Source organism: Robertmurraya korlensis NBRC 107688 (genome assembly GCF_001591645.1).
Taxonomy (GTDB): Bacteria; Bacillota; Bacilli; order Bacillales; family Cytobacillaceae; genus Robertmurraya_A.
Map to the genome: position 1 here is coordinate 1 of NZ_BCVH01000028.1, position 48,873 is coordinate 48,873.

At 37.7% G+C, this 48,873-nt stretch carries 41 protein-coding genes, 2 tRNA genes, 2 riboswitches and 1 other annotated feature; of the genes, 12 read left to right on the forward strand and 31 right to left on the reverse strand.

Annotation, left to right across the window (positions count from 1 at the left end; all coding sequences use genetic code 11):
• Positions 1 to 298: 298 nt before the first annotated feature.
• Positions 299 to 997: a polyphosphate polymerase domain-containing protein gene (locus BKO01S_RS21500; RefSeq protein ID WP_198158866.1), complete on the forward strand. Its 699-nt coding sequence runs from the start codon at positions 299 to 301 to the stop codon at positions 995 to 997.
• Between the two features lie 19 nt (positions 998 to 1,016).
• Positions 1,017 to 1,700: a DUF4956 domain-containing protein gene (locus BKO01S_RS21505; protein WP_066059468.1), complete on the forward strand. Its 684-nt coding sequence runs from the start codon at positions 1,017 to 1,019 to the stop codon at positions 1,698 to 1,700.
• Between the two features lie 78 nt (positions 1,701 to 1,778).
• On the opposite strand, the gene BKO01S_RS21510 is transcribed toward BKO01S_RS21505, so the two are convergent.
• A complete protein-coding gene (locus BKO01S_RS21510) occupies positions 1,779 to 3,968 on the reverse strand; it encodes a S8 family serine peptidase (protein WP_066059471.1) in 2,190 nt (729 codons plus the stop codon).
• Between the two features lie 243 nt (positions 3,969 to 4,211).
• Between BKO01S_RS21510 and BKO01S_RS21515 the strand changes: the two genes are divergently transcribed.
• Both BKO01S_RS21515 and BKO01S_RS21520 read left to right on the forward strand, forming a co-directional pair.
• Positions 4,212 to 4,505, forward strand: coding sequence for a Dabb family protein (locus BKO01S_RS21515; RefSeq protein WP_066059474.1), 294 nt, complete (start codon positions 4,212 to 4,214; stop codon positions 4,503 to 4,505).
• 62 nt (positions 4,506 to 4,567) lie between these two features.
• On the forward strand, positions 4,568 to 5,476 hold the full coding sequence (locus BKO01S_RS21520; protein WP_066059477.1) for a Gfo/Idh/MocA family protein: 909 nt from the start codon (positions 4,568 to 4,570) through the stop codon (positions 5,474 to 5,476).
• 46 nt (positions 5,477 to 5,522) lie between these two features.
• Here the strand turns inward: BKO01S_RS21520 and treR are convergent, their stop codons facing one another.
• The 7 genes from treR to proB (BKO01S_RS21555) form a co-directional block, all read right to left on the reverse strand.
• Positions 5,523 to 6,239, reverse strand: a complete 717-nt coding sequence (treR, locus tag BKO01S_RS21525) for a trehalose operon repressor (protein ID WP_066059481.1) — start codon at positions 6,237 to 6,239, stop codon at positions 5,523 to 5,525.
• A gap of 15 nt (positions 6,240 to 6,254) precedes the next feature.
• Complete coding sequence (gene treC / locus BKO01S_RS21530; RefSeq protein ID WP_066059483.1) at positions 6,255 to 7,937, reverse strand: alpha,alpha-phosphotrehalase; 1,683 nt, start codon at positions 7,935 to 7,937, stop codon at positions 6,255 to 6,257.
• 61 nt (positions 7,938 to 7,998) lie between these two features.
• Entirely contained in the window at positions 7,999 to 9,426 is a 1,428-nt protein-coding gene (gene treP, locus BKO01S_RS21535; RefSeq protein WP_066059486.1) for a PTS system trehalose-specific EIIBC component, read from the reverse strand.
• A gap of 211 nt (positions 9,427 to 9,637) precedes the next feature.
• On the reverse strand, positions 9,638 to 10,630 hold the full coding sequence (locus tag BKO01S_RS21540; RefSeq protein WP_066059490.1) for a GNAT family N-acetyltransferase: 993 nt from the start codon (positions 10,628 to 10,630) through the stop codon (positions 9,638 to 9,640).
• Between the two features lie 27 nt (positions 10,631 to 10,657).
• Positions 10,658 to 11,869, reverse strand: a complete 1,212-nt coding sequence (locus BKO01S_RS21545) for an ATP-binding protein (RefSeq protein WP_066059495.1) — start codon at positions 11,867 to 11,869, stop codon at positions 10,658 to 10,660.
• Between the two features lie 137 nt (positions 11,870 to 12,006).
• Positions 12,007 to 13,254 carry a glutamate-5-semialdehyde dehydrogenase gene (locus BKO01S_RS21550; RefSeq protein WP_066059498.1) on the reverse strand — a complete coding sequence of 416 codons (1,248 nt, stop codon included), beginning with the start codon at positions 13,252 to 13,254 and terminating at the stop codon, positions 12,007 to 12,009.
• Positions 13,251 to 14,375 (reverse strand): glutamate 5-kinase, encoded by a 1,125-nt coding sequence (gene proB, locus BKO01S_RS21555; RefSeq protein ID WP_066059500.1) that lies wholly within the window; start codon positions 14,373 to 14,375, stop codon positions 13,251 to 13,253. The genes BKO01S_RS21550 and proB (BKO01S_RS21555) overlap by 4 nt, the downstream gene beginning before the upstream one ends.
• A 55-nt stretch (positions 14,376 to 14,430) precedes the next feature.
• Positions 14,431 to 14,640: a binding site (T-box leader), on the reverse strand.
• A gap of 485 nt (positions 14,641 to 15,125) precedes the next feature.
• Between proB (BKO01S_RS21555) and BKO01S_RS21560 the strand changes: the two genes are divergently transcribed.
• The 4 genes from BKO01S_RS21560 (at position 15,126) to BKO01S_RS21575 (ending at position 22,216) form a co-directional block, all read left to right on the forward strand.
• Positions 15,126 to 18,632, forward strand: a complete 3,507-nt coding sequence (locus tag BKO01S_RS21560) for a bifunctional 2',3'-cyclic-nucleotide 2'-phosphodiesterase/3'-nucleotidase (protein ID WP_066059503.1) — start codon at positions 15,126 to 15,128, stop codon at positions 18,630 to 18,632.
• Positions 18,633 to 18,921: 289 nt separating this feature from the next.
• A complete protein-coding gene (gene proC / locus BKO01S_RS21565) occupies positions 18,922 to 19,776 on the forward strand; it encodes a pyrroline-5-carboxylate reductase (protein WP_066059505.1) in 855 nt (284 codons plus the stop codon).
• A 33-nt stretch (positions 19,777 to 19,809) separates the two neighbouring features.
• A complete protein-coding gene (gene proB, locus BKO01S_RS21570) occupies positions 19,810 to 20,940 on the forward strand; it encodes a glutamate 5-kinase (protein ID WP_066059508.1) in 1,131 nt (376 codons plus the stop codon).
• 13 nt (positions 20,941 to 20,953) lie between these two features.
• On the forward strand, positions 20,954 to 22,216 hold the full coding sequence (locus tag BKO01S_RS21575; protein ID WP_066059511.1) for a glutamate-5-semialdehyde dehydrogenase: 1,263 nt from the start codon (positions 20,954 to 20,956) through the stop codon (positions 22,214 to 22,216).
• A 107-nt stretch (positions 22,217 to 22,323) separates the two neighbouring features.
• Here the strand turns inward: BKO01S_RS21575 and BKO01S_RS21580 are convergent, their stop codons facing one another.
• The 7 genes from BKO01S_RS21580 to nhaC all read right to left on the reverse strand — a co-directional run bounded on the left by BKO01S_RS21580 (position 22,324) and on the right by nhaC (position 30,236).
• Positions 22,324 to 22,911 (reverse strand): hypothetical protein, encoded by a 588-nt coding sequence (locus BKO01S_RS21580; protein WP_066059514.1) that lies wholly within the window; start codon positions 22,909 to 22,911, stop codon positions 22,324 to 22,326.
• Between the two features lie 8 nt (positions 22,912 to 22,919).
• A complete protein-coding gene (locus tag BKO01S_RS21585; RefSeq protein WP_066059517.1) occupies positions 22,920 to 24,095 on the reverse strand; it encodes a ParM/StbA family protein in 1,176 nt (391 codons plus the stop codon).
• A gap of 364 nt (positions 24,096 to 24,459) precedes the next feature.
• Positions 24,460 to 24,987 (reverse strand): DUF3231 family protein, encoded by a 528-nt coding sequence (locus BKO01S_RS21590; protein WP_066059520.1) that lies wholly within the window; start codon positions 24,985 to 24,987, stop codon positions 24,460 to 24,462.
• A gap of 65 nt (positions 24,988 to 25,052) precedes the next feature.
• Complete coding sequence (locus BKO01S_RS21595) at positions 25,053 to 26,756, reverse strand: GMC family oxidoreductase N-terminal domain-containing protein (protein WP_198158865.1); 1,704 nt, start codon at positions 26,754 to 26,756, stop codon at positions 25,053 to 25,055.
• Positions 26,746 to 27,291, reverse strand: coding sequence for a hypothetical protein (locus BKO01S_RS21600; RefSeq protein WP_066059526.1), 546 nt, complete (start codon positions 27,289 to 27,291; stop codon positions 26,746 to 26,748). Before BKO01S_RS21600 ends, BKO01S_RS21595 begins: the two co-directional genes overlap by 11 nt.
• Positions 27,292 to 27,488: 197 nt before the next feature.
• Positions 27,489 to 28,661, reverse strand: coding sequence for a beta-aspartyl-peptidase (gene iadA, locus BKO01S_RS21605; RefSeq protein WP_066059528.1), 1,173 nt, complete (start codon positions 28,659 to 28,661; stop codon positions 27,489 to 27,491).
• Positions 28,662 to 28,793: 132 nt separating this feature from the next.
• A complete protein-coding gene (nhaC, locus tag BKO01S_RS21610; RefSeq protein WP_232311294.1) occupies positions 28,794 to 30,236 on the reverse strand; it encodes a Na+/H+ antiporter NhaC in 1,443 nt (480 codons plus the stop codon).
• 369 nt (positions 30,237 to 30,605) lie between these two features.
• Here nhaC and BKO01S_RS21615 point away from each other — a divergent pair, with 369 nt between their 5' ends.
• The gene (locus tag BKO01S_RS21615; RefSeq protein ID WP_066059531.1) at positions 30,606 to 31,232 is read left to right on the forward strand and encodes a histidine phosphatase family protein; all 627 of its coding nucleotides are present in this window, start codon (positions 30,606 to 30,608) and stop codon (positions 31,230 to 31,232) included.
• A 61-nt stretch (positions 31,233 to 31,293) separates the two neighbouring features.
• Here BKO01S_RS21615 and BKO01S_RS21620 read toward each other — a convergent pair whose 3' ends face one another.
• From BKO01S_RS21620 to BKO01S_RS21635, 4 genes are all read right to left on the reverse strand, one after another.
• On the reverse strand, positions 31,294 to 32,493 hold the full coding sequence (locus BKO01S_RS21620) for a phosphoglycerate dehydrogenase (RefSeq protein WP_066059534.1): 1,200 nt from the start codon (positions 32,491 to 32,493) through the stop codon (positions 31,294 to 31,296).
• Positions 32,494 to 32,549: 56 nt separating this feature from the next.
• A riboswitch (ZMP/ZTP riboswitch) is annotated at positions 32,550 to 32,628 on the reverse strand.
• A gap of 86 nt (positions 32,629 to 32,714) precedes the next feature.
• Positions 32,715 to 33,449: an amino acid ABC transporter ATP-binding protein gene (locus BKO01S_RS21625; RefSeq protein ID WP_066059537.1), complete on the reverse strand. Its 735-nt coding sequence runs from the start codon at positions 33,447 to 33,449 to the stop codon at positions 32,715 to 32,717.
• Complete coding sequence (locus BKO01S_RS21630) at positions 33,449 to 34,168, reverse strand: amino acid ABC transporter permease (RefSeq protein ID WP_066059541.1); 720 nt, start codon at positions 34,166 to 34,168, stop codon at positions 33,449 to 33,451. Before BKO01S_RS21630 ends, BKO01S_RS21625 begins: the two co-directional genes overlap by 1 nt.
• A gap of 21 nt (positions 34,169 to 34,189) precedes the next feature.
• Positions 34,190 to 35,005, reverse strand: a complete 816-nt coding sequence (locus BKO01S_RS21635) for a transporter substrate-binding domain-containing protein (RefSeq protein ID WP_066059544.1) — start codon at positions 35,003 to 35,005, stop codon at positions 34,190 to 34,192.
• A 77-nt stretch (positions 35,006 to 35,082) separates the two neighbouring features.
• Positions 35,083 to 35,187, reverse strand: a riboswitch (SAM riboswitch).
• 168 nt (positions 35,188 to 35,355) lie between these two features.
• Between BKO01S_RS21635 and solA the strand changes: the two genes are divergently transcribed.
• The 3 genes from solA (at position 35,356) to BKO01S_RS21650 (ending at position 38,626) form a co-directional block, all read left to right on the forward strand.
• Positions 35,356 to 36,498, forward strand: coding sequence for an N-methyl-L-tryptophan oxidase (gene solA, locus BKO01S_RS21640; protein WP_269748566.1), 1,143 nt, complete (start codon positions 35,356 to 35,358; stop codon positions 36,496 to 36,498).
• 180 nt (positions 36,499 to 36,678) lie between these two features.
• Positions 36,679 to 37,989: a voltage-gated chloride channel family protein gene (locus BKO01S_RS21645; RefSeq protein ID WP_066059550.1), complete on the forward strand. Its 1,311-nt coding sequence runs from the start codon at positions 36,679 to 36,681 to the stop codon at positions 37,987 to 37,989.
• A 22-nt stretch (positions 37,990 to 38,011) separates the two neighbouring features.
• Positions 38,012 to 38,626 (forward strand): DUF421 domain-containing protein, encoded by a 615-nt coding sequence (locus BKO01S_RS21650; RefSeq protein ID WP_066059553.1) that lies wholly within the window; start codon positions 38,012 to 38,014, stop codon positions 38,624 to 38,626.
• A 100-nt stretch (positions 38,627 to 38,726) separates the two neighbouring features.
• On the opposite strand, the gene rlmH is transcribed toward BKO01S_RS21650, so the two are convergent.
• The 12 genes from rlmH to BKO01S_RS24090 form a co-directional block, all read right to left on the reverse strand.
• On the reverse strand, positions 38,727 to 39,206 hold the full coding sequence (gene rlmH, locus BKO01S_RS21655; RefSeq protein WP_066059556.1) for a 23S rRNA (pseudouridine(1915)-N(3))-methyltransferase RlmH: 480 nt from the start codon (positions 39,204 to 39,206) through the stop codon (positions 38,727 to 38,729).
• 80 nt (positions 39,207 to 39,286) lie between these two features.
• On the reverse strand, positions 39,287 to 39,445 hold the full coding sequence (locus BKO01S_RS24085; protein WP_084362178.1) for a CxxH/CxxC protein: 159 nt from the start codon (positions 39,443 to 39,445) through the stop codon (positions 39,287 to 39,289).
• A 172-nt stretch (positions 39,446 to 39,617) separates the two neighbouring features.
• Positions 39,618 to 40,823, reverse strand: a complete 1,206-nt coding sequence (locus tag BKO01S_RS21660; RefSeq protein ID WP_066059562.1) for a S1C family serine protease — start codon at positions 40,821 to 40,823, stop codon at positions 39,618 to 39,620.
• 125 nt (positions 40,824 to 40,948) lie between these two features.
• Entirely contained in the window at positions 40,949 to 41,743 is a 795-nt protein-coding gene (locus tag BKO01S_RS21665; RefSeq protein WP_066059565.1) for an MBL fold metallo-hydrolase, read from the reverse strand.
• A 1-nt stretch (position 41,744) separates the two neighbouring features.
• Entirely contained in the window at positions 41,745 to 42,554 is an 810-nt protein-coding gene (locus BKO01S_RS21670) for a two-component system regulatory protein YycI (RefSeq protein ID WP_066059568.1), read from the reverse strand.
• On the reverse strand, positions 42,541 to 43,863 hold the full coding sequence (locus tag BKO01S_RS21675) for a YycH family regulatory protein (RefSeq protein WP_066059571.1): 1,323 nt from the start codon (positions 43,861 to 43,863) through the stop codon (positions 42,541 to 42,543). The genes BKO01S_RS21670 and BKO01S_RS21675 overlap by 14 nt, the downstream gene beginning before the upstream one ends.
• Positions 43,860 to 45,698 (reverse strand): cell wall metabolism sensor histidine kinase WalK, encoded by a 1,839-nt coding sequence (gene walK, locus BKO01S_RS21680; RefSeq protein ID WP_066059574.1) that lies wholly within the window; start codon positions 45,696 to 45,698, stop codon positions 43,860 to 43,862. The genes BKO01S_RS21675 and walK overlap by 4 nt, the downstream gene beginning before the upstream one ends.
• A 6-nt stretch (positions 45,699 to 45,704) precedes the next feature.
• Positions 45,705 to 46,412, reverse strand: coding sequence for a response regulator YycF (gene yycF, locus BKO01S_RS21685; RefSeq protein ID WP_066059577.1), 708 nt, complete (start codon positions 46,410 to 46,412; stop codon positions 45,705 to 45,707).
• 166 nt (positions 46,413 to 46,578) lie between these two features.
• Positions 46,579 to 48,054: a peptidoglycan DD-metalloendopeptidase family protein gene (locus tag BKO01S_RS21690; RefSeq protein ID WP_066059580.1), complete on the reverse strand. Its 1,476-nt coding sequence runs from the start codon at positions 48,052 to 48,054 to the stop codon at positions 46,579 to 46,581.
• Positions 48,055 to 48,423: 369 nt separating this feature from the next.
• Positions 48,424 to 48,496: transfer RNA gene (locus tag BKO01S_RS21695), tRNA-Phe, on the reverse strand.
• Positions 48,497 to 48,561: 65 nt separating this feature from the next.
• Positions 48,562 to 48,633: transfer RNA gene (locus BKO01S_RS21700), tRNA-Glu, on the reverse strand.
• Positions 48,634 to 48,776: 143 nt separating this feature from the next.
• Positions 48,777 to 48,873: IS3 family transposase (locus tag BKO01S_RS24090; protein WP_157077432.1), on the reverse strand; the 97-nt coding region annotated here is incomplete at its 5' end.

The window sequence follows — 48,873 nt, forward strand, 5'->3', positions numbered from 1 at the left end:
TTCATTATTAATTCCTCCAGTATGTTTTGAATTACTCCCATTTACCTGAGAGCCTATTAATAAGAAATTAGATAAGTTCTTTTTAGTAAGAAGATGTTGTTGCTATCTTCTTGTTGATTTCATATTACAATGAAAGCGATTTCATTTATATCTATCATTTTTCCGTTTCACAACGGAAAAAATTATTAACGATAGTTTCCTAATCAAAAATTTAGATTGTAAATTTCCTTTTAAGGTTTGTTTAAGGTTACCCACCGATAATGTGAATCAAGGAGCTAACATAAAGGAGTTGAACATGGTGAAGGCATTGACCTTAAATGGCATTCAAGGGAGATATGAACTAAAGCATGAAATCACAAAAATGGACTGCTATTTATTAAGAAGCAAGCTACAGCATGTGATGATTGCTGACCCCAATGCTAATAATGATGGGAAATACTTAATAAGAAGTGTATACTTCGATAATTTTGATAATAAAGTTCTTCAACAAAAGAAGGAAGGCTTTTTCGAGCGAGATAAGTTTCGTGTCAGGCTGTATGATCATAACACTAGCTATATCAATCTCGAAAAAAAGAGCAAACGAAACAATATGACCTATAAACAAAAATGCCGTATGACCATTGAAGAATATGAAAAGGTAAGAACCGGAGACATTGCTTGGATGGAAAATGATTCACGGCTATTGATGAGAGATTTATATATGCAGATGAATCTCCTGCAGATAAAACCTGTTACCATCGTGGATTATGAGAGAGAGGTTTTTATTTATGAGTACGGGAATGTCCGAGTCACATTCGATAGCTCAGTTAAGACAAGCTTCCGAAACAATGATCTTTTAAATCCAGATGTCCCAATGGTGGAAACAACCCCTGGTATCGTCATTCTAGAAGTCAAGTACGATGAGTTTTTACCTGATATCATCAAGCAGTTAGTTCAACTTCATGACAGACGAAGAGGCACTTATTCAAAATATCAAATAAGCCGTATGTTCGGTTAATATTATTGGAGGAATAAAGATGGACACAATTAATTTTCAAGATATATTTAAATCTAAATTTTTGGAGCAAACCAGCAGTTTTTCAATCGTTGATTCATTGATTGGATTATTTGCATCATTAGTGATTGGACTCTTTATCTATTGGGTATATAAAAAGACGTTTACTGGTGTGATTTATTCACACACCTTTAATATTTCATTAATTGTTATGTCAATGGCTACATCATTAGTTATCATTGGTATCTCGTCCAATGTATTGTTATCACTAGGAATGGTCGGTGCATTATCCATTGTTCGTTTCCGTACACCGATTAAAGATCCTATTGATATTGTTTACTTATTCTGGGCCATCATTGTAGGAATTCTTTGCGGAGCTGGTTTCGTACCACTAGCTGCTCTTGGTTCATTACTCATTGGAGCCATTCTTATCTTCTTTGGAAATCGTATTAAAGTGGAAAACCCCTATTTATTGGTTATACGTTACAACGGCAATTCAATTGAAAAGTCATTAGAGCATGTCGTATCAGAGAATTCAAAAAAGCATACGGTTAAATCAAAATCAGTGATGCCTGGTAGTGAATATGAAGTTACCTATGAAGTCCGTGTGAAGGATAATGACTTGAACTTCATCAACAATATTTCCGAAATGGATGGAGTAAGGTCCGCCATTATGCTAAGCTATGATGGGAATTTTACAGCATAGTATTATTGAAATTAATAATATCTCTTAACTTTGAAAAAGGAGATTGCCCTTCCCCCGGCAATCTCCTTTTATATTTTATTAGCGGTTGTAATCCATGACGTATAAGTATGGAATACGAATATCACCCGCAGATGAGCTTACATTTAAGTAGCTGCTAACGAAATTTGGCGTACCTGCTTGTCCACCTGCATGAGTACCACGGTTCACCACTTCTACCGTAATCTCCTTACTACCTTTAGCAGGGATCGTTACCTCCATATCGCTTACTTTTACATTTTCATCATCACTAATGGTGTAGGCTAGCTCTTTATTAGTTGGGTTCGTTAACGTAACAGTCATTGCATACGTTTGATTTCCTACCGGGCGAACGAGTCCAAAGCTTAAGGATGATGGGAAGGCAAGCGCTGAAGGATTCATTGCTTTGCTTAGGTCAATTAGACCTGCCCCGACCTTTAACGGATCTGACACATCTGTATCAGGTAGAACACTTCCTTCTACATCGTTTGCTGTACCCATTAAGGCTGCTTTTACTTCAGCTGGACCCCAGTCTAAATCATTTCTCTTGCTATAAGCCAATAATACGGCTGCTGCCCCCGCTACATGTGGGGATGCCATTGATGTCCCTTGATAAAGCTCATAACCTCCACCGACGACAGAAGAGTAAATATTTACCCCTGGAGCTGCTACATCCGGCTTAAGCGTGTAATTTGGTGTCGGTCCCCATGAGCTGAAGTTTGCTAACAGATTAGGATCGGTGTCCACCTTTTGCAAGTCACTATTGATCGTAACAGTACGATCTCCCGCCCAGCTAACAAGCGTCTTTCCTGCTTCGTTCCCAACCATTACGGCTGGAACTAGCGCCCCATCCGAAGACATTGGTGTTGGTTCAGCAATTCCATCAAGCTGATAAATAATCACCCCAACTGCACCGGCTGCAGCTGCGTTATTTATTTTTGTAGTAAATGTACACGAACCGCGTTGAATTAACGCAATTTTGCCTTCTAATGGCTTACCAGAAAGAGCGGTACAAGCCAGTTTATCTCCACCAGCTGCTTCTGCCCATACCGCATACTCACCTGTTAAAGGTTCTTTGACTTCTCCACCTTGTGTGCCCGTTGTCGCAATGGTTGGTTCTGTAAGTGCTGCTGATTCTAATGTCATAGCAAAGGTACGACTATTGGTTGTTGCTGCTACTGTGATTACCTTCTCTGCTGTTCCAGGAGATCCAACTGTGTAGTTACCTGGCCCTTCATTTCCAGCTGAGATAGCTACCACTACTCCCGCATCTACTGCTGAGTTCACGGTCATATCCAAGAGGTCTGCACCCTTATGTGGTGTTCCCCCTAAGCTTAAATTAAGAACATCCATGCCATCCTCAACCGCTTCTTCAACTGCTTTAGCAATAAATAAGCTTTTGGCATTTGCAATATCTCCCGGGAAAACATTATAGTTTCCTAAATATGCCCCAGGTGCCACTCCACTCAATGTTTTATCATCTAATTCAGTTTCTGTCCCTGCCTTTCCAGCAACCGTACCTGCTACATGCGTTCCGTGGCTATCAACTGCTTCTGCGCTTAGCTTTGGATCCTGGCTATATACCTTTGCCACAATTACCTTAGGTGTGGTTAGACTAGTATCGCCCTTAGGGAATTCTTCCGGATACGACATGCCTTCATTCGGCTCAAGGAATTCATGTGTATGATCTATCCCTGAATCAATGATACCGACTTTCATTCCTTCACCTGCATTTGCTTGTCCTCCAAGAGACTCCCAAATGGCTTCTGCACCGATTAAAGCATTGCTCTCACTCATTGCTTTTTGATAGGTTGCACTATACCCGCTCTTAACGGCCCCAGGTCCACGGCTAACTTCCTTTAAGGATGCTCCGTTCAACTTTAAGCCAATTCCATTAAAGGTAACATCATACTCTGTTACAACTTCTACTTGAGGGAACTGTCTAGCTAACCATTTTATATAATTTGATCGCTGGGCTTCTAATCGATTTCCATATTTCTTTGCAGCTTGTGACTGTAAATCTACCTTTTTCCCACTAGCTGGTTTTGTTTTTTCGTATCCTGTAATGCTTCCCTCATAGGAAGCGATTGGTGCATCACCAAACTGAATAAAAGCATACTCACTGTCTACTATAACGGAAGATTGTCCATCATCATTTTTCACTATTGCTTGAATCGGGACAGCTGCTGTAAAAATTAACAGAGAAATTAAGAGAACTCCAAAAATACTTTTTATGCTCCTAGCTATCTTCAACAAGTATTCCTCCCTTAAACTATTTTTCTTTGTACTTTCTAGTAAAACTACTAGAATTTACGTCTACTAGTTTAATTTCTATGAAGGAAAATTTAATCCTTTGACTAGTTTTGTCTTATTATGAAAATGATTTTGCTGAATTAACAGCTTTTCTGTAGGTAAAATGGGAATTCATGTATTTATTGATATATATGCTCGAACATTATAGAATACAAGAAAAGAAAATTAGTAGGAGGATTCAACATGATACAACGTACTGTATTACTAAAGTTCGCTGAAACAACAACACAGGAGCAAATGGAAGAGGTAATCAAACGCTTCAAAGCCTTGGAAAAAGCAATCACTGGAGTGGTAGAAGTTCAAGCTGCCTTCAATCTTTCTGAAAAAAGTAAGGAATACCAAGTGATTCTTATGGTTCGCTTCGAAAATGTGGCAGCTGTTGAAGCTTATACGATAAATGAACAACACCAAGAAGTTGCTGCCTTCATCCGCGAGGTTGGAAGACTTGATAGCATTGGTGTAGATATTGAGATTTAAGAGCTTATACCCCACAATATAATTGTGGGGTTTTGTATAAGCTAAGAAGAGGAAGTGTTTTTATGAAAATTGGAATCATTGGATTAGGAGATATCGCAAAAAAGGCATATTTACCCGTGCTTTCAGAAAAAGAAGAGATTGAGCTTGTCCTTTGTACAAGAAATGAAAAGACACTTAATCGACTTTCTAACAAATACCGAATTCAAGAAACCGTGAAGAATATTGATGAGTTACTTTCGAAAAAAATCGATGCAGCCATCGTTAGTACAGCAACAGAAGGACATTTTGAAATCGCGGAAAAACTGCTTCAAAATGGGGTTCATACATACATTGATAAGCCCATATCAATGAACTTCCATGAAACGGAGAGAATTGTTAGGCTAGCAAAAGACAAAGGGAAAATTGCCATGGTTGGTTTCAACAGACGTTTTATCCCTCGCGTGAGAGAGCTAAAGGAACATGGGAAACCAAACCTTATTATCATGCAAAAGAATCGCTATGCAGCACCTGATTATGTGCGTCGATTTGTGGTAGAGGATTTTATCCATGTAGTTGATACACTAAGATTTCTGATGGGGACGACAGTTATAGATGTAAAGGTAGAATATTTGAAAAATGGAGATTATCTGGATCAGCTCGTTATCCAGTTAATTGGTGATGGTTGTATTGCCATAGGAATAATGAATCGCAATGGCGGAGTGACAGAAGAAATGATTGAATATATGGCAGGTCATGAAAAGTTTGTTGTAAATAGCTTGGTTGAAACTACCCGCTATCATAATAAAGAAATAGGATTTACAAAATTTGGTGATTGGGAGCCGACACTCTACAAACGAGGTTTTTACCAGTTGCTTGATCACTTTATTGATTGTGTAAAAACAAATACAACACCTGACCCGTCGATCGAAGATTCTTTTATCACCCATGAAATTTGTGAGAGAATCGTTAAAATGATTGAGTCGGAAGCTTAACAAGGACACAAACACCCCCTGTAAAGCTCTAGAGGGGGTGTTCTTCTTATAGATGATTTCTTCTCGCAAAGTCGACAAAGCGGAATTTATCTGGCCTATGCCTGGATTCAGTGTATTGAAACAGGCTTGCATCATCCAAATAAACATAATTTTTGATGATGACAATATTATGATGACCTTCTAGGTCTAATAATTGTCGATCTTCCTCTGTTGGTTCTTCCACGATAATTTCTTTTTTGGCAAAGCTGATACTTAACTGTAGATCATTTTCAAGGTAGTCGTATATCGAGTGTTCACAAATTTCTTTTGTTAACATAGGAACGAATTTTTTATTCAGATAGTCTTTATCTAGGATTACCTTTTCTCCACCCATCTCTCTCACTCGAAATACTTGCCAGACATGGTCCTTACTAGACAAGTTTAATTGCTTCATAATGAATGGATCTGGTTTCATCAGTGAGAGTTCGTGAACCGTAGTGACTGGTTTTTGCCCCATTTTATCTGCTAATTCCCTGAAGCTTACTAGTCCTGAGACTGGAAAATCTACTTTTGTGCTTTTAATGACAATCGAGCCCTTCCCCCGGACTTTTTGTATATACCCGTTTTGTGATAGAAGGTTCAGTGCTTTTCGGATCGTTTCTCTCGATGTATTGTAACGGTCCTTTAACTCATGCTCAGAGGGCAATAGGGTATTAGGTGCAATTTGCCCGGCTTCTATTTGCTGTACAATATCGTTATGGATCGTTAAATACTTATTTGTCATGTTAAAAACTCCAGTTTACTTTTTTAAATAGTACACTACAGACTCATACGGTCTTAGTCGCAATTGCTTAAAATCCTCTGATGAGTCCGCATAGTTGGATAAAAGAATGGTACTAGCCATACTTTCGGTATCCACATACTCAGGTAATACAAACTCTACTTCTTTGGAATAAAAATTATTCACAACTAGTAGTTTCTCATCACCATTATCTCGTATATAAGCAAAAATAGCATCATGATCTGCTAAAAGCAACTCATAATTTCCGTCTGTTACGATATTGTACTCTTTTCTTAACTGGATAAGCTTTTGATAATGATAAAAAATAGAATCTTGGTCGGCCATTGCCTTTTCTGCATTGATCACTTTGTAGTTTGCTGCTGGTTGAATCCAAGGTGTTCCTGTTGTAAAGCCTGCATTCTCCTCACTATTCCATTGAACAGGTGTTCTCGAATTGTCACGTGATTTTTGCTTGAGGATATCAAGAATTTCCTCTTCCGCCATGCCTTTTCCTTTGAGGATCTCAAATATGTTTAACGACTCTACATCACGATAGTCATGAATAGAATCAAAATTTGGATTAGTCATCCCAAATTCTTCCCCCTGATAAATATATGGAGTTCCTTGCATCATATGGATGACAGTCCCTAGCATTTTAGCAGATTCCCTATGATATTCCTTGTCATTTCCAAAGCGTGACACCACTCTTGGCTGGTCATGATTACACCAGAAAAGGGCATTCCAACCGCCACCCCTATTCATCTCCACTTGCCAGTCAGATAATATTCGCTTTAGCTTATGGAAATCAAAGTCTGCCCTTGACCACTTCTCTCCATTTGGATAGTCTACCTTTAAATGGTGGAAGCTAAATGTCATATCCAACTCTTTCCGTTTTGGATTTGTGTACTTAATACAATTTTCAATAGAAGTCGAAGACATTTCCCCAACCGTCATAATGTCGTAATGAGAGAAAACCTCTTTGTTCATTTCGTGTAGATACTCGTGAATTTTCGGACCATCTGTATAGAATTTGCGTCCATCTCCCAGTCCGACTAACCCATCATCATCTAAGAAACGCTGGTCCTTAGAGAGTAAGTTCACCACGTCTAAACGGAAGCCATCCACCCCTTTATCTAGCCAAAACTTCATCATATCGTAAACCTGTCGACGGACAGGCTCATGCTCCCAATTCAAATCCGCTTGTGTAACATCGAACAAGTGTAAATAATACTGATCAGTTGTTTCATCATACTGCCACGCATTTCCACCGAACTTAGATTCCCAGTTGGTCGGAGCCCCACCCTTTTTTGCATCCTTCCATATATAGAATTCACGATAAGGGTTGTCCTTTGAAGACTTAGATTCAATAAACCATTGGTGCTCCGTTGAAGTGTGGTTAACAACAATATCCATAATGATTTTAATCCCGTGTTTTTGGGCAACATTTAGTAAAAGATCAAAGTCTTCCATCGTTCCATACGGCTCATAGATGCGAAAGTAATCACTGATATCATACCCATTGTCGCGCTGCGGAGACTCATATATCGGTGTTAACCAAATAACCTCTACACCAAGAGTAGCTAAATAATCTAATTTTTGTATAATCCCCTTAATATCTCCTACACCATTTCCTGTCGTATCATTAAAGCTTTTTGGATAAATTTGATATACAACCGCTTTTTTCCACCAAGGTTGAGTCATGTTTGTAGCACCAGCCCTTATTTAATAGTAAAAGAGGAACAAGTCAATGTTCCTCTCGACATTATTTTCTTTTGAAAGATACTTTACCTACGTTCGCCTTTGCAAATACAACCGTTAAGATGAACGGTACAATTACTGCAACAACCATTGAAATAGCGAATGTTAGCATATGCTGTGGTTGGATGGAAAGAATTCCAGGAAGACCACCCACACCGATTGAGTTCGCCATTACATTGCTTCCTACTGAGATCACTGCTGCTACCATTGAGCCGATCATTGCAGCTAGGAATGGGAAGCCATATTTTAAGTTGATACCAAACATCGCTGGCTCTGTTACACCCAGGTAACAAGAGATGGCTGCTGGGATTGAAACCTGCTTTTCTTCTTCATTTTTTCTATTGAGATAGATCATCGCTAGAACCGCAGAACCTTGAGCAATATTTGATAAAGCAATCATTGGCCAAAGGTTTGTTCCACCAAGCTCACTCATTAACTGTAAGTCAATTGCGTTGGTCATATGGTGTAAACCTGTAATGACAAGGGGTGCATAAGCAAAGCCAAATACGGCTGCAAATAACCAGCCTACTGCAGAGGTTAAGCCAGAGTATACAACATCGGAGATGAAAGAACCAATGGCCCAACCTACTGGTCCAAGTACAGTATGCGCAATTAGAACCGTTGGCACTAGGGCAAAGAATGGTACAACAATCATGGAAACCGCATTTGGAACGACCTTACGTAATTTTAGTTCAAGGAATGAAAGAACTATACCTGCTAAAATGGCTGGAATGACCTGTGCTTGGTAACCAATCATGTCTATTGTTGCAAAACCAAAATCCCAGAATGGCACTTCAGTCGCACCTGCGACCCCATACGCATTCAATAGCTGTGGTGATACAAGTGTAATCCCTAACACGATCCCTAAAATCGGAGTTGCCCCCATTTTTCTAGCAACTGCCCAGGTAATCCCTACCGGTAGGAAGTGGAATATCGCTTCCCCAATTAGCCATAAGAAGGCATGTGTACCTGCCCAGAATTGAGACATCTCAACTAACGATTTCGTTCCATCCTCGAACATCTTGATGTCACCGATTACATTTCGGAAACCAAGAATAAGACCCCCAACAACGATGGCTGGAATTAATGGAGTAAAGATATCTGCAAGGTGAGCGATCATTCGTTGCAGCCAGTTCATATTTTGTTTCGCTGCTTGTTTCGCCTCATCTTTAGAAGTATCGCTTACACCAGCTATTTTAATAAACTCATTGTAAAAGGATGACACTTCATTCCCAATGATGACTTGGAACTGACCCGCTTGTGTAAAGGTACCTTTTACAAGCTTAATGGATTCAATCTTATCTATATCTGCTTTTTTCGGATCTTTTAAAACAAACCGCATTCTTGTTACACAGTGTGTAACAACAGAAATATTTTCGCTACCACCGATATGCTCTAGCAGATCTTTTGCCGGTTGAGTGTAGTTACTCATTTTGTATTCCTCCCTGGTAAAGAGTTACCAAATAATTTTATTATGAAACAAATAAACAAAATAATTCCGCTTACATCGTCGGACAACTTGTATATACATGTTTTGTTTACGTTTTCATTCTAACTTGTATATACAAATCTGTCAATCTACTTTTTGAAAATATAGATCACCAATAAAAAAACGCCCGAATCCGGACGTTTTTCAACTTATTTTATCTTGCCCACGTAACTTGGGAATCAACTTTACGACTTAATCGGTAGGCTGTTTCTTTGAATCCTTGTTTTGGCCAAAATGTGGAGGATAATAGGTTCGTCATCCTCCAATCAGAGACAACTAACTGATATCCCTTTGCCCTTACTTCATTCAATGCCGTGTACGTTAGCAAACGACCAATTCCTTTTCCTCTATAGCCTTCTATCGTACCACCGATCCCAAGCTCCATACTATGTTGAGGAATAGACATTTGTGTGTGCTTAGAATGATCCATATTTACTGGCCACAGAGCCTGAAATCCTACCAATTTATTCTCTTCAAAGGCAAGCCATACATCTACATCTGGTTCTGAAATAAGTCCAGCATACCCGTCTCGTAGTTTTTCTTCATCTTCTGGAAAAAATGGTGCAAATGTTGGTGCTAATGCTTGATGTTTAAAGATAAGTGTGGCAATACTTCTAAGATTATTTAGATCTGCTTCCGTTGCTTTTCTGACAGTTATCCCCTTTGCGTCTGGAGGGGTAAGAGTGATTTGGGTTAAGTCATTTATGGCATGGACCTGCTCATAACTGAATCCTAACCTCAACCATGCTTCGACTGCTTGGTTCCCAAAAGGAGCAATAATATAATGCTGGAAATACCCCTGTTTAATCCACTTGTCTGCTACCTTTGCGTACATCATGCGATACAATTCAGGGTTTCGGATTTTTCTTATTGCAAATCCTTCATAATCTATCCACACTTGACGGCCTCTTTGTGGATCAACTTTATAACGGTACAGGATAAAGCCAAGTAATTCATTCTCTAAAACTACCGCCAATCCCTCTACTCCCCTTTTCTCAAACAGTGCCTTTACAGCCTCGAGTGCAAATGCCGCATTCTCATAATCTACTGGAAGACTAGGTGAATGGACTCGATCCTGCTGATGTCTTAAGGACAGTAATAGGGCAGCTTCATCAAGCATTTCTTCTACAAATGGGACAAACTTCATATCAGGCACCCCTTCCCCATTCGGGTATTAAATGAGTGAAGGAAAACGGACAGTAACGGTTGTTCCTTCTCCTTTTGCACTCTTAAAGCTAATTTTCCCTTTGTAATTCTCTGCAATATTAAAGCAAATCATCATTCCGAGTCCGGTTCCCTTACTTTTTAAAGAATAAAAAGGGGTTCCTAGAGACTCAATTTCTTTTTCTGTCATCCCTTGACCATAATCTTTAACGTTAATTTCAACAAATTCCTTCATTTTTGATGCAGATACTACAACAGAATCACCAATATTTGATGCTTCTATTGCATTTTTAATAATATTAATGAATAACTGTTTCATCTCAATATTATTAGCTGCTATATAGGAATCGTCTACTATTCGTAATTCAATTTGATTATCATGTAACAGTCCATAAGAATGGAGCAAATCGGTTACACTTTGAAGAACCTGCTTGACACTCACTGATTCTAATTCTTTTTCCTTCGTTGGCTTTGCAATGGATAAGAATTGGGAAATAACCTGTTCTGCTGTATTTAACTCATCCACCATTAAGTGAAAATGTTTTTTTAACTTTTCATCTGTTTCGTTAGATTGCTCGTAAAACTGTAAAAACCCTTTAACTACTGTCAAAGGATTTCTGATTTCATGAGCAACTGCAGCTGCAAGTTGTCCAGTCGTCTTCAAACGCTCTGACTGTTTAATTTGTTGAAAATATAGTTGTTGTTTCTTCAATCGACCATAGGATATATAAAAAATAAAATAAATGATAGCTTGACTGCCAAGGAAATTGATTATATTCCCTACTAAATCATCTTGAATATAAGAATAATGGGCACCTTTATCAACTAGGATGATATATATGAATGTCATGGATATAGAAATGCTATTAAGTGTTAACGAAAAATAAAAGAGTTTTGAATCAAAAAATAATATGGAGATAGCCGGAATCAAACATAAAAAGATAAAATTCGACCATGTATCAGGATATATAAAAAACAGTGAATAAAAATATAAGAATGCTGTAATCATGATGAGCAATCGGGAATTATGTGATGTATACCTCGGGTACAACAATAAACTAATAGCAAAAATGGTAAGAAATAACCCATGGAGAAAAAAAGCTACCCCATCTTGACTATAATAGGGATTATCAACTAACAAACCCATTAACATAATGGCAATAACAACAATTATCGTAAAGTAATACAGTTTTTTATTAATCTCCGTATAAAGTTCCTTCATACTTACTCCTTTAAACCTGGGTTGCAATTCGGTTAATACGATACTTCCTTTATACTACCATAATTACCCTTTTGTTTTGGGAAAAAATTTAATCAAAAATAGAGTAGCTCATGGAATCTGCTACTCTATTTTGCTATTTATTCTCTTATTTGTCCCGTGCCACGAACAATGTACTTAGTAGAGGTAAGAGCTGGTAAGCCCATTGGACCTCGTGCATGAAGCTTTTGTGTACTAATCCCTATCTCTGCCCCAAATCCAAATTCAAAACCATCTGTAAACCTTGTAGAAGCATTGTGATAGAGGGCCGCTGCATCTACCCTATTGAAGAATGTCTCTACATTCTCAGCAGATTCCGAAATAATCGCTTCTGAATGCTTTGATCCATAGCTAGCAATATGACTGATTGCTTCATCAACATCAGACACCACTCGAAGTGCCACTGTTAGGGTTAAGAACTCGGTTTCCCAATCTTCTACGGTAGCAGGAAGTAAATCTTTATCGAATTGTCTTGCCTTTTCATCTGCTCTTATTTCCACCTTTTTCTGTTGTAACGCATTAATTAAATCCTTTAAATGCTGATCTGCCCATTTTTGGTGGACAAGTATGGTTTCTGCAGCATTACACACAGATGGACGTTGGGTTTTTGCATTTATAGCAATATCAATCGCCATTTTATAATCTGCACTTTCATCAATGTAAATATGGCAATTCCCCACTCCTGTTTCAAGAACAGGAACAGACGCATTATTTACAACCGATTGAATGAGATTAGCCCCTCCTCTAGGGATTAGAACATCTAAGTACTCTGTTAGCTTAAACATTTGTGAGGCAGTTTCTCTGCTTGTATCTTCAAGTAACTGGACTGCTTCCGTTGGACATTCACTTTTATCAAGTGCACGGTGAATAACCGTTACAATCGCTTTGTTTGAATGAATGGCCGATGAACTTCCACGTAATAATACGGCATTACCTGTTTTTAAGCATAGACTTGCTGCATCTACTGTTACATTTGGTCTAGCTTCATAGATCATTCCCACAACGCCAAGGGGAACACGGACCTTTTCAATATGAAGACCATTTGGACGATCCCAGCCCTCCAAAATCTCCCCAACAGGATCTGGTAAAGTGGCTACTTGTCTTACTCCTTCGGACATATCTTGAATACGATCTTCTGTTAATTTAAGGCGATCTAGTAAGTTATCACCCATTCCACTTTGTTTACCAGCCTCAATATCCTTCTTATTCTCTTGTAAAATAAAAGGGATGTCCTCTAGTAATTGATTAGCTATAAGTAGTAATGCATCGTTTTTCTGCTTGGTTGTACAAAGAGCTATGCTAGTTGCTAGAGTACTTGCCAGACGTGCCTTATTTAATAATTCTGTCATCTTTGTTTCCTCTCCTTTGTAAAAGTAACCCAGTTATCTCTGTGAATGACTTCAATCCTATTATGCATATTTACTATATTTGCTTCTTTACTTGAAAGTCCTTTAATTTTAGACAGTTCTTCAACTGTATAATTGATTTGCCCTTTACCTACTAGTTCTCCCTTTTCATTCCATACCTCTACAACATCACCACGTGTAAAGGAACCTTCTACCTCTGTTACCCCAGCTGGCAAGAGACTTTTTCCTAGATGAATGACGGCATGCTCTGCACCTGAATCGATATCAATACGTCCGGCGACTTGTGAGTGGATTCCTATCCATTGTTTCTTGCTTTTTAAGGAAGTCCCTAGATTATAGCCAATATAGGTTCCATCTCCCTTCCCTGTAACAATATCAATTAGCTTACCAGCTCCTTCTCCTTTACCGATAAATACCTTAACACCGACAGATAAAGCCGTTTTAGCAGCCTCAAGCTTAGAACGCATTCCACCTGTACCGACCTTTGAACCTGAACCTCCCGCAACCTCTAATACATCCTCTGTAATTTCAGGTAGGAAATTATATTTTTTTGCGTTCGGGTCTTTACTCGGATTTCCGTCATATAAACCATTAATATCTGTCAAAATAATAAGTGTATCCGCATGGATGAATCCACTAACCAGAGCCGATAGCATATCGTTATCTCCAAATGTTAGTTCATCCACTGCAACCGAATCATTTTCATTAATAATCGGTATGACCCCACGTTTTAATAGCTCAGATAGGGTGGAATATGCATTATTGTATTGTTCTTGTTGGGAAAAATCGTTTCTAGTTAGTAGAAGCTGTGCCGATACGATTCCTTCTTTTTGAAACTCCTCAAAATAGCTTTGCATGAGTAATCCCTGTCCCACAGCTGCTGCCGCTTGCTTACCTGCAATCGTCACAGGTCTTGTTTGGTACCCTAATACTGAAAAACCTGCAGCCACTGCTCCCGAAGAAATAAGAATCACTTCATTTCCTTCCTTCTTCAGCTTAGACAGTGCAGCCACATGCTCAGCGATTTTGTTCTTTGATAGACCACCTTGCGAATTCGTTAACGAACTACTCCCAATTTTTACAACAATGCGCTGTTTGGCCACTTTAATCCCTCATTCTCTAAAATTCTCCACCTAAATAAAAAAACTCCTCCATCCTTAAAAGGACGGAAGAGTTATATCCGCGGTACCACCTTTTTAGCAGCCTTAAAAAAGCTACCTCTCAAACCCCGTAACGAGGGGAAACGGTTAGTTTTTCTAACAGCTCAAGGACAGGTTCTATCTGTCAGCGGTGGCAGGGACTCGCAGCCTAGGACCCCACTCTCTTCACACATGTACAAGATGTACTTATTCCTCTCATCGCTTCTTCGTTCATCATTTCTTTGCAGAATATTATAAATTCTCTTGACCAACTCGTCAAGAGAATCTTTCATTATTATACCTCCCCTATATTGTCAACCAATTTGTTATCTATAAGGACCTTCTATGACAATATATGGTTGTTTTCCCCTCAAAAGGTCTTTTATTCCTATCTCGTCCTTTTCTTACCGATACATTTGTATGATTTTTGAACCTTTTTAGCGTCTTCAAACCCTTCTTCTATTTTAATCCATTAGCAAACCCTCCATACCAGTTTGTACCATTTTAAATAAACTAATCTTATAGACCCATCTGATTATTTTATTAAAAGGTAGATATATCTAAGAGAAATTTGTCGAATATTTTTTAAATTAGGACTATATAATCAACTTTATAAACCTAACAATTTTTTAACACCACCTTAACAATAACCATGCTATATTACACCTTAGAGACCCTAAATATCTCAATAATAGAATAAGGATGGATGGATCGATGAAACTGCAAAGCAAAAAAAAGGGTAATAAAATTTTATCTAGCACACTTGCTCTCAGCATGATCGCAGCACCGTTAATACCAACCAATGTACTTGCAGCAAAGCCTTCCGTAGCTAAGGTTCAATCAGAAGTTGAACTTCGTATCATGGAGACAACTGATATTCATACGAATCTATTAGACTTTGATTATTACAAGAATGCAACCGCTCCAAAGTTAGGTTTGGCAAAAACAGCGACACTTGTAAAAGAAGCACGAGCACAAGTAGATAATTCTGTACTAGTAGACAATGGTGACCTTATTCAAGGGACTCCTCTTGGAACTTACAAAGCCAAGATTGATCCTTTAGAGGATGGAGAAGTTCATCCAGCTATTAAAGCAATGAACTTAATGGGTTATGATATGGCAACCCTTGGAAACCACGAGTTCAACTATGGATTAGAATATCTCGATGAAGTCTATGATGATGCGGACTTCTCGTTCGTTAATGCGAACGTTTATGTGGATGATCATGATAACGACCCAACCAACGATGTGAATAAATATACTCCTTATAAAATTATTGAGAAAAAAGTAACGGATGAAAACGGTAAAACAGCTGTTATTCAAATTGGTTATATCGGATTTGTCCCTCCTCAAATTAATGAGTGGGATAAAGCAAACTTAGATGGCAAGGTCATTACAAAGAATGTCGTAGAATCTGCCGAACGTTTTGTTCCAATGATGAAGGAAGAAGGAGCTGACGTAATTGTTGCAATGGCTCACTCTGGCTTCAGTGGCAATGAAACAAACACAGAAGATACGGTTTATGCATTAAGTAAGGTAGAAGGAATTGATGCCATTACTTTCTCTCACACTCATAAAGTATTCCCTGCAAAAGATGTTACTTCACTAGATGCATTATTCAAAGGTGCTGATGGACAACCTCTTCCTGGCGTAGACAATGCAAAGGGAACTATTAATGGCGTTGCAGCTGTACAAGCTGGTTACGGTGGTGGAGCTTTAGGGATTATCGACCTTACCCTACAAAAGGTAAAAGGAAAATGGTCTGTTGCAGATTCTCAATCTTCTACACGTGCCATTGATACAGTAAAGCCAGATGAGAAAATTGTGGAAGCAGTAAAAGCTGATCATGATGCAACGATTGAATATGTAAACACTCCTATCGGAACAACAACCGATGATATTTATAGCTATTTTGCTCTTGTGCAAGATGATCCATCTATTCAAGTGGTGACAAACGCACAAAAATGGTATGTAGAAAAGTATATTGGTTTAAACAAACCAGAATTAACAGACCTTCCTATCCTTTCTGTTGGTGCGCCATTTAAAGCAGGACGTAATGGCGTTGAAGAGTATACAGAGATTAAGCAAGGTGACTTAACGATTCGGAGCGCTGGTGATTTATACCTTTACGACAATACGTTAAAGGCTGTGAAAGTAAAAGGATCTGTTGTTAAAGAATGGATTGAAATGACTGCAGGGAAATTCAATCAAATTGATCCAGCTAAAACAGAGGAACAGCAGCTTTTAAATCCATCCTTCCCTGTTTATAATTTCGATGTGATTGATGGAGTTGAGTATCAAATTGATGTTACACAACCAGCTAAGTACGATACAAAAGGCAATCTAGTAAACCCAGAATCTAGCCGCGTAATGAATCTAGAATACAATGGTGAACCCGTTGACCCTGAGCAAGAATTTATTGTTGTCACAAATAACTACCGTGCTGGCGGTGGTGGTAACTTCCCTGGAATCAAAGGCAGTGAATTAGTGGTTGATTCTGCGGATGAAAACCGTCAAATCTTAATGGATTATATTTCTGAGGAAAAAGTTATTACACCAACAGCTGATAACAATTGGTCAATCGCACCTATTTCTGCTGATGTGAATGTGACGTTTACAACTTCACCAAAGGCAGAGCAATACATTGGTGAAAATAGCCCATTCTCTTATACTGGCAATAAAGATTCAGCTGGATTTGGTATTTTCAATATTAACCTAAACCGCGGAGTGAAGGTTCAGCTTTTAGGTGTAAATGACTTACACGGTCAGTTAGATACTGTTACAAAAGTTGGCACTTCTTTAGCTGGTCAAATTGAGTACACAGCTGGTGCCTTAAAGGAAGAAGAAGCTACGAACCCTAACACATTAATCTTACATGCTGGTGATATGATTGGAGGAAGCCCGCTTATCTCTGCTCTTTTCCAAGATGAACCAACGATTGAAGTTCTTGAAGAAATCGGATTTGATGCTGGCACTCTAGGAAACCATGAGTTTGATGAAGGAATTGACGAGCTTAAGCGAATGATGGGTGGCGGGGACCATCCGAATGGGACTGTTGGTTATGATGGAATGAACTTCCCTCTTGTGGCAGCAAATGCATTTGACACAAGAGATGGAGAGTTAATCACTGAACCATACACAGTGCTTGAAACTGGTGGACAAAAGATTGGAGTTATTGGTGTAGTAACTCAAGAAACTCCTACTATGATTGTCACAAAAGGCAATGAATCTCTTAAAATCACAGATGAAGTAGAAGCCATTAACAAGTACACAGCAGAATTGAAAGCTCAAGGTGTAGAAGCAATTGCTGTTCTTGCTCATAATCCTGCTACACAAACTGGATACACTGATTCCTATGATGCTAGTAAAATCGCAGAACAAGTGAATGATGAAGTTGACGTGATTTTTGCTGCTCACAACCATGTAAAAGTGAATCGTGTAGTTGACAACAAGCTGATTGTACAAGCTTATTCCTACGGTTCTGCATTCTCTGATATAGATCTAGAAATCGATCCTTTTACAGGAGATATTTTTAAGAAATCAGCAGAAATTAAAACCGTTTACCAAGACAAGTACACTCCAGATCCAGCAGTGGCTGCAATTATGAAAAAGTATGCTGAAAAAGTAGAACCTATTAAAGCACAAGTAGTTGGACAATCCCTTACTACCCTTGAAAAAGGATATCCAACAGTTGCTAAAGAATTTGGTGATTTAGGATTAGGAAACCTGATTGCTGATGGTATGAAAGTAGCTATGAATTCTGATTTCGCACTTATGAATGGCGGTGGAGTACGCTCTCAGCTTGATGCTGGAGAAGTAACTTACGGTGATTTATTTGCGATTCAACCATTTGGTAATGTTTTAAATAAAGCTACTCTAAGTGGTGCAGACTTACGCGTGATTCTAGATGAGCAAATTACAGCTAGAGGTCTTGACTACCATATTTCTGGATTCAAGTATACGTACACATATGACGATGCTGCTAAGACTGGAAAAGTGGTCGATATCACATTACCTGATGGAACTCCAATTGACCCAGCAAAAGAATACACGGTGGTCGTGAACAACTATATGTACGGCAACACAGGTTCAAGCATTAATGAGCTATCTTCAAGCATGGAAGTTGGCCCAGTTGATTTAGATGCAACTGTAGATTATGTTAAATCACTAACTTCTCCAATTGACTATAAGTCTGAAGGAAGAATTAAAAGAGTAAACTAAGATCAATATTTGTCCTCAGGAGAAGATTCTCCTGGGGTTTTTTTATGTTTTTTCATTTGATTGCTTGTCCCATTCCACCAAAAAAACTCCAAATACACGGCTGAGACGCGGTTATCCTTGCTGAGACGTTATCTAATGGATATAACTCCACATGGTAACGCTTACACTAACTAATTGGAAGAAATACTCCTAACCTTTCCTGAACCCCTTGAATATGAAAATCACCATGTTAGTATTAAATTCTGAGATACATTACGAACAAAAATACGAACAATATTGGAGAGATGAGATGCTACACAATAAGAAAGTTGCATTTATAGGTGCAGGCTCAATGGCAGAAGCAATGATTGCTGGATTGGTTCTATCAGAAAGAATCCCAGCAGAAAATATTATTGCAACAAACCGTTCAAATGAACAAAGATTAGCTGCAATTGAAGCGAAGTATGGAATTAAAGGATTGAAACTTGACCATCTACCGTTTGACCAAATAGATATTTTTATCTTGGCTATGAAGCCAAAGGATGTCGATCAAGCATTAAACCATTTAAAACACCGAATTAAATCTAACCAACTCGTTTTATCCGTTTTAGCTGGAATTACAACAACATATCTAGAACAAAACCTTCATAATGGCCAGCAAGTAGTTCGTGTTATGCCGAATACGTCAAGCGCAATCGGCGAATCAGCTACTGCCATATCCCCAGGTCATAATACAGCAGAAAATCACGTATACGTAACAAAAGAGTTACTTGAGTGCATCGGTGAGGTCTTTCAAATCGATGAGAAGAATATGGATATATTCACAGGACTTGCCGGAAGTGGCCCTGCCTATTTCTATTATTTAATGGAGCATATGGAACAACAAGGAGCAAAAGCCGGCTTTGATTTAGAAACAACTCGACAAATTATCGCTCAGACGATTGTTGGAGCAGCAAAAATGGTCCAGGAACAAGATGATACCCCTACCGTTCTTAGAGAAAAAGTGACCTCCCCTAACGGCACGACAGCGGCTGGACTCCAAGCACTTGATGTAAATGGTGGTGGGAAAGCGATAGCAAAAGCTGTAGAATTCGCTGCCAAACGTTCAAAAGAAATAAGTGACCAAATAAAAGAAAGTCTATTAGTTAGACCGTCTACAAAATAAAAAAATATATAATTTTGCCTCGGGAGTGATAAAATGACGACCCTTGAAAACAAAAACAAACGGGTTGTAATAAAAGTAGGAAGCAGTTCCTTAACTAGTCGACATGGGGAAATTAGTCGGCGGAAACTTGAAAAATTAGCAGATGAAATTGCTCTTTTAAAGGATGCTGGTCATGAAATTGTATTTGTCTCTTCAGGAGCAGTCGCAGCGGGATACCGTAAGCTAGGGTGCATTGACCGCCCCACTTCTCTCCCCGAGAAACAAGCCGCAGCATCTATTGGCCAGGGATTATTAATTGAAGCATATTCTGAGATTTTCCTATCTCACGGGTATATTGCCTCTCAAATATTAATTACACGTAGTGATTTTTCCGATGAGACCCGCTATCATAACGTTCGCAATACACTAAATGTCCTATTAGAACGAGGAATTATTCCTATTGTGAATGAGAATGATACCGTCACAGTAGACCGTCTAAAGTTTGGGGATAACGATACGTTATCGGCTAAAGTAGCCGGTTTAATCGAGGCGGATCAACTGATCATTTTATCTGATATAGATGGATTATACGATTCAGATCCCCGTAAAAATGAACATGCCCAACTACTAGAAAAAGTATATGAAATAACACCTGAGATTGAACAAGGTGCAGGTGGTTCGGGAAGTTCTGTCGGTACAGGAGGCATGAAATCCAAGATTGATGCAGTGAAGATTGCTATGGCTTCAGGTATTAGTACGTTCCTTGGCAAAGCAACGATTTCACATATATTAAATGATGCCGTAGAAGGTACAGCCAAAGGCACCTATTTTGAAGTTTCAAACGAGTCAGTCAACCTAGATCAAAAGAAGCAATGGATCGCCTTCCACTCAGGTCCAAGTGGAGAAATTTTCATAAGCAATAAAGGAAAGGCCTCTATTGTTGATTATAAACGGAGCATTGTATCTTCCCATATTGAGAAAATAAACGGACGGTTTGAAAAAGGTTCGGTTATTCGAATCCTGAACGACCAGGGTGAAAGAGTCGGTTTGGGTGTTGTGAATTATTCAACGGAGGAACTTGAACAAATGATCAACTCTACAGGTGATGAATGGAATACCCATGAAGTTGTTCATTCCGAAGACTTCGTGTGTGAACTAGAGTTATCACTGCCTGTTGTCATATAAAAGGAGGAATTGCATGTCAGTAACTAAGGAATTTACAAATGTTGAATCCCAAGCAATTGCCGCAAAAAAAGCAGCAAAAACACTTAGCCTTTTATCAACTTCAGAAAAAAATGAAGTTTTACATGTTCTAGCTGACTCGCTAGAAAAAAATACAGATGTGATTTTAGAGGCAAATAAGCTAGATTTAGAAGCTGGTAGTAAACTTGGATATGAAGCTGCCTACATGGACCGTCTTGCTCTTTCTAAAGAAAGAATATTTGATTTTGCTGAAGGTCTAAGGCAAGTAGCTAAATTAGAGGATCCAACGGGGAACATTTTGTCTAGTTGGACATTGGATAATGGTTTATTAGTAGAAAAGGTATCCGTTCCATTGGGTGTCATTGGTATGATCTACGAAGCCCGTCCAAATGTAACCGTTGATGCAACTGGGCTCGCTCTTAAATCAGGTAATGCCATTGTCTTAAAAGGCGGATCATCTGCTTTATCTTCAAACAAAGCAATCGTGCAAGTCATGCACGAGGCACTACATGATACGAAAATCCCAAAGGAGGCCGTGCAATTCATCGCTAGTACGAATCGCGAAGCTACCCAACAGCTATTTACAATGAAGGAACATATTGATGTATTAATTCCTAGGGGTGGTGCCTCACTCATTAATGCAGTGGTAAACAATGCAACTGTTCCAGTTTTAGAAACAGGTGTAGGCAACTGCCATTTATACATTGATGTGGAAGCAGATGTTGAAAAAGCATTAAGCATTCTTGTTAATGCAAAAACGGACCGTCCAGCTGTATGTAATGCGTTAGAGACAGCCATTATTCATAAAGAGTGGCTTGCAAAGAACAAGGATTCTTTCGTTGAGATTATAAATAAACATGGCATTACAGTTCATGGTGATGAAACAGCTCAAAACTATATACCAAATACAGTCCCAGCGACAGAGGAAGATTGGGCAAACGAGTATTTAAGCTTAGACTTAGCTGTTAAAACAGTGAACAATATAGATGAAGCAATTGACCATATTGAAGTATATGGAACTAAGCATTCAGAAGCGATCGTAACAGAAAATAAAGAAACAGCGAAAAAGTTTATGAGTTTAGTAGATGCTTCTGCCCTTTACCATAATGCTTCCACTCGTTTTACAGATGGTAGCGCACTTGGATTTGGTGCAGAGATTGGGATTTCTACTCAAAAGCTACATGCTCGTGGACCAATGGGCTTACCAGCATTAACAACTGTGAAATTTATGATGTCAGGTAACGGACAAATTCGATGATATAACAAAAAGGACGATTATGAGTACATCCCTCATCATGATCGTCCTTTTTTTACATTCATTTGCTGTGTATTCATTTAAACTGGCTTCAAAGAGATCCAACATTACTACTTATTCATTTTAGAAAGGAAATCACCTAATAGACTATCAAGGTCATTCTCGTCATCCTGTTCCTCTTCTACTGTTTCAGGTTCACCCTGCCTGATGGTTTCCCAACTAAATGCATCAAGATCGTCCTCTGAAACCTCAGGCTCATCTGTAACTGCTATTTCAGCGATAGGTTCCATGAAATGGTCATCGAGGACAGAATCCTCCTCTTCCTGTAAATATAAAGCCTCAGATATATCTAGAGAATTACTATTTAAGGATGCGAGCAAAGCTGTTGCTCGCACTGGATCTGTTAATAGCTGGTACATAATACTTCCCAGTAAAGCCTCAGAATGCTCATGCTTTAACCAGTTTCGTTGTGATTTGCTTAATTTATGGGGAAGGGGAATGGTGATCGTTTCCTGTTCCTTGGACGAAGACTGACTAACTCCCTGCATCACAAATTCAGCAATTTTGCTCGAAAAATTCCGTCTTTCGGTTTCCTTTAACTTCTGCAAATATTTTAATAAATGATCCGGGGTATCAGAAGGGATCCGAAAGGAAATTGCTTGGCCCCTCTTAACCTCATTGGATGCAGATTTCTTCATTTTATCACCTATGAATTCTTAACTGGCACTTGTGCTTTCTTGGACTTTTCCACTTTTCTTACATAATCCGTTATAAGTTTGTAGTAAGCATTTGCCATCATCCAAATGCTTTCTTTTTCATCTTCGAAAAATTCAATATTATAACCATCTAAATTATTATTAAGAGTCTTGATATAATCCTTTAAGACATGTGCTCCTCCACCAACAAAATAACAAATTTCCGTTTGAGAGTTCTTTTGCCAGATGTTTCTTAGTAATCGGTATTGCTTTTTTGCTAACTCTAGCAAAATACGGTCAGTTATATCATGAACACTGGTTCGACTGCCTTTTACCATGATGTGATTACGGTCATTTTTTCTAGTAATAATCTCTACTACATCACGACGGCTATCTAACTCCACACCATGTTTTGTTCTAATTTCCTCTCTAATGGCCTCTAGAGATTCAGACACACCTAAGTTAAAACCTTGAGCTTTATCATCATCAACATTTCTGTTTTTAATTACTGCAATATCGGTTGAAAGTCCCCCAATATCCTGAATAAGAATTCTTTTATCTATCAGGTCTTTATTAATGATTTTAAGCTGGGTATCCATTACAAGATTTATATAAGCCGCAAAGCCCTCTGGATATATTTTCACTTCATTAAATTTAATATTTACTTTTAACCCTTGATATTTAGGTGTAACTAAAAACTCTACTTGGTGAACGGAACCTACTAATTTTGAGCGGTATCCAGCATCCTTTCCTTCCTTTACTTCACGTAGTGGAAGGCCTGTTCCAAGAGTGTAATTTGCATCAACTACCTGTTTGGATCGTGGAAAAACACCCGAATTCTCTTCTTTTACGGCATCCAATGCTAAAGTAGCAAACAGCATAACCAATGTCTGATCCTCTTCCGACTTGCTACTTCCAAGGTCTAATTCTGTGGCATTATTGCTCTTCGTTGCTAGATGTCCTACACGATAAATCGCATTATTCTCCTTTAGGGCAGGGGAATGTACTTTAATATGAAGACCATCAAGTGGATTTTTGCTATCCAATTCTTCTATTCCAATGACCGGCCGATCTTCTGTATCCCTAGCGACAATATTAGGTATGTTAAGTTCATACTCCATTTCTCCGAAAATCGCCTTAATGGAGTCATTTCCTACATCTACTGCTGCAATTCTAGAGTTTGACATGGTAGATCATCCCTTCTCATTTAATAGATTTATTGCTTAAGTTACATTGTTATCTATGTACCCTTCTAGTTAAGGGTAAAGGAGATTGGTAGATTATTCAATCATTTAACTCAAAAGAAATTAAAATGTAAACCTGTAAACAGTTTGTAAACATAAGATTTTTGTAAACACAATTGTAAACAATCACTACAAACGTGTACACATTTAATAAAAACAACATGTATACACGTTTGTATACATGTAAACGTAAAAGTGTACACGTTGTTTACATAAAGTAAACATGTAAACAACTTTTGTAAACAATAGAGATGGTCTAAAATTTAAATAGGCCCTACTTTAAGTAAGGCCTAAATACTTTCTTCATTTAAGATTTATAATAAGGAGGAACGCGTAGCCACTCATTCTGTTCTAAGTATTGTTTTACCTGTAATCCTGCAAGTGTCTTTTTCATAATAATCTTTGAAAACAATAGTCCTACATCCGCTCGAATCGATTCTGTAAGGCCTCTAGCCGCATATACAACACCACTTGCTAAGTTATAGGACATTAGATTAGCCAGCTCTTCATCGTTTAATTTGGCACCTTCAGGTATATCACGAAAATCCCCTACTGGCTTTTCTGGTGTGTTTTTTGGAAGGGGAACCCCTTCTTTCAATAAGAATTCTCTTATTTCATCTCTTATTGGAATATGTAAATTCTCCTTTGTATCAAGAATGATTCTTTTTAATTCCTCATCTTGTGCAAGATTGTAACCTATTTCTTGATTTCGCAAGGTAGTTTCCGTTCCTAATAGGAAAAACCATAAATTTGTAACTTCCATTACATTTAAAGGCTTTTTTTCACCATCTAAAAATGGTTCAAATGTGTCATGAATCATTTCAAATAGATTCATCTAATAACCCCTCCAGGCATGTAAATTCCAATATTAGTATCATGACCATTCGTTAAGCAAACATACTAATTGAAATATTTTTCAAACAGTTTTTCAGCAGTTCGTGTGGCTAATGCCTGCGTGGTAAGAGTTGGATTGACTCCTCCCAAACTGTTATAATGCACACTATTATCAGAAATAAATAATTTTTTTACCTGGTAAGCTTCACAATTTGCATCAACAACAAACCCCATTCTCATCGTACTTTCCAAATGAATCATAATTCCTGCCGGCCAGTAAGATGAAATAATTTGTTTCGCCCCAGCTTTATGCAAAATATGAATAGCCATTTTCATTAATTCTTTTCTTTTTTTTATAGAATTTTTCGTAGGAGTATAGCTCAAGAGAGGTACTGGACCATGTTCATCACTAATCATCGGATGAAGTTTCACTCCATTTTTTTGATCTGCCTCATCGTCTGTTAAGATTAGTACACTTAACGTTTTCCTGTAATTTATCATTAAATCACTTAATTTGCTTCCAACAATTTGATTATGAAATTCCCATTTGGACTTTTCCTTTTGATATATACTCCACCTAAATTGACTAATTCCATAGGAGAGAGAAGCTGTAAGTCCTGGACTCATCCCAGCAGTTTGCAACGAACCTAAGCCAGGAAAATCGAGTCTCGCACCACATGTATGTCCTACAAATGGATTTATGTCAGGCTCGCCTAAGATAGATATAAGATCTCTTTCATTAAAGATTCCCGTAACCCATTCCATATAGTGGTTTGTTAGCCCCTTACCAACCCATGAATTTTGAGGGAGATTGGAGTTTAGCCAAAGCCGTGGGCTCTCTATGCTACCTCCAGCAAGAACAACCACCTTCGCCGTTAGCTCTTCCTCTTCTCCTGTCCATGTATCCTTAATACGGACCCCGGTCACATGTCGCTCTTGTGAATGAAGCGAATCTGTTAAAATTTTTATCGTAAATGTATTGGGTCTGATTGTGACATTGCCAGTATTCAAAGCCAATGGTATGTAGCTAACCGTTGTTGACCTCTTTGCCACCCTATCTACGGTAGGACCATGCGGGCAGCCATTTATACAGTGTCCACAGAGGGTACATCCTTCCATCCACGATAACTGTTCAAGAGAAACATTTACATTAGTAAGATTTTTATTTACGGGTAAAATGGCGTTGGGCTGAGGACGGAAGCCAGGACTTGTAACGTTTAGTGTCGGATTTAGCCGCCAGCCTGCTCTTTTTGCTCCAAAATAAAACAATTCTTCCTTTGCAGTTGTTGGTGCAAAGTGAACGGGCAATGTGGCTTCTACCTTTTCATAATAAGGAATGAGTTCTCGATAAGAAAGTGGCCATAATTGGTCTATGGCTAATGGATATGCACGAGGAGAATTAGCTGTATAATGCTGTGTGGATCCACCCACACCCGCACTTTGCCAAATAATTTGCTTTTGTGGTGTGAATCGAACCCATGGGGCCCGATCTCTATTTGCTGGCCCCCACCGAAATCTACCTGTAACCAGATTATTCATATTATCTTCATACTTGTTCATAAGGGATCTATACAAAGGAATATCTAAATCATTACTATCTGAACTTTCTTTCGCGCCAGAATAAAGATTTGGATTTGGCCACTTCTTATTTCCATACCAGGGTCCTGCTTCTATAATTAAAACCTTTATACCCTTTTCACCAAGCTCTTTGGCGATAACTGCACCACCACCTCCAGCACCAATGACAATAACATCTGGATTAGACATCATGACCTCCCCCTTTATATGGATCACCTAATAAAAAACCCCGAAGATTTCGATATCCAAAGGCTGGTCCTGGATAGTTTGTTTGAAGCCAACCCATTGGAAAAAACTCTATACGTCTAACATCAGGTCCTTTCAAGCGAGTTGATCCATATCCAGTCCATTCGGAATAATAGCCCAATAACGTTAGCTGAGTTAGAGTATTTTTCATACTTTGTGTTAAACCTGGATTATTTGTAAAAGGCTCTGGTAAGCTCTCCAAAGGGACTTCTAATCTTTCTAACAAGTCGACCACCTTTTGCCGCTCACCACGTTTGAGATTGGCAAAGGCTCCTTTCCTAGGAAAAGTCCATGTATGGTATAAACACTCTGTCTTTCCTCTACATATTAGTTGGATAGCAGCCATATCTAATAATTTTGCTGTCTGTTTTGAGAAAGGGATAGTATCTCCATGATTTATTGAAGAAGGCAAAGTTTGATCTAAAACCGCTATAACATACTCATATATCACTCCACCCATTGGGGAAGCGTAAAGAATCATGTCTACTACCGCTTGGATGGTTATTCTTGTATGATCGTCATAAATTCCACTAGTTAAAGGTTTTATTATGTCCTCCCCCTTACAAATAAAAATCCCTATCCTCTCTACTTTATTTAGGCATTTGAAAGTATAGAATTATTAATTTGAGGAAGCTAAATACCCCATACCAAAGTAGGCACGGGGTTTACCATTTTTTCTTATTCAAATGTCCCTTTCACTCTTGGAGAACCTTGCAAGACCATTATTTGACCCTGTGCAATGACCGTTTGGATGGTTAATGTTTCTTTATCTAAAAACACGAGGTCAGAATTTTTACCTTTTTGAATATTTCCTTTCTGAGGTAACTTTAGGACTTGAGCAGGATTGGACGTAATAACTCGAATGGCCTGTTCAAGAGGGATTTCTTCTACGAGTACAGCATCTCTTACCTCACGAAATAATGAAGAAACCTTTCCAACTTTTAATCCTTTAAATTCACCCGTTTCATCAAAGGAAGGTAGGCTTGCCTGCCCATCTGAGGAAAAGGTGATGCTGCTTATAGGTACTCCTTGTTCGAGCATTAGTCTTAGACCAGTAGAACATTTTACTTCCCCTTCCTCCATAAATTGAGGAATCGTACTTGTAGTGAGATCAACATATCCACCTTTTTTAGCATAAACGATTCCAGCAGCAAATAACTCTTTATTTCGGTTAATATGAGTAGGATGAAATTGTCTAGCAGGTATTTCCGTTCGCTCAACAATCTCTTCTAATAATGATAACTTCTCGTCACCATCCCCTACATGAATTTCTATTAAACCAGCCTTACCAGATAAGATACCGCCATTTCTAGCTGCTGTTGCTACTTTTACTAGTTCTTCGAAGGTCGGCTGCGAGGAACGATGGTCCGAGATTGCTATTTCACCAACACCTATTATTTTATCAATTAAGATTATGTCATCTTCAACACGTTGGGTTAATGTCTTAACTGGAACTTGGTAAGACCCTGAATGGATGTAGCATGTTATCCCTTCTTCTTCAAGTGCTCGAGCTTTTGCTAGAAGTCCCTCCATTCTTCTTGTTGTTCCGTCTGTACCTAAAACACCTACTGCAGTTGTTATCCCTGACGTAGTGATATCTGTTAACATAATTTCTGGAGTCCTTGTTCTGAATCCACCTTCTCCACCGCCACCAATTAGGTGAACATGAGAATCAATGAATCCAGGTACAAGGATCTGTCCGTCAGCATCAATCACTTCAATTGGAACAAAGGTGGATGGAACTTCAATATTCTCTTCTATGTAAGCAATTTTATCATTTGCGATAAGGATGTCTCTTATTCCCATATAATGGGGTGCGTACACTTCAGCAGTTTTAATTAATTTTAACAAGATTCCTCCGCTCCTTTTACGTATAACTAATTAATCCTTTACTAATATGTTCATCAAAGCTGATGTAAATCCTGCCACGGCTAGCTTTCAGATATAAAAAACACCTCTACCAACAGTAGAGGTGTTTGCTTGTTATGCTTCAACCGTTTTTAAAGATGTTTTTTCTTTCTTTACTTTCTTCTTTGGTTCTACATTTTTTGTCACTGTTATACCTGTAATTCCATAGAACAATGAGATGACTGGTGTAATCAGGGCTAGGAAACAAAATGGAAGGTACGCTCCAGTAGCCACACCAAGTGCTCCTGATGTATAAATTCCCGCCCCGGTCCATGGAACTAGCGGAGCACCCTGTGAACCCGTATCTTCGAGTATTCTAGAGAGATTCTCGGGCTTTATATTTAAACGTTCAAATATTGGCCTCATTAGTGTACCACTCATAACAGAAGAGAAGTAAACCGATCCACCGATAGCAAGTGTAACGTAACTAACAATGATTGTTACAAATACCAGCAAGCCTGTGTGCTGAATCTTATGGGCAAAGGAGGCAATTAATGCTTCTAATACACCTGCATCAGCTAGCATTCCACCGAGTCCAAGTGCAAACAAGAATAGGGCAATAAGCGATAACATACTTGTTAATCCACCACGTTGTAGTAAGCTATCAACCATTTCTATTCCAGACTCTACTTGGTAACCGCTATAAAAGATATGAGTCGTGTCTGAAAAATTAAATCCTTGATAAAAGATGGCAATTACGCCACCCACTGCAGCACCAATAAAGATGGAAGGGACTGCAGGTTTTTTTAATACCAACAATGTAATTAACACCAAAATGGGTATTAAAGGAATCAATCCCAGATGAAACGTTTGATCCAGGTAGTTCGTTAACTGAGAGACACTTTCAGCATCTGCTGCTGCTGATTGATACCTTAAGCCTATAATAGTAAAAATTAAGGCTGTAATTAAATAGGAAGGAACAGTTGTCCAAAGCATATGCTTAATATGGGTGAATAATTCTCCTCCAGTTACAGTAGGTGCCAGGTTTGTTGTATCTGAAAGTGGCGACATTTTATCCCCAAAATAGGCTCCACTAATAATTGCACCTGCGGTAAGACCAGCAGGAATCCCTAAAGTTGTACCAACACCCATCATAGCTACACCTGCAGTACCAACCGTTCCCCACGAAGTTCCTGTTGCTATAGATACAAGAGAACAGAATAATAAAGTCGTCACTAAAAAGTATTGTGGGGTAATTGCATGAATCCCATAATAAATTAATGTAGGTACTGTTCCAGAGGCAATCCATGCACCGATTAAAATCCCGACGGTTAATAATATCAATCCCGGCAATAATGCCTTACTCATCGAAGTAATCATCGACTTTTCTACTTGTCTATATGAAAATCCTAACCCCATCATAAAGGGAATAAGAACAAGTATACTGATTAACATCAGAATTTGAATCGGTGCATTAAATACAAGTATTCCAACTGAAATAATTATCACTACTGACATTAGCATAGATAAAGCATACATGAACGAAGGCTTTTTAATAGTTTCTATATCGGTTATCAACAAACCACTCCTTTGTGTAAATTGTATTTTTTTTTATTGATCGACGATAAAAGTAAGATCATGTGACTTTTTAAAACGAGGGAAACATAGGGATAATAGGAGGACAACCTTTTTTTCTGCTATAACTGTATTTTACTATAGCTCTAAAGTTCAGTAAAATTGCAAATATAGTGATATATAAGGATTTCTTATGATAAAAACCTTTTATAGCGCTTTCAAACAAAACGTCCATAGATATGCTTCCATATAGTACGATATAAACCAAGATACACGATAAATTGTATGTTGGACTAATTACCACACTTTCTTCATATATGGTAAAATTCTTGTTAACAATAAAATAATTACAAACAAAGTAGGTGCTTGAGCTTGTCATTAGAGAAAGAAGTAAAGCTTTATTTTGTCCGACATGGGGAGACTCAATATAATGTAGAGGGAAGAATGCAAGGATTCTGTGACTCCCCTCTTACAGATAGAGGCATTTCCCAGGCAAAGTCTGTTGGAAAGGGATTATCAGGTATTGAATTCAAAGCCATTTACTCTAGTGAAAGTCAAAGAGTGATTGATACCGCTAACCATGCCATTGGACATCTGAATATTCCTATCACTACAGACCCTCGACTAAAAGAAATGAATTTCGGTGCTCTTGAATCCTTATTAGAATCAGAAATCTCTGATCGGTATGGAGATATTCTTAAGAAATTATTTGCACTTACTGACTTACATATGTCAGCACCAGAAGGAGAAAGCTATTCCCAGCTTTATACACGTACTACATCAGTCATCCAGGAAATCGTTGAGAAGCATAAACATGAAGGTGGGAATATACTTATTTTCTCTCATGGTGTAACCATTGGTAACTATTTGATGCAGTTAACAAAAATGAAAGAATATCCACATCATGATAATTGTAGTGTATCTGTCATTAAATACTATAATGGAAACTTTGAAGTAGAAAAGATTGCTGATACCTCTTTTAGGGATCTTCATTTTTAATTACCTTTTTACATTTTTACTACTTACAAACAAAAGCGGCCATCTAGGCCGCTTTTGTTATTTAAATGATACGTACAGTAACAATGCCTTCAATTAATCCAATCTTTTCCTCTAACTGTGGAATAATATCGCTCGCTACATTATTATCAATATCGATCATTGTATAGGCATATTCTCCTCTACTTCTGTTCACCATATCTGCAATGTTTAATTCATAGCTTGAAAGAGCTGAGGTAATCTTTCCAACCATCCCAGGAACATTTTTGTGGAAAGCTGCTACACGTTGTTTACCTGAATATGGTAGAGAAGCATTCGGGAAATTCACTGAGTTTTTAATATTTCCTGTCTCAAGGAAATCTTTTATTTGGCGCCCTGCCATAATCGCACAATTTTCTTCAGATTCTGCTGTTGATGCACCAAGGTGTGGAACACATATAGTGTTTTCCATTTTTAATACATTTTCATTTGGGAAATCTGTAATATATTGACCCACGATTCCTTCTTCAAGCGCAACCGCCAAATCAATTTCGTTCACAAGTTCTCCACGTGAGAAGTTAAGAATATGAACACCCGGTTTCATAATGCTAAATGTGGCTTGATTAAACATTCCCTTTGTATCATCCGTTAATGGTGTGTGTACCGTAATATAATCAGCGTTTGCAAATAATTCTTCAATGGTTAAAGCACGTTGAACCGTACGTGATAAATTCCATGCTGTATCAACAGAAATAAATGGGTCGAAACCAATTACATCCATGTCTAAAGCGATGGCATCATTCGCCACAAGTGCACCGATTGCTCCTAATCCAATTACACCTAGAGTTTTACCCTTGATTTCTTTTCCTACAAATTGCTTTTTCCCTGCTTCTACAAGCTTTGGAACTTGTTCTCCTTCACCTACTAAGGTCTTTGTCCAAGACACACCAGCAAACAGGTTTCTTGATGACGCCATTATTGTAGTTAAAACCATTTCTTTTACAGCATTCGCATTTGCTCCTGGAGTATTAAAAACAACAATGCCTTGCTCTGTGCATTTGTCGACAGGGATATTATTTACACCTGCTCCGGCTCTAGCAATTGCTTTTAAATTACTACCGAAATCCAATGAATGCATATTGAAGCTTCGAACAATAATCGCATCAGGATTTTCACAGTCATTGTCGACTGCAAAGTTTTCTTTACGAAATACTTTTAACCCGCTTTCTGCAATATTATTTAATGTTTTAATTTGATTCACTTTGTCTAATGTAATTGGGCTCATATTGTTTCTCCTCTTTTATTATAAATTTGAACAAAAAGAGGTAAGGGTAATCCCCTTACCTCTGCCCAGGCGAACGGCTACGACACTATGTGCTCCCTCACGGTTATCCGTGTTTCGCCAGTTACACATAGCCTTTTCATTTATCTTATTCTAACAACTTCTTAATCAGTCTTCAACCATAAATTGCAGTATTATTTAAATTTTCTTACTACTAGAATTTACTATCTTATTGCCTTACTTAAAAATTTCTTTGTTCTTTCTATTCGAGGATTGGTGAAAATCTGTTCTGCCGTTCCCTCTTCAAGAATAATTCCTGATTCCATAAAGACAACGCGGTCAGAAATCTCACGTGCAAAATTAAGCTCATGTGTAACAATTAACATGGTATTTCCTTCGCTTGCTACATTTTTTATTACGGCCAGAACTTCATCAACTAGCTCAGGATCAAGAGAAGAAGTAGGTTCATCAAATAACAAGACTTCTGGTTTAAGTGCTAATGCTCGAGCGATTCCCACCCTTTGTTGTTGTCCACCTGAAAGCTGAGCTGGATAATGATTTAGTCTATCTTGCAATCCAACCCTTTCAAGAATATCTATGCTCTCCTTTTTTGCGTCAACAGGGTTCAATTGCTTCACACTAGTTAAACCAATCATCACATTTTGTAACACAGTTAAATTTTTAAATAAATTATACTGCTGAAATACCATTCCAGTAGATGTTCTTAAAGAAAGAATATCTGTCTTACTTGCTGACTCAACATCTACTTTTTTTCCGCTAATCTCCACCGTACCACTAGAAGGATCCTCTAAGAAATTAATACATCGCAATAAGGTTGATTTTCCTGAACCACTGGGTCCTAAAATAGATACAACTTCTCCTTTATTAACCGATAGATTAATTCCTTTTAATACATGTTGGTGATCGTAATATTTATGGATATTCTCTAGTTTAATCATCAAGCAACCCCTCTTTCATATCTCCGGGCACGCTTCTCTATTTTTACAAGGAGCCTCTCAACTATAATACAAAGAATCCAATAGACAATCGATACAGCAATATATACTTCAAAAAAGGCTAGCCCACGCGAACCGAGGATTTTTGCTTGTCCCATAATATCAATAACACCAATAATAAATACAAGTGAAGTGTCCTTAATTGTGCTAATAAACATATTGCCTAAGTTTGGAATTGCTACCGCTAACGCCTGTGGAAAAATAATCTTAAGCATCATTTGTGTTGGGCTCATTCCTATAGCTTTAGCTGCTTCAAACTGACCTCGATCAACAGACTCAATCGCTGATCGTATGGTTTCTGACAAATAAGCTCCCAAATTAATTGAAAAGGCTAATAATGCATATATTTCAGGAGCAATAATATTTACATCAATATTTAATAGCCAACCATATTCGGTTTGTAAATAATAGATTACTTTTGGTATTCCATAGAATACGAGGTAAATCTGAACCAATAGTGGTGTGCCTCTAATAAAGGATACATAAAAAGAAGAAATTGTCTTTAATACTGGAACTTGATAGATTTTTATAAGTGCTGTAGCCAGCCCAATGAATAAGCTCAAAATCATTGATCCTACAGCAATCCCAACTGTAATAGGTAACCTTGCAACTATAATAGGAAAACTTTCTATTAAAAAACTGATATCTAATAAATTATCCATTATGTTTCCCCTTCTCTAACCTTATTCAGGGATATACTCTCCGCCTGTCCATTTTTTTGAAAGTTTAGCTAAGGTGCCATCTTCCTTTAGTTCTTTTAAAATTGGATCGATTAGCGCCTTTAACTTTTCACCCTGCTCTGCGTCTTTAAGTACGATTCCCATGTTATCATTTACGATCGGTTGTCCTACAACTTCTATATCTAAATCATATTTTTCCATAACCGATTGAATCATAATAGGATCATTTACATAGGCATCAATACGTCCATTTTGTACATCCTGTAAAATTTCCGAAGGGGTTCCACTCTCGCTGTATTTTAAAATAATATCGTTATCTACCTTTTTATTATGTTCTTCCAGCAATAATGTGTAAGAATCACCAGCTAAAGCGCCAACTTTTTTACCCTCTAAGTCTTCTAGTGTACTAATGTCTGTTCGACCTGATTTTACGACAATCACTGTTTCCGCTGCAAAATAAGATTCATCTGTAAATAGATATTTCTCTTCACGTTCTGGAGTTTTTGCTACTTGGTCTGCAACTGCCTGAATTTTATTTGATTCTAGTGCAAGAAACATACTATCCCAAGGGGTGGCAACAAACTCAAATGTATACCCATCTAGTTTTTTATCGATTTCTTTCACAACTTCAATATCATACCCTGTCAGTTCATTGTTCTCATCCGCAAAGGCGAAAGGGGGATAATCATTTTGTGTCCCCACCAAAATTACTTCATCCTTTGTTACATCTGCTGCTTCTTTGGAAGAACAACCACTTAATATTCCCGCCAATCCTATTAGCGCTATCACTGGTGTTAGTAAACGAGATCTTCTTTTCATTTTTTTGGCTCCCCTGCTTAAATTCTATTTATGTATATAAAAAAGCCCCCTTCAATCAGAAAGAGGCTTTTATCTAAACCTTATCTCTCAGAATGAAACACTCTGCAGGAATTAGCACCTTTCATTATAATGATGGTTGCTGGACGTCATTGGGCCTGTCCCTCAGTCTCTCGTGATAAGTTATTCAATTTTTTATATATACTGATATTATGAAAATTGAAGGATGTTGTCAAACAATTTTTCCACTATTGCCAAATTTTATATTTTATTTGTATTAATTTTGATAGGAATGATAGTATTCTTGATTAATAGCATTTTTTAGTAGAAAACATAGATTGGAGATAATGGTCTTGAACAATGAACACTCATTTGACGTAGCAATCATTGGTGCTGGCACGATGGGAATGGCTGCTGGTGCATTTTTAGCTCAACAAAAAGTAACGACTTTACTTATTGACGCCTTTGATCCTCCTCATAATCATGGGAGCCATCATGGAGATACTCGTATGATTCGGCATGCCTATGGTGAAGGTAGACAGTACGTAACACTAGCAAAACGAGCCCAACAATTATGGGAGGAATTGCAACAGCAAACCGGTTATAAAATTTTTGAGAAAACAGGTGTCCTTGGACTCGGTCCAAAAGACTCTGTCTTTCTTAAGGAAACAATTGCTGCTGCTAAAAAATATAAGTTGCCATTAGAGGTGCTAAACGGCAATGAAGTAAAACAAAAATGGCCAGGTTTTTCTGTACCGGACGATTTTATTGGATGCTTTGAATCAGAATCAGGATTACTTTATAGTGAAAATGCGATACAGGCCTATAAAGAAATGGCTATAAAAAATGGTGTAAAGCTTGTTACTAATACGCCTGTTCAGAAAATTGATGTGGATGACAAGGATTGTGTAAGAATCATAACCGAAAACAAGGTTTTCCATGCGAAAAAGGTGATTGTCACTGCCGGTGCATGGGCAGCCAAGCTACTTCCTACAATTAACCTTCCTATTCAGCCAACCCGAAAAGTAGTTGGTTGGTTTGAAGCACCTGAGGACCTTTATGATGCTGCTAATTTTCCATCCTATTATGTAGAAGACGGGGATAATATGTTTTATGGTTTCCCTAACATCGATGGCAAAGGTTTAAAAATTGGAAGGTCAGATGGTGGACAAGAAATTGATCCTGACCACCTTAAACAAAATTTTGGGCATGATGAGACAGATGAAGCAGATCTTAGGTTCTTCCTTAACACCTATCTCCCTAAAGCAAATGGAGTACTAAATCAGGGTAAAACTTGTTTATATACTATATCAAGTGACAATCATTTTATCATTGATTTTCACCCTGAACATGAACAGATTATTATTGCCTGTGGTTTTTCCGGGCATGGGTTTAAATTTGGTAGTGTAATGGGAGAAGTTCTAAGCCAACTTGCTCTAGAGGGCAAAAGTAATTTTGACCTTTCCCTTTTCTCTCTCAAGAGATTTGGCTTGTAATAGAAAACTACCTATATTCAAACAAACAAAGAGTGATCAATTAAATATTGATTACTCTTTTTTTTATAGACCTATGCCTTCTTGAAAATTAGCTATTCCTATCTTATTTTAATAATTTTAATACAATGGGCAAAAATAGAATCGATATACCTGAAGGCAAGAAAGGAGGTCTTTTAGTAGATGTCGGTTAAGTATAAAAACTTTTTTTCAGTTCTCGGTCAATGGATTTTCTTTGGAAGTATAATTGGTTTAATTGTTGGATCGACAACGACTTTCCTATTAGAAACTAACGACTATCTTGGAGATGATATACGGGCAAAAAGAGATTGGCTTATTTTCTTTCTCCCCTTTGGAGGAATTATTATAGGATACATATATATGAACTACGGAAAGGTATTTTCAAATAATACTTTGAATGATATTAGTAAATCAAATAATCTGGTGATAGAATCTGTTCATGGAAAAAAAGAGGTACCAAGAAGAATGGGACTAATCGTCTATTTAGGAACGTTTATTACCGTTCTTTTTGGGGGTTCTACGGGTAGAGAAGGTGCAGCTGTCCAAATGGGAGGCAGTGTAGCTACTGCAGTCAACAAGTTCTTTAAAGTTAATAAAATTGACACAAAAATATTAATGATGAGCGGGATAAGTGCTGGTTTTGGTGCTGCTTTTGGGGCTCCCATTACAGGTGCGGTTTTTGGGATAGAAATGGTTTCTTTAGGAAAGTTGAAAATGGAAGCACTAGTTCCTTGTCTTGTATCTAGTTTTGTTGGTCACTATGTAACAACAGCTGCTTGGGGACATCATCATGAAGAATTTATTGTAAAGAGTTTACCGGAAATTTCTATAATTACGTTTTTAAAAGTTATTTTGGTATCTGTTATTTTCAGCCTAATAAGCGTTTTATACTGCCAAATGAGACATGGAATACAAAAGTTTTCTGAGAAAATTTTCAATAAAAACCATATAAAAAGAGCCTTTTTTGGGGGCATCATTATTGTCGCTTTAACCTTCATTGTTGGCCCACAGGATTACAATGGACGTGGATTAGAGATGCTAGAACATTCATTTAAGGAGGATGTTCCACCCTTTGCCTTCCTGGCCAAACTGGTATTTACGGCAGTAACTCTGGGTTCCGGCTTTGTTGGTGGGGAGGCCATCCCTTTATTTTTCATCGGAGCAACTTTAGGTAATTCGTTACACACATTCATCGATTTGCCTTTGTCATTTCTTGCTGCGTTAGGATTAATCGCTGTTTTTTGCGGTGGTGCGAATACACCTATTTCTGCTTTCCTGCTGGCAATGGAGATGTTTGATGGAGAAGGATTAGAGTACTTTTTTGTTGCCTGTTTAGTTAGCTATCTATTTTCAGGACATCATGGACTATGGCCCTCTCAAGAAGTATATGAACCTAAGAGCAGGTTATATCATTTACCCCCAGGAGAAACGATAGAAACTGTAGAAAAAAAGAAAAAAAACACAACAAAATGATTGCTCAGAAAGGGGGTTGCTTATGGATTTTAATTTTATATGGAAAGCTGTTGTCGTCGTCGTAGGTGGAGTCCTAATTTTGCGGTTAGCGGGAAGAAAATCAATCTCACAGCTTACAGTTGCTCAGACCGTTATGATGATAGCTGTTGGATCATTAATTATTCAACCTGTTGGCGATAGGAACATCTGGATTACCATGGTGATTACCTTTTTAATGGTAATTACACTTTTATTTATTGAGTATCTCGTTTTGAAATCGAATAAGCTTGAAACCTTTATTTATGGAAAATCACTAACAGTAGTTGAAAACGGCCAGATTAATGAAGTTAATTTAAAAAAGTTGCGGCTAACGGTTGATATGCTTGAAGTACGAATGAGACAACAAAACATCCAGAATTTCTCTGATTTACAATGGGCAACAATAGAATCGAACGGTCAGTTAGGTTATATGTTAAAGCCTGATAAACAATATGCTACTAAAGAGGATATTCAGATGCTAAAATCGCTGATTGAATCAAATCAATACAGTGCCCCGAATGAAACCACTACTAAAACACCAACTAGTATGACAGATAATATATTTACTGAGGTTAAGAACAGAAAGCATACTGACAAACCGAAAGAAAATTTAGATTAATAACAATGAAAACAGGAAAACGAAAATTGTTTTCCTGTTATGTTAATTGTTACGTTATTTTTTGATTGGACTACTTACATTTACTCGGCTTAAAACTTATCTACTTATGATACGGTTCATTCCGATTGATTCGATAAGCACGATACACCTGCTCAAGGAGAATCAACCTCATTAATTGATGAGGAAATGTCATTTTAGAAAATGATAACTTCTCATCTGCTCGATTTAACACATCCTTACTTAAGCCTAGGGAACCTCCAATGACAAAGGCAATTTTACTTTTTCCGTATGTAGCTAATTTATCAATCATCTCTGCAAGCTCTTCTGATGATCGTTGCTTTCCTTCAATGGCTAAGGCAATGACATAGGTATCTGGAGAAATCTTGGCTAAGAGCCGCTCCCCTTCTTTATTCTTTACCTGTTCCATTTCTATATCACTTAATTGCTCTGGAGCCTTTTCGTCTGGGAGCTCAATCACTTCAACCTTTGCATAGGCCGTTAGTCTTTTCAAATACTCATCAATGCCTTGCTTTAAATACTTTTCTTTAAGTTTACCAATTGTTAATAATGAGATATTCACACTTCATCCTCACTTTACGAACAAGATATCCACAGAAGTTATCCACATGTCCACAATTTTCGTCCACATATTGTATAGGATCATTTGTTCCCTACCATATATATAGCATCATTTCGACAATATTCACAGGTTGTTGATAACTCATTTCCCTCGACTTTTAATAAGGTTGGAAAGGTCGCAAACTCATCTACGATCGTATCTATAGCAAGATCTACATGTTCCTCACAGCAGTAAATCAAATTATTTCCCTCCTCAAAATTCACCAAACTTCAACAAAAAACCATGTGGATATCCTCTATGTAGTTTGTCCAAAAACTTATCCACATTCCCTTACCAATCCTACCAAAACTATAGTGAAATTTCTATCCACAAAAAAAGAATGCGAACAATAAGCCCGCATTCCTCACTTTATTATAATGTATTTCCTCCAAGCTTTATCGTTGTTTCTTGAATCTTTCCAGCACGGTAGAATTTTATTTTTAACTGGTCGCCGACTTTCTTTTTATTATATAGATGCTTTCTTAAATCAATTACATCATTAATGGGGTCGCCATCCATTTCAACAATCACGTCCAAATCTTCTAATCCTGCTTGTTCTGCAGGTGAGTTTGGATCCACCGTCATAATCACAACACCTGATGTAACATCTTCCGGAAGCTTAAGTGTTTCCTTTTGATGATAGGCTGATACTTCATTTACAGACTGAAGTTGAATTCCCATGTAAGGACGCTTTACTTCACCAAATTCCTCTAGGTCACTAATGATTGGTTCAGCTGACTTTATGGGAATAGAGAGACCGATGCCTTCTACGGAACTCTGAGCAATTTTCATAGAGTTAATTCCGATCACTTGCCCACTGATATTAATTAACGCCCCACCACTATTCCCAGGATTAATGGCAGCATCTGTTTGAAGAACCTCAGCCTGCCAGTCAATTGCACCATCTTGATTAATATCAACGGGAATGGCACGCTCTAATCCTGAAACAATTCCTTGTGTAACGGAGCCAGAAAAAGTTGCTCCAAGTGGATTCCCGATGGCAATTACAGGCTCACCAATTTTTAAAGCATCCGAATCACCAAATTCAGCAACCGTTTCAATTTTGCTTCCATCCACCTCAAGAACAGCAAGATCCGTCCAAACATCACTTCCTCTAAGCTTGGCTTCAAGCTTTGTTCCATCGGTTAAAGTAACCTCTAGTGAATTTGCCCCTTCTATTACGTGGTGATTAGTAACGACATAGGCTTTCCCATCCGCTTTTTTGTAAATAACACCTGATCCTGAGCCCGCTTCTTGGCTACTTGATTCTGACCAGAAGCTTGTTGTTTGGAGGTTTGTAATCCCTACTACAGCATCTCCAGCTTTCTCTACTGCCTTTGTTATATCTGTGACTACGTTTAAGCTAACATTTTCTGTTCTGACTGGACCCGTATTATCTTCAACACTAGAGTCCGTTTCTGTTGAGTAAGGAAGAACGTTAAAGCCGATTCGAGGTAAAGCAACTATGATTAAAAAAACACCCAGAATGGCCCCAACTAAGCTTGCTAAAAAATATCCTCCTCGGTTTCCCTTTTGTTTTCTGTACCGGGTTTCGTAGTCTTGATCATAATAACCCACGATTCACCAATCCTTTCAAACAATCATGATCTATGTAATTTTGTTCCTATATATAATATAATCCCTTCTTGCCAGAGAATAAACCAAAAAGGTGATCCGAAAAGTCGGAATCACCTCTTTTAGATTTAGACTGCAGTTAATACAGTTGGTACTTTCGGATCAGTATCGTACAATTCGAACTGCTCTCCAATGATAATGCCCTTGCTTTGAAGTGTTTGCTCGACTGCCATTTTAGCTAGATCTTTCATATTATTATCCTGACTTAAATGTGCTAGATAAATACGCTTTGTATTGTCACCGGCTACTTCACTCATTGCAATGGCTGCATCTTCATTGGATACATGGCCCACGTCACTCAAAATACGACGCTTAATACTCCATGGATATCTCCCCATTCGAAGCATTTGTACATCATGATTGCTTTCAAAAACAAACACATCTGCATTTTGAATGATCCCCTTCATGCGATCACTTACATATCCTGTGTCCGTAATCAGAACAAGCTTCTTGCCATTTTGGTGAAACACATAAAACATTGGCTCAGCTGCATCGTGAGATACCCCAAAAGATTCAATGTCCACTCCACCGAAGCTTTTGACTGTTTCCATATCAAAAGTGAATTTCTGCTCTACGGGTATTTCTCCAACCAAGTGATTCATGGCTGCCCATGTTTTTTCATTCGCGTAAACAGGCAACTTGTACTTTCTTGCTAAAATTCCGATCCCTTTAATATGATCACTATGCTCATGAGTGACAAAAAGCCCTGAAAGTTTGCTTATATCCCGATCAATTTTTTGAAATAAAGCTTCCATTTGCTTCCCACTTAGTCCTGCGTCTACTAGAAAGGACTGACCTTCCGATTCTACATAAATCGCATTCCCTGTACTCCCACTTGCAAGGATACTAAAATGCAATGACATACTATTCACTCCAATTGTTTTCTTCGTCCTTTAGTTGAATGACTTGTCCTTCAAAAGCATTCACAAATAAATTCTCCCCTTCGTCTAACACAAAGCGCCATGCTGGGGTTAATACCTGTGATGAAGTCAATCGAACATGGGTGTAATAACCAAATTCAACTTTTTCTATCTTTGTTCCGTACGGTAGATGCCCATTCTCATAGAGCGTTTCTAAAGCCTTAATTGGCTGAATAATTCTTTCATCTTCAGTAAGCTCTTCGATTTTATCGAGTAAAGTTTGTTCGTAAGAAACTACTTCATTATCACTATTTAAATAGAACTTTATTTGACCGCTTAAGTTTTTATAAAATAGCTTTTCTTCATACTGCTGATAATAAATAATACTATTTTCATTATCATCTCTACCCCAATAACGATACTGATCACCATTAATCACTGATCCTTTTAAAAAGGCATCTAATTCTGATGGTTGACCTTTGCTGCTTACTTTTAAAGGTGTACCTAATTTTGAATCAATGGTTTGGTTATTTCTTATAATAATGGTTTGACCACTGAGCGTTGTATCTAAAAGCTTTGCAACCTCTTCCTCAATGAAGACTCTCGGAACAGTACTTAAGTACTTGTCCTTTTCGAAATTTTTGGGAAGCTCATTGTATGTTATTTCATCCGCTTTTAATCGATTTTCTAAAGTGGGATTGGTGGCATACTCATACTTGGTTGCGGTTCGAATCTTTAAGAACTCATTCATGAGGTATATATTTAAAACGAAAAAGGAAAGGATAAAGATGGTTTTAATTCTACTCCAATCCATGCTTTTCCCCTCCATTCACGCTGCTCGAAACCCTTTTCCATTCATCGTTATACTTATAGTACCAAGAGGGTTCTAAATGAATTAGTGAATTCTGTGTATCCCCGGTATCCTTAGTCATGTGATAACCAATCGTAATATCCTGAAGAAAATCAAGGTTAAAGTCCTCTGTTTTTTTTAATTCTTCTAGGACAGCGATACCAGACGGAAGATTAATTTCAGTTGCTTCCACTCTACTTCCTAAAACCAAATTACTTCGATAATACTTATTAATTTCACTAGCATTCCAGATTTGTAAAATTTCCGAAACTCCATTATCTCCAAAGATGGGGTATCCATTTAAATCATATAATCGAAATAAAATAAACTGTTCCGACTCATCCATACCTACATACCGATAATTATCCGTCCAGCCACCATGACTATTTACGAATTCAATACTTCTCTCCAGAAGATTTTCAGATTTTGATGTAGCATCAGTTTCCGTCTTAATATAGCGGATCGTATTCGTTCCATAATTGACACTCATCAACGTAGTAGTATCTGTATACTCTTCACCAAAGGAACTATAATTTTTCGACACTAAATTAGGATCACTAAATAAGGCATCTCGGAGTTTATCGGTGGGCAACTTCTCAGATATATGCTTATATAAAGCCATTTTCACTGGTTCTTTTCTAAGCATCGGAAAACTTTCTCTATTTATCGGCTCAAATAATGCATACTTTTCGTTTTCGCTGATGTTGGATAAATAGCGTTCTTTATAGTTAGTAATAAACGAGGCCGAAACACGGGCTCGAAGCACCTTATGCTCTTTGGAGGAAATAAAATAGACTACGCCGCCTTCTCTTGTTTCCGGCTCTAAATCAATAACAATTCGATCAAAGTTACTTTTAGGAATTTCATTACTAGGTAATTGTAACGCGCTTCGATACACCTTTAAAGGGACAATATCAGGAAAAATAATTTCTAAGGAATTTTTATCATAAATAAAAGAAGGTATATTTCTTACCATTTCTGATATATCTTCAAATTCACTGAATCCCCATAAGCTTAATTCTTTCATCATTTGCTCAATTTCAAAGGAGTCAAATGTTCCAAAATGTTTATCTCCTTGATGTAAAAATAACCTTTCCGGGCGAACAATATTTTTCAATTCCTTTGTTTCCCCAAGAGATACCTCTTCAACCGTTTTTCCACTTTCTTTCAAAGTGTCATAATTTGGCTGATACGTCCACAACAGATATGTTAGAAGAATGCTAAAAATGACAAGAATTAATAGGACGATAGATTTTATCGTTTCATACTTCATGCCCAATCATCCTCCTCATTTCGGTCATAAGGAAGAGTGAATGAGACAGTTGTCCCTTTCCCTTCCACACTTTCTGCCCATATCTTTCCTTTATGGGCTTCTACCATTTCTTTTGCAATCGCTAGTCCTAGCCCCGTTCCACCAAGCTTTCTTGTTCTCGCTTTATCCACACGATAAAATCGCTCAAAAATCTGCTGAAGATTTCCTTTTGGAATTCCCATTCCCTGATCACTTACACTTACTATAATATGATCTTCCTGTTCCACCATTTTAAAAGTGATTTTCCCACCCTGTGGCGAATATTTCATGGCATTTGAAATGATATTATCAAGAACTTGTGTAAGCTTGTCCTCATCTCCCTCAACAAAGGCAGCATGGTCTAATAAATTCCGTTCAAAGGTAGTATTTTCATCCTTAGTAATCTCAAACCGATCGATTATACGATTGAAGAAATCTACAAAGTTAAACCATTCCCTTGTAAGGCGATAGTCTTTGCTATCCATCTTTGAGAGCTGAAGTAAATCATTAACTAGTCGTATCATACGTTCTGTTTCTGTTTGCGTAACACTTAAAAAATTTGGAGCTATTTCTTCGTCCTTCCATGCACCGTCAGATAAAGCTTCCAGGTAACTTCTCATGGTCGTTAAAGGTGTCCGTAATTCATGTGACACATTAGCTACAAACTCTCGTCTTTCTAAGTCTATCTTCTCTTGTTCCGTAATATCATGAAGAACCGTTATTAACCCATTAACAAATCCTGTTTCCTTTTGAATGACTGAAAAATTCGCACGTAGAATAAGTGGCTTAGTTGCAGTACTATAGTCTAAAATGAGTGACTCTTTTTCCACAAGTAAATCCTCAAACGAATAATCTTCTTCCAAACCGAGTAAGGAAACAATAGAACTAGATAGAATTGTTTCACGTGAAACGCTTAATAGCTTTGCTGCAGGCTCATTGATGAGAATCACTCGCCCTTTTCTGTCGGTAGCAACCACACCATCTGTCATATACGAAAGAACAGAGGATAGCTTTCTACGTTCACCCTCGGTAGTTGCTTGTGCCTCTTGCAACTTTTTCGTAAGATTATTAAAAGTAATGGCCAGCTGTCCAATCTCATCATATCCGAATACTTTTACCTTTCGTGAGAAATTTCCTTTAGCCATTGCTTGTGCTTGCTTTCTCATATCAGAAATAGGCCTTGTAATCGTTTGAGCCAGTAAAATTCCAAGTATTGCTGTAATTAACAAAGCAATACCAGTCCCTGCGGCAAGAATATTATTGATGGTCTTCATTTGTGAATACACATTTTCTTTCTTTGCTACCAAGTAAATAGCACCTGTTACATCATCATCGGAACGAACGGGTGTTACTAATATCCAAATTCGATTTCCTGTTTGTCGATCAATTTGGGTAACATCTTCGCCTTCATCTGCCGAGGTAGCAATTACTCGCCTAATTAAGGTGTCAGTAGTCCTTTGGCCAACAATTCCTTGATTATATTGGTCTGATGTGCCAATAATTTTTTGCGTACTTGCTTCAATTAAACGAACCTCGGAAATATCTGTCGTTTTAAAATCAGATAGAATCTTCTTAACAGCTTCTTCCAGAGTTGGTCCTTCATTATCTGGGTTACGTTCCTTACCTAGCTCTTCACCTAAGTAATAGGCTAAAAGATTCACTCTCTCTTCAATAGAGGTTTCAAAATTTCGTAATAAAGTGTTTTCGAGCTGTCTAACAAAATACACACCAATGATTTGCATCGCTATTAAGATTAACAATACATAAATCATTACAAACTTTAGATGAATAGATCGAAAGAAACCAACCTTTTTCATTTCATATTACTCCTGTTCAGGATTCCGTAAATAGTATCCTACCCCTCTTCTTGTAACAATCCATGTAGGGTGACTTGGGTTATCTTCAATCTTTTCACGAAGTCTTCTCACAGTTACATCGACCGTTCGAACATCACCAAAATAATCGTAGCCCCATACAGTTTGTAATAGATGTTCTCTCGTCATAACTTGTCCGATATGCTGACCTAAATAATGTAGCAGTTCAAATTCTCTGTGAGTAAGCTCAATCATCTCCCCACGCTTTGAAACAATATAAGCATCTGGATGAATCGTCAATGAGCCTAATTCAATCTCATTGGTCTCGTCTTCTTCCTGTTGACTTAAATTTGTTTGATGTCTTCTTAAATTAGCTTTCACACGGGCAATTAATTCTCTTGTACTAAATGGTTTTGTTACATAGTCATCTGCCCCAAGCTCAAGCCCAAGAACCTTATCAATTTCAGAGTCCTTTGCTGTTAGCATGATAATAGGCATTTCGTATTTTTTACGTACTTCACGACAAACTTCCATGCCATCTCGTTGAGGAAGCATGATATCTAGTAAGATTAAGTCCGGCATAATTTCTTCCACCATCTTTAATGCTTCGTTACCATCATACGCACAGTGTACATCATATCCTTCCTTCTTAAGGTTAAATTGAAGGATATCTGCAATTGGTTTTTCATCGTCGACAACAAGTATACGTTTTTCCATTTCATAGCTCCTTTATTTAGCCGCTTATTTATTTTATCTTCCACTATTTTTACTGTTCATAATCCTTACTTTATCATGATATGCCTATGAATTCACGTTTTTAGAAGACCTATCACAACATTGAAAAATAGAAAACCTCTAGTTTTCACTAGAGGTATTTTATCTATCATCGATTTAAATAATCCCTTGGGTTTTGTAAGCTACCATTCTTGTAAACTTCAAAATGCAAATGAATCCCAGTTGAGTTGCCGGTATCACCCATTACCCCTATAGCAGAGCCTTTTGAAACGGTTTGACCAACATTTACACTGATGGAGGCCAAATGTGCATATACCGTACGCATTCCGTTATTATGGTCAATAATTACCTTATTGCCATATCCGCCATCATAACCAGCTGATACAACTGTTCCATTGTCAGCAGCTTTAATGGTTCTATTGCTAGGACGAGCAATATCAATACCTTTATGATAACTGCCCCATCTATATCCTACTTCACTTGAGATATAACCACCATTTGCTGGCCACGCAAGTGATCCATCACCACGAGAAGGAACAACTTTTGTTCCCTTTCTGAATATATAAGAAACTGGTTCTTGAAGGATGTTTTCACTCACAACTTCTTGTGCTACACGAACTCCATTTTGCTCAGAGACTTTATATGTAACTTGGCGAGCTCCTTCTTTCCCCTCTTGCTCTACTTTTGTGTCACCTTTATACATCGATGCATCTTCAATTACTTGACTAGCAAATGCGATTGTTTCCTTTTTGGCTTCTTCTTTTATAACTACTACTTGTAGAAGGGGTTGTAGGAAGGTTACATTCAACTCTTGCCCAATCTTGAGCACACTATCCTCTGTCATTCCAGGATTAATAGATAATAATTGTGCAGTTTCCATTCCATGTGCTCCGGCAATTCCACCCAGCACATCTCCCTCTTTAACAGAGTATTTCTTTTCTTCTAAGGTACCCTTAGTTAATAAGTTAACTGCTTCCTCCACAGTTAAAATCTTATCTGGAGTAACTTTTTCTACATTTTGTGAAACTTCTTTTGTGAATGAAACGTCTAATAGACGAACTTCATTTTCCTTAAGCTGAGGTAATACTACTTCAGGAGTTTCCTTACGAGTTCCAAGCTCCGTTAATTGCTCTTGTGTAACATACTTTAGCTTTAATGCATTTAACACCTGATCCGCTTCGGCTTCACTTTTTAAGTAAGCTACTGCCTTTCCGTCAATGACTAATGCTGATGCATTTGCTTGAACAGCCATTTTAGTTTGGATGATTTCTGCAACTTCTTCGTCATTTGTTTTAGCACCAGAATTAAACACTTGCTCTGAAACATATGTAAGTTGTGATTCAACTGCCAAATCTAAATTAGTATATGTTTGCTTAAACTCTTCTACTTTTTCATCTAAAATATCTTGAACTACTTCTTTATCAGAAACTGTACCAACATATTCTTTATTCATATATACATAATATACTGTGCTTAATTTAGAACTACTAGCGGATGCAGTACTTACACCGAATGTCAGTGTCCCTAATGCAATTGCTGATATAGCTGCCATTTTTAGTGCAGGTTTTAGACTGTTAGATGTGTTGATCGTTAGTTCGGAAAGTCTCTTATTGAAAAAAAACATTCTCTAATCCTCCTAGACTAGCGCAACAAAACACTTTTAGTGCTTTTAACTCTTTTTATTTTTTACTTAATAAGACTTCTTTACTTTACCATAAATAAGCTAATAAGAGTTTACTAGCACCTGATATGTAACACAAATGTATAATTAATGACATTAAATTACAAATCTATTCGAAATGATAGGATGACCTTTTGCATATACATCTTAGTAAAACATTGATATAACAGCTTTTTCAAGAGAAACGCTTTCATTTTTCAGAAAATTTACTCTACCTTTTTTCGACATATTTTTTTGAAGGAACTTACTCAAATATTACATCTATGTAACAAAAAAGGGGAGTTTGTCATAGGACAAACTCCCCTTACATAATGGCTCAGGACGGAATCGAACCGCCGACACAAGGATTTTCAGTCCTTTGCTCTACCGACTGAGCTACTGAGCCTAAAATATGTATGTATTTATAAAAATTCCAACCCCTTACCTAGAGAAGAGATTGGAATAGTGTGATGACCCCTACGGGATTCGAACCCGTGTTACCGCCGTGAAAGGGCGGTGTCTTAACCGCTTGACCAAGGGGCCGTGTGTGTTTATTCGACATATTGTGACGACGTTTTTTATAATAGCATAATAGTTTTATAGTTTGCAATAGGTTTTATAAAAAAATTCCAACCAAATAAAAAATCGCCACTATTGATGTGAACCAAAAAAGTTAGACAAATATTCTATGCGACCTGTTGGACATGAGTCCGGTATTCAACCGGACTCATGTCTTTTAATTTTCCTTTCATCCGTACATTGTTGTAATAGTAAATATAATCA

Excerpts from the sequence above, each read along its gene's own strand:
- BKO01S_RS21560 (WP_066059503.1), top strand. The coding sequence starts at position 15,126 with ATGAAACTGCAAAGCAAAAAAAAGGGTAATAAAATTTTATCTAGCACA.
- BKO01S_RS21585 (WP_066059517.1), bottom strand. The coding sequence starts at position 24,095 with ATGTCAAACTCTAGAATTGCAGCAGTAGATGTAGGAAATGACTCCATT.
- proB (WP_066059508.1), top strand. The coding sequence starts at position 19,810 with ATGACGACCCTTGAAAACAAAAACAAACGGGTTGTAATAAAAGTAGGA.
- BKO01S_RS21630 (WP_066059541.1), bottom strand. The coding sequence starts at position 34,168 with ATGGATAATTTATTAGATATCAGTTTTTTAATAGAAAGTTTTCCTATT.
- treP (WP_066059486.1), bottom strand. The coding sequence starts at position 9,426 with ATGAGTAACTACACTCAACCGGCAAAAGATCTGCTAGAGCATATCGGT.
- BKO01S_RS21620 (WP_066059534.1), bottom strand. The coding sequence starts at position 32,493 with ATGAGCCCAATTACATTAGACAAAGTGAATCAAATTAAAACATTAAAT.
- BKO01S_RS21670 (WP_066059568.1), bottom strand. The coding sequence starts at position 42,554 with ATGGATTGGAGTAGAATTAAAACCATCTTTATCCTTTCCTTTTTCGTT.
- BKO01S_RS21580 (WP_066059514.1), bottom strand. The coding sequence starts at position 22,911 with ATGAAGAAATCTGCATCCAATGAGGTTAAGAGGGGCCAAGCAATTTCC.
- proC (WP_066059505.1), top strand. The coding sequence starts at position 18,922 with ATGCTACACAATAAGAAAGTTGCATTTATAGGTGCAGGCTCAATGGCA.
- BKO01S_RS21545 (WP_066059495.1), bottom strand. The coding sequence starts at position 11,869 with ATGAAGGAACTTTATACGGAGATTAATAAAAAACTGTATTACTTTACG.
- BKO01S_RS21575 (WP_066059511.1), top strand. The coding sequence starts at position 20,954 with ATGTCAGTAACTAAGGAATTTACAAATGTTGAATCCCAAGCAATTGCC.
- BKO01S_RS21645 (WP_066059550.1), top strand. The coding sequence starts at position 36,679 with ATGTCGGTTAAGTATAAAAACTTTTTTTCAGTTCTCGGTCAATGGATT.
- BKO01S_RS21540 (WP_066059490.1), bottom strand. The coding sequence starts at position 10,630 with ATGAAGTTTGTCCCATTTGTAGAAGAAATGCTTGATGAAGCTGCCCTA.
- BKO01S_RS21690 (WP_066059580.1), bottom strand. The coding sequence starts at position 48,054 with ATGTTTTTTTTCAATAAGAGACTTTCCGAACTAACGATCAACACATCT.
- walK (WP_066059574.1), bottom strand. The coding sequence starts at position 45,698 with ATGAAAAAGGTTGGTTTCTTTCGATCTATTCATCTAAAGTTTGTAATG.
- BKO01S_RS21665 (WP_066059565.1), bottom strand. The coding sequence starts at position 41,743 with ATGTCATTGCATTTTAGTATCCTTGCAAGTGGGAGTACAGGGAATGCG.
- BKO01S_RS21595 (WP_198158865.1), bottom strand. The coding sequence starts at position 26,756 with ATGATGTCTAATCCAGATGTTATTGTCATTGGTGCTGGAGGTGGTGGT.
- treR (WP_066059481.1), bottom strand. The coding sequence starts at position 6,239 with ATGACAAATAAGTATTTAACGATCCATAACGATATTGTACAGCAAATA.
- BKO01S_RS21550 (WP_066059498.1), bottom strand. The coding sequence starts at position 13,254 with ATGACAGAATTATTAAATAAGGCACGTCTGGCAAGTACTCTAGCAACT.
- BKO01S_RS21515 (WP_066059474.1), top strand. The coding sequence starts at position 4,212 with ATGATACAACGTACTGTATTACTAAAGTTCGCTGAAACAACAACACAG.
- BKO01S_RS21650 (WP_066059553.1), top strand. The coding sequence starts at position 38,012 with ATGGATTTTAATTTTATATGGAAAGCTGTTGTCGTCGTCGTAGGTGGA.
- treC (WP_066059483.1), bottom strand. The coding sequence starts at position 7,937 with ATGACTCAACCTTGGTGGAAAAAAGCGGTTGTATATCAAATTTATCCA.
- yycF (WP_066059577.1), bottom strand. The coding sequence starts at position 46,412 with ATGGAAAAACGTATACTTGTTGTCGACGATGAAAAACCAATTGCAGAT.
- BKO01S_RS21675 (WP_066059571.1), bottom strand. The coding sequence starts at position 43,863 with ATGAAGTATGAAACGATAAAATCTATCGTCCTATTAATTCTTGTCATT.
- BKO01S_RS21505 (WP_066059468.1), top strand. The coding sequence starts at position 1,017 with ATGGACACAATTAATTTTCAAGATATATTTAAATCTAAATTTTTGGAG.
- BKO01S_RS21520 (WP_066059477.1), top strand. The coding sequence starts at position 4,568 with ATGAAAATTGGAATCATTGGATTAGGAGATATCGCAAAAAAGGCATAT.
- BKO01S_RS21625 (WP_066059537.1), bottom strand. The coding sequence starts at position 33,449 with ATGATTAAACTAGAGAATATCCATAAATATTACGATCACCAACATGTA.
- BKO01S_RS21590 (WP_066059520.1), bottom strand. The coding sequence starts at position 24,987 with ATGAATCTATTTGAAATGATTCATGACACATTTGAACCATTTTTAGAT.
- BKO01S_RS21600 (WP_066059526.1), bottom strand. The coding sequence starts at position 27,291 with ATGATTCTTTACGCTTCCCCAATGGGTGGAGTGATATATGAGTATGTT.
- BKO01S_RS21635 (WP_066059544.1), bottom strand. The coding sequence starts at position 35,005 with ATGAAAAGAAGATCTCGTTTACTAACACCAGTGATAGCGCTAATAGGA.